We start from the raw sequence: 56,559 nt of genomic DNA, 5'->3' as shown, positions 1-56,559 counted from the left end.
GCAGTGGCGACGGTACTTTCAATAACAGGATTCAATAGCGAAACGTCCAAGAGGTTTTGATGCACAGCCGCGCATTCTACGCGTTGACGCGGCAGTCAGGAAAAGGCCCGTGTTATGGATTTGTAATCAAAACAGGAACCCGATCTCTGTGGCGAGGGGGCTTGCCCCCGTTGGGCTGCGAAGCGGCCCCAAATCATCTTCAGTATTCTTTCAGGTACACCATGCAGACTGAATTCGCGACTGCTTCGCAGCCGAACGGGGGCAAGCCCCCTCGCCACAAGGGCGCGCAATGCTTACTGGCTCACAATGGTCATCTACGCCTACACTGCCGATCCGCCAAAAGGAGCCTGCCATGCTGATTGTTGCCGACGAAAATATCCCCCTGCTCGAGGCCTTCTTTGAAGGCTTCGGTGAAATCCGCCGGGTGCCGGGTCGCGCCATCGACCGTGCCACGGTCGAGCAGGCCGATGTGCTGTTGGTGCGTTCGGTGACCAACGTCAACCGCGCGCTGCTCGAAGGCAGCAAAGTGCGCTTTGTCGGTACGTGCACCATCGGCACCGATCATCTGGACCTGGATTACTTTCAGCAGGCCGGCATCACCTGGTCCAGTGCACCGGGCTGCAATGCCCGCGGCGTGGTCGACTATGTGCTCGGCAGCTTGCTGACCCTGGCTGAAATCGAAGGGGCCGACCTGACCCGGCGTACCTACGGCGTGGTCGGTGCCGGCGAGGTGGGCGGTCGACTGGTTAAGGTCCTGCAGGGCCTGGGCTGGAAGGTGCTGGTGTGCGATCCACCACGGCAGGCGAACGAAGGCGGTGACTACGTCAGCCTCGAGCGGATCATCGAAGAGTGCGACGTCATCAGCCTGCACACGCCGCTGGCCAAGCAGGGGCCTCAATCGACCTGGCATCTGTTCGATGAAAAACGCCTCAACCAGCTCAGACCCGGTACCTGGCTGATCAATGCCAGCCGCGGACCGGTGGTCAACAACGCGGCACTGCGCGATGTGCTGCTGGAGCGTGAAGATCTGCAAGCAGTGCTCGATGTCTGGGAAGGCGAGCCTGAAGTCGACGTGGCGCTGACCGAGCTGTGCGTGCTGGCCACGCCGCACATTGCCGGTTACAGCCTCGACGGCAAGCAGCGGGGGACCGCGCAGATCTATCAGGCCTATTGTGATTTCCTCGGGCAACCGGCCCGCGTCAGCCTGAGCGATTTGCTGCCGGCACCCTGGTTGTCGCACGTGACACTGAATGCGCAAAGCGACCCGGTCTGGGCCTTGGCGATGCTGTGCCGTGGCGTGTATGACCCGCGTCGTGACGATGCGGATTTCCGTCGCAGCCTGGTCGGCAGTGTCAGCGAGCAGCGCGCGGCGTTCGATGTGCTGCGCAAGCAATACCCGTCGCGCCGTGAGATCGACGGGTTGCAGGTGCGGATCGAGGGGGATGCGCCTGAGTTGCAGAGGATTGTGGCGGCGTTGGGGGCTGCGGCAATCTGATAGACCGCAGCGGCCCCTTCGCGAGCAGGCTCGCTCCCACACTGGATCTTCATGCAACCACAAGTCCCCTGTGGGAGCGAGCCTGCTCGCGAAGGGCGCGCCACAGTTCTGGATTGGATCAGCAAGCATAAAAAACCCGGCCAACTATGGGCCGGGTCAAGAAGACGGTGGCTATATCACTCTTGTTCGGCAGGCTTGACCAATCGCTTTTCCAGTTCGCTGCAAGCTTTCTGGATCATTTCTTCAGTGATCGGTACTTCGCGGCCTTGCTCGTCGATAATCGAGCAGCCCAGAGACTGGTCTGGTTGCGTGCGGATCACTTGAATCTTGTCATCGCTGCTGTGTTGCAAGGACATGGCCTGTCTCCTCATCAGGTTGTGCGCTTACTGTAGAACCGCCAGGTGACCGGGCTATGACAACTCCCTGCGATCTTTCCGGGGGAACAGAACCAGTGCAGCAGAAATGCCTTCGCGTGGCTAGCCGAACTTTAGACCAATAGCGTCTAGCCTCTAGTGTTGGTGGACATAATTAACCTGACTCATTGTGATTTGCAGCGAGCCACCCCATTGAGCGGTGTAGGCTGACCCTAATGATTGTCTTGTCCCGGATGTTTGCGATGCTCTCTGCCCGTCACCGCCGTGCTGTTCGCCTGGCCAGTCGTTTCATTGCGCCGTATCGCTGGCAGGCCTTCGGCGCCTTGCTGGCGTTGATCGTCACTGCCGGCATCACCTTGTCCATGGGGCAGGGTATCCGCCTGCTGGTGGACAAGGGGTTCATGACCCAGTCGCCACACCTGCTCAATCAGTCCATTGGCCTGTTCATGTTGCTGGTGGTGGGGCTGGCGATCGGCACCTTTGTACGGTTTTACCTGGTGTCGTGGATCGGCGAGCGCTGCGTCGCCGATATCCGGCGTGACGTGTTCAATCACCTGATTTACCTGCACCCGGGTTTTTACGAAGACAATCGCAGCTCCGAAATCCAGTCCCGCCTGACCGCCGACACCACGCTGCTGCAATCGGTCATCGGGTCTTCGCTGTCGTTGTTCCTGCGCAATCTGTTGATGGTGATCGGCGGGATCGTCCTGTTGTTCATCACCAACCCCAAGCTCACCAGTATCGTAGTGGTGGCCTTGCCCCTGGTGATCGCGCCGATCCTGATTTTCGGTCGCCGGGTGCGTAACCTCTCGCGCCTTAGCCAGGACCGGATTGCCGATATCGGCAGTTATGTTTCCGAAACCCTGGGGCAGATCAAGACCGTGCAGGCCTACAACCATCAGGTCCAGGACGAGCAACGGTTTGCCGTGACCGTGGAGGAGGCGTTCAACACCGCACGCAAGCGCATCTTCCAGCGGGCGTGGCTGATTACCCTGGTGATCGTGCTGGTCCTGGGCGCGGTCGGGGTGATGCTCTGGGTCGGCGGGATGGACGTCATCGCCGGGCGAATTTCCGCCGGCGAGCTGGCGGCGTTCGTGTTCTACAGCCTGATCGTCGGCAGTGCGTTCGGCACCTTGAGCGAGGTGATCGGGGAATTGCAGCGGGCAGCCGGTGCGGCCGAGCGGATCGCCGAGTTGCTGCGTTCGGAAAACATCATCCTGCCGCCGGTCGCAGGTGCGGTGACACTGCCGGAACGGGTCGACGGCCACCTGCAGCTGCAAAATGTGCGTTTTTCCTACCCGTCGCGGCCGGAAAGTTACGCTGTCGACGGCTTGAACCTGACAGTCAATGCCGGTGAGACGCTGGCGCTGGTTGGGCCCTCCGGGGCCGGCAAGTCGACGGTGTATGACTTGTTGCTGCGTTTCTACGACCCGGCCGAGGGGCGCATCCTGCTCGATGGCGTGCCGTTGACTCAGCTCGATCCGCTGGATTTGCGCCGCTGCTTCGCCCTGGTGTCACAGACCCCGGCGCTGTTTTTCGGCAGCATTGAAGACAACATTCGCTACGGCAATCCGCAGGCGACGCTGGCCGAGGTACAGGAAGCGGCAAAGATCGCTTACGCCCATGACTTTATCGAAGCCATGCCCAACGGTTACCAGACTCATCTGGGGGATGGCGGTCTCGGCTTGTCCGGCGGCCAGCGCCAACGCCTGGCCATCGCCCGCGCGTTGCTGGTGGACGCCCCGATCCTGCTCCTCGACGAAGCCACCAGCGCCCTCGATGCCCAGAGTGAGCACCTGATCCAGCAGGCGCTGCCGAGCCTGATGAAGAACCGAACCACCCTGGTGATCGCCCATCGCCTGGCCACGGTTAAAAACGCCGACCGGATCGCGGTGATGGATCAGGGGAAGCTGGTGGCGGTAGGAACGCACCAGGAACTGATTGCCAGCAATGCCTTGTATGCACGGCTGGCGGCGTTGCAGTTCAGTGACGGCAAGGCTACCGCCGAACTGTAGGAGCTGCCGCTGGCTGCGATCTTTTGATCTTGAAGACCCCTGACAAAAAAATGCCCGCATCGTTTGATGCGGGCATTTTTTAGAGCAAGATCAAAAGATCGCAGCCTGCGGCAGCTCCTACATAACCGGCATTACCGGTCATTGATCGTCGAAAAAACGCTCATGCCAATCCACGATCGGCTGTGGCGAGTTGAGCTTCTGGCCGTAGATCACCGAGTACGACAACACGTTTTGCACGTACTGGCGGGTTTCGTCGAACGGGATGCTTTCTACCCACACATCGAAACTCAGGTGGTCGGCACCGCGCAGCCATTGGCGCACGCGACCCGGGCCGGCGTTGTAGGCGGCGGAGGCAAGGACGCGGTTGCCGTTGAACTGGCTGTGCACCTGGCTCAGGTAAGCGGCGCCGAGCTGGATGTTCTTGTCCGGGTTGAACAGTTGCTGTGGCGAGCTATAGGGAATGCTGAACTTGCGTGCGGTTTCCTTGGCGGTGGCGGGCATCAGTTGCATCAGGCCCGAGGCGCCGACCCCGGAGCGGGCATCTTCCATGAAGGCGCTTTCCTGGCGAGTGATGGCGAACGCCCAGCTCGGATGCAGGCCGCGATTCTTCGCTTCACGCACCAGCGTGTTGCGGTGGGCCATCGGGAAACGGATATCCAGATCGTCCCAATACTGCGCCTGGCTGATGGTGCGAATGGCCGGGAAGTACCATTTCAGGTCGTAGGCCAGTTTGGCCTGGGCAACCATCTCGTCACGGCTGAAGTGGCGGCTGACGTGGTACCACTCGCGGCGACCGTCGACGATTTGCCCGCGAGCGTGGAACTCCAGGGCGCGACGTATGCCGGGGGTGTTGCGCACTTTGTTGATCAGCGCCTGGCTCATCACCAGCGGCTTGTTGTTCAGCGAATAGGGTGACTGCGAGCGATCGGCGGCGAGGAAACCATAGAAGTCGCGTTCGCGGGCCAGGTTTTTATAGAGCGTCTGCACTTCCGGATTCTGCGGTTGCGCCAGTTCCAGGCTGCGGGCCTGCCAGTAGCGCCAGCGGTTGGTGGTGGCCAGGTCCTGGGGCAGGCGGCGGGTCAACTGGTAGGCATCGTCCCAGCGCGCCAGGCGCAGGAGCAGGCGCAGGCGCCATTCGGAAACCGTGTTGTCGCGCAGTTCCGGATCGTATTTGGTCATGACGTCCAGGGCTCGGCCGTCGAAACGTTTGGCGAGGGTCAAGCCGATTTCCCGGGCGATCGCCACTTTTTCATCCCGGGAGAAGTGCATGCTGCTGGCGTAGCCGTCGAGCAGGTTCATGGCCCTGTCCGGGTCCTGGCGAGCCAGGCGGCGCAGGCCGAGGCTGACCACGTCGGACATGGCTTCATCGGCCGGGGTGAAGCGTGACGGCTGGTTGAGCAGTTCCGGTTTCTGCGCGACGTCCACCAGCAAGCGACCGCGCGGGGCGAGGGTGGTCAAGCCGTTAACCAGGCTGTTGGCCAGCGGGTAGTTGCGCGCCTGGGCGGCGAGTTTGGCGCGCTCCCAGCGTTTTTGCTCGGTCAGCTGGCCTTCGGCGGCCCACATGCCGAACAGGGCATCGCAGGCTTCGGGTTGGGATTTGCCGGTCAGCCAGAGTTTTTCGGTGTTGGCGTAACCTTCGGCCTTGAGGTTGTGGCTGATCTGGTACTGCGCATTCAGGCAGTCCAGTTCGGTGAAGTTCATTTTCGGGTCGTAATACTTGACGAAAGTCGCCCAGTCGCCCCGGTCCGCCAGCCAGCGCAACCAGCGCAGTTTCATCCAGTTGGCCTGGGGCAGGTCGCCGTGTTCGGCGAGGAACTTCTCGATTTCGGCGTTGCTCGCGGTTTTCAGGCGCGCGGTCAGTTCGTCATAGGCCAGGTACGGTTCCAGCGGATAATCGGCGAGGGCCTGGCTGTAACGGAAATACGGGCCGGAATCGCCCTTGGCCAGGGCGCGCTTGGCTTCATCGTAATATTGGCGTTGGGTGGACAGGTCCACCGCCTGGGCGGATTGAAGCGCTGCGGCTGAAAGTAAAAAACACGACAAAAGATTGAAAAGGCGACTGCGCATGAGACGTCCAGGCAGAGAAAACATGACAAGTGCGGGTCAGGCCCGCACTGAATTGTCTGTAGCTTAGCCTTTTGCCAGCAGCCGGCGAAAGCTTTGCGGGTCTTCCCGCATCAGTTCGCAACATTTGTCGTTCAGAGTGCTACGAGAGTGAAATTGCCGGCCTTCTGAGGCCTCAAGTCAGGTAGAATGCGCGCCCGGTTTTTGGAGAAGCTCATGACCCTGCTCAAATTCAGCGATGTGTCCCTTGCTTTCGGCGCTATGCCGTTGTTGGACAAGGTGTCCTGGCAGATCGCCCGTGGTGAGCGGGTGTGCATCATCGGCCGCAACGGCACTGGCAAGTCCAGCATGATGAAGCTCGTCAAGGGCGACCAGAAGCCCGATGACGGCTCCGTTTGGCGCGCACCCGGTCTCAAGATCGGCGAATTGCCGCAAGAATTGCCGGTGGCCGACGAGCGGACAGTGTTCGACGTGGTGGCCGAAGGCCTTGACGGCGTCGGTGCGTTGCTCGCCGAGTATCACCACCTGAGCCAGAACATCGTCACCGATGCCGACCTGGACAAGCTGATGCACGTCCAGCACGACCTCGAAGCCCGCGATGGCTGGCGCTTGCAAACGCTGGTCGACAGCACCCTGAGTCGCCTGCAACTGCCGGCCGACAAGACCCTCGCCGAGTTGTCCGGCGGCTGGCGTCGTCGCGTCCTGCTGGCCCAGGCCCTGGTGTCCGAGCCGGACCTGCTGCTGCTCGACGAGCCGACCAACCACCTGGACATCGGTGCCATCGCCTGGCTTGAAGAGGCGCTGAAGGATTTCCAGGGCGCCGTGCTGTTCATCACGCACGACCGTTCTTTCCTGCAGAACCTGGCAACCCGCATCCTCGAACTGGATCGTGGTGGCCTGATCGACTGGAACGGCGACTACGCCAGTTTCCTCGTACACAAGGAGGCCGCGCTGGCGGCCGAAGAAACCGCCAACGCGCTGTTCGACAAGCGCCTGGCCCAGGAAGAGGTGTGGATTCGCCAGGGCATCAAGGCCCGTCGCACCCGTAACGAAGGCCGCGTACGCGCGCTCAAAGCCTTGCGCGTCGAGCGCAGCGAACGTCGCGAGCGGACCGGCAAGGCCAACATCCAGCTGGAAACCGCCGACAAGTCCGGCAAACAGGTCATGGTCCTCGATAACGTTAGCTTTGCTCACCCGGGCGGTCCGTTCCTGATCAAGGACTTCTCCATGGTGCTGCAGCGCGGCGACCGAATCGGTCTGCTCGGCGCCAACGGTACCGGCAAGACCACGCTGCTGAAGCTGATGCTCAGCGGCTTGCAGCCAACCAGCGGCAAGGTGGAGGAGGGCACCAGGATCGATGTTGCCTACTTCGACCAGCTGCGCCATCAGCTGGATCTGGAAAAAACCGTGATCGACAACGTCGCCGAAGGTCGCGACTTCATCGATATCGACGGCCAGAGCCGCCACGTGCTGAGCTACCTCGGCGACTTCCTGTTCAGCCCGCAGCGTGCGCGCACGCCGGTCAAGGCGCTGTCCGGCGGTGAACGTGCCCGTCTGTTGCTGGCCAAGCTGTTCAGCAAGCCGGCCAACCTGCTGGTACTCGACGAACCGACCAACGACCTCGACGTCGAAACCCTCGAATTGCTCGAAGAGGTCCTGCTGACCTTCAACGGCACCGTACTGATGGTCAGTCACGACCGGGCATTCCTCGACAACGTGGTGACCAGCACCCTGGTCTTCGAAGGTGAGGGCAAGGTGCGCGAATACGTCGGCGGTTATCAGGACTGGCTGCGTCAGGGCGGCTCGCCGCGCCTGCTCGGCGTGACCGAGAGCAAGTCCGGCAAGGCCGACCTGAACTCTGCAGTGGTGAAGGCCGAGCCGGCACCGGTTGCGGCGGCAGTCGAAGCGCCAGTGGCGAAGAAGAAGCTCAGCTACAAATTGCAGCGTGAGCTGGAAGCGTTGCCCGGCGAGATCGAAGCCATGGAGCAGCAGATCGCTGCCGTTGAAGCGCAGATGGCCGACGCGGGTTTCTACCTGCGCCCGGCTGCCGAGACGGCTGCAGTGATCGCTCAGCTGGCGCAGTTGCAGGCTGAACTCGACGTGATGGTCGAGCGCTGGGCCGAACTGGATGCCTGATTGATCCTGCAATAAAAAAGCCCGGCTTCACACACGTGAACGCCGGGCTTTTCATATGAAATGCAATCCCCTGTAGGAGCGAGCTCGCTCGCGATGGTCGTCAACGATGACACGGGGAGCCTGACACCCCGTGGCGCTCTCAGGTTCATCGCGAGCAGGCTCGCTCCTACAGGGGCAGGTGTTGTCAGCTTTTGGTTTGCAGGCGCACCGCAAGCACATCACAAGGCGCGCCATGCAACACGTCATTGGCGGTGGAGCCGAGCAGCAGTGCCAGGCCGTGCCGGCCATGGCTGCCCACCACGATCAGGTCGCAGGTTTGCTCCTTGGCCAGGTGGTGGATTTCCTGGCGTGGCTGGCCATAGGTCAGGTGGCTGTATTCCTTGGAGAGCTCCGGGTATTTGAGGATCAAGCGGTCAAGGCGCTCCTTGGCCTGATCGAACTGCTGCTGTTGCAGTTGTGACAGGTCCATCGGCACGTCGCCGCCGAAGGCCATCGCCATCGGCTCGACAATGTGCACCAGTGACAATTTCGCGCCGTTGCTCACCGACAGCTCGCGAGCGCGGTGTATCACAGGGTCGCACTCTTCGGTCAGATCTACAGCGACCAGAATATGGTTGTAGGGCATGAGGTGCTCCTCCTGAGGATTGCAATATTGGTAAGTATGGCTGGTTTCAAGCGCATTGGTTCCAAAGTGACACAATGGGCTCATCAAGAATCGGGAGTACAGATATGACGGTGTGGATAGTGGTGTCAATCCTGTTGGTGGTACTCAGCCCACTGGCATGGTTGCGCCCGTCGCGTGCCCAGAGTGGGCGCATCGCCCTGCGCATGGAGGCCCGGCGCATTGGGCTGGCCATGCAGCTGGCGCCCCAGGAGTGGCCACACTGGCTGAGCCAGGAGCCGCCGAGCCCGTGCGCCCAGTACCATCGTCCGCGGCGTGGCAGTCAGGCGGCGTGCTGGAGTTACTGGCAAAAATCACCGGGTGTCTGGGTCAATCAATGGCAGGAAACCTGTGAAGACCAGGCGCTGCTCAATCATTTCGAAAAATTGCCGGGTAATGTCTACAAGGTCGAGGCCGACAAGCAAATGATTGCCTTGTATTGGGGTGAGAAGGGCGAGGCCGAGGTGTTGCAGCACATCGATGCCACCCTCAAGGCACTCGCCTGAAGCTCCGTTCCCCTGTAGGAGCGAGCCTGCTCGCGATGGACGTGAACGCTGATGCTTGAAACCTGACACCCCGTGGCGCTCTCAGGTTCATCGCGAGCAGGCTCGCTCCTACAGAGTGCAGAGGAGCGCAATTGCCGTTTTTTTGTACGCAATAAAAAGCCCGACAAAATCATCGGGCGGGTTGGCCAGGCAGGCCGGTAAATCGGTGTTGGCTGATCTTGCGCTGGGCATTCGCCAAAAGCGTTCACAATTTCCCCTTGGTTCCGCCAGCGTAGCTTGTTAAACACGGGCTGCAGCGAATTAGGGCGCATTTTCTAACAATTGATTCTATGAATGACCCTGCATGCTTCGGCGTGTTTAAGGTCTTCACAGTACGGATATGACCGGAAAGTCGCGTTTCAACCCGTGTTTCGGGCGATTGACAATTGTCGGAAATTCCGTGAAGGTGACGTACCCAAATCAAACGGGCGTATGAATTGAGCGTTTGTATTTCAGACCGCTCCTACAGAATCCCGACTATCGCGTTGGCGGGTGTGCCGGGGGAATGGGCGTAGCATTGACGATCAACGTCCCTGCCAAGCCATTCGCCTGCGTCCGACGTGTACTGTTCAGCTTCCATATCGTGGAGATCAGTTGATGATTTACGAAGGTAAAGCCATCACGGTTAAGGCTCTTGAAAGTGGCATCGTCGAACTGAAGTTCGACCTCAAGGGTGAGTCCGTCAACAAGTTCAACCGTCTAACCCTGAACGAACTGCGTCAGGCCGTAGACACCATCAAGGCAGATGCTTCGATCAAGGGCGTGATCGTCAGCAGTGGCAAGGACGTGTTCATCGTCGGCGCCGACATCACCGAATTTGTCGACAACTTCAAGCTGCCGGATGCAGAGCTTGTTGCTGGCAACCTCGAAGCCAACAAGATTTTCAGCGATTTCGAAGACCTCAACGTTCCGACCGTTGTCGCGATCAATGGCATCGCGCTGGGTGGCGGTCTGGAAATGTGCCTGGCGGCGGACTACCGCGTCATGTCCACCAAGGCCAAGATCGGCCTGCCGGAAGTCAAGCTGGGCATCTACCCGGGCTTCGGCGGTACCGTTCGTCTGCCGCGTCTGATCGGTGCCGACAACGCCATCGAGTGGATTGCCGCCGGCAAGGAAAACCGTCCTGAAGACGCGCTCAAAGTTGGCGCTGTCGACGCAGTGGTTGCTCCAGAGAAACTGCAAGAGGCCGCGCTGGAACTGATCAAGCGCGCCATCTGCGGCGAGTTCGACTACAAGGCCAAGCGCCAGCCGAAGCTGGAAAAGCTGAAGCTGAACGCTATCGAGCAAATGATGGCTTTCGAAACCGCCAAGGGTTTCGTGGCCGGTCAAGCTGGCCCGAACTACCCGGCGCCGGTTGAGGCGATCAAGACCATCCAGAAAGCCGCGAACTTCGGTCGCGACAAGGCCCTGGAAATTGAAGCCGCAGGTTTCGTCAAGCTGGCCAAGACCTCTGCTGCGCAGAGCCTGATCGGTCTGTTCCTGAACGACCAGGAGCTGAAGAAAAAGGCCAAGGCCTACGACGAAATCGCCAAGGACGTGAAGCAGGCCGCCGTACTGGGCGCCGGCATCATGGGTGGCGGTATCGCCTATCAGTCGGCTTCCAAAGGCACGCCGATACTGATGAAGGACATCAACGAGCACGGCATCGAGCAGGGTCTGGCCGAAGCCGCCAAACTGCTGGTTGGCCGCGTTGATAAAGGCCGCATGACCGCCGCGAAAATGGCTGAAGTGCTCAACGGCATTCGTCCGACCTTGTCCTACGGTGATTTCGGTCACGTGGACCTGGTGGTGGAAGCAGTCGTCGAGAACCCGAAGGTCAAGCAGGCCGTACTGGCTGAAGTTGAAGACCAGGTCAAAGAGGACACCATCCTCGCGTCCAACACCTCGACCATTTCCATCACCTTGCTGGCCAAGGCCCTCAAGCGTCCGGAAAACTTCGTCGGCATGCACTTCTTCAACCCGGTGCACATGATGCCGCTGGTGGAAGTGATCCGTGGCGAGAAGTCCAGTGAGCTGGCCGTTGCCACCACCGTTGCCTACGCCAAGAAAATGGGCAAGAACCCGATCGTCGTCAACGACTGCCCGGGCTTCCTGGTCAACCGCGTACTGTTCCCGTACTTCGGCGGTTTCGCCAAGCTGGTCAGCGCCGGTGTGGACTTCGTCCGTATCGACAAGATCATGGAAAAGTTCGGCTGGCCTATGGGCCCGGCCTACCTGATGGACGTGGTCGGCATCGACACCGGCCACCACGGCCGTGACGTGATGGCTGAAGGCTTCCCGGACCGCATGAAGGACGACCGTCGCTCGGCTGTCGACGTGCTCTACGAAGCCAAGCGCCTGGGCCAGAAGAACGGCAAGGGCTTCTACGCCTACGAGACCGACAAGAAGGGCAAGCAGAAGAAAGTCGCCGATCCTTCGGTGCTGGAAGTGCTCAAGCCAATCGTCTTTGAACAGCGCGAAGTCACTGACGAAGACATCATCAACTGGATGATGATCCCGCTGTGCCTGGAAACCGTGCGTTGCCTGGAAGACGGCATCGTCGAAACCGCTGCCGAAGCCGACATGGGTCTGGTCTACGGCATTGGTTTCCCTCCATTCCGTGGCGGTGCGCTGCGTTACATCGATTCGATCGGTGTGGCAGAGTTCGTTGCCCTGGCTGACCAGTACGCTGATTTGGGCGCGCTGTACCACCCGACCGCGAAGCTGCGCGAAATGGCCAAGAACGGCCAGAGCTTCTTCGGTTAAGCGCCCCCAACTAGAGTGAGAGTGAACTTATGAGCTTGAATCCTAGAGACGTCGTGATTGTCGACTTCGGTCGTACTCCGATGGGCCGCTCCAAGGGCGGCATGCACCGCAACACCCGCGCCGAAGACATGTCGGCGCACCTGATCAGCAAATTGCTGGAACGCAACGTCAAGGTCGACCCGAACGAAGTCGAAGACGTGATCTGGGGCTGTGTGAACCAGACCCTGGAGCAGGGCTGGAACATCGCGCGCATGGCGTCGCTGATGACCCAGATCCCGCACACCTCGGCCGGCCAGACCGTCAGCCGTCTGTGTGGCTCGTCCATGAGCGCTTTGCACACTGCTGCGCAAGCGATCATGACCGGCAATGGTGACGTGTTCGTCGTTGGTGGCGTCGAGCATATGGGTCACGTGAGCATGATGCACGGTGTCGATCCGAACCCGCACATGTCGCTGTACGCGGCAAAAGCTTCGGGCATGATGGGCCTGACCGCGGAAATGCTGGGCAAAATGCACGGCATTACCCGCGAGCAGCAAGATGCTTTCGGCGTGCGCTCCCACCAACTCGCCCACAAGGCGACCGTGGAAGGCAAGTTCAAAGACGAAATCATCCCGATGCAGGGCTACGACGAGAACGGTTTCCTGAAAACCTTCGACTACGACGAAACCATTCGTCCGGAAACCACCCTGGAAAGCCTGGCGGCTCTCAAGCCGGCGTTCAATCCGAAGGGCGGCACCGTGACAGCAGGTACTTCGTCGCAGATCACCGATGGTGCTTCGTGCATGATCGTGATGTCGGCGCAGCGCGCACAGGACCTGGGCATCCAGCCTATGGCGGTGATTCGCTCGATGGCGGTGGCAGGTGTGGATCCGGCAATCATGGGCTATGGTCCAGTACCGGCCACACAAAAAGCACTGAAGCGCGCGGGTCTTGGCATCTCCGACATCGACTTCTTCGAGCTCAACGAAGCTTTCGCCGCACAGGCCCTGCCAGTGCTGAAAGATCTGAAAGTGCTCGACAAGATGAACGAGAAGGTTAACCTGCACGGCGGCGCGATCGCCCTGGGCCACCCGTTCGGTTGCTCCGGTGCGCGTATCTCCGGCACTTTGCTCAACGTGATGAAGCAGAATGGCGGTACCTTCGGGGTAGCCACCATGTGCATTGGTCTCGGCCAAGGCATCTCCACCGTCTTCGAACGCGTTTAAGCGTTTCGTTGATGGAAGCCGGGGCCAAGTGCCCCGGTTTTTGTTTTTCCGGATTTATTTTTGTTTTTATTTTGAAAAAATTTGAGTGAGGGCCAAAGCATGCCGATACAACCTGGGCTCTACCAACATTACAAAGGTCCGCAGTACCGCGTATTCAGTGTTGCGCGGCATTCGGAAACCGAAGAAGAAGTGGTCTTCTATCAAGCCCTGTATGGCGATTACGGCTTTTGGGTGCGTCCCTTGAGCATGTTCCTGGAGTCGGTCGAAGTTGACGGCGAACAGGTGCCACGCTTTGCTTTGGTGCAGGCCGAAGAAAGCCTTTTTACCAAGCCATAAGCTGAGTGCGCGCAATACCCTGCGCTTGACCTCACCTTGTAGCCACTATATATAGCGGTGCCGCGTCAGGCGCCAACCGCCTTTCACTTCTCGAATTCAGGAATTTTCTGATCCATGGGCAAATCGCTGGTCATTGTGGAATCCCCGGCTAAGGCCAAGACCATCAACAAGTATTTGGGCAACGAATACGTGGTGAAGTCGAGTATCGGCCATATCCGAGACCTGCCCACCAGCGGTTCGGCTAGCGCCAGCAAAGAGCCGGCCGCCAAGCGCGGCAAGGCTGCTGCGGGCGAAGCGCCGGCACTGTCGCCTAAAGAAAAAGCGCGCAAGCAGCTGGTCGCGCGCATGGGGGTCGATCCGGATCATGGCTGGAAAGCCAAGTACGAGATCCTCCCGGGCAAGGAAAAAGTCATCGAAGAGCTGCGCCGGCTCGCCAAGGATGCTGACACCATCTATCTCGCAACCGACTTGGACCGCGAGGGGGAAGCCATTGCCTGGCACCTGCGCGAAGCCATCGGTGGTGATGACAGCCGCTACAAGCGCGTGGTGTTCAACGAAATCACCAAGAAGGCGATCCAGGAAGCCTTCTCCCAGCCGGGCGAGCTGGATATCGACCGCGTCAACGCCCAGCAGGCCCGTCGTTTCCTCGACCGCGTCGTGGGCTACATGGTTTCGCCACTGCTGTGGGCCAAGATCGCTCGCGGCCTGTCCGCCGGTCGCGTGCAGTCGGTTGCCGTGAAGCTGGTGGTTGAGCGCGAACGTGAAATCCGCGCGTTCATCCCGGAAGAGTACTGGGAAGTGCACGCCGACCTCGGCACCGCAAAAGGCGCGACCGTGCGTTTCGACGTGGCCCGCGAAAAAGGCGAAGCCTTCAAGCCGCTCAACGAAGCCCAGGCCATGGCTGCGCTGGAGAAGCTCAAGGCTTCCAGCTACAGCATCGTCAAGCGCGAAGACAAACCGACCAGCAGCAAGCCGTCGGCGCCGTTCATCACCTCCACCCTGCAGCAGGCCGCGAGCAACCGCCTGGGCTTCGGGGTGAAGAAAACCATGATGATGGCCCAGCGTCTGTACGAAGCCGGCTACATCACTTACATGCGTACCGACTCGACCAACCTCTCGGTTGATGCCGTGGCGATGGCGCGTACTTATATTGAAGGCGAGTTCGGCAAGAAGTACCTGCCGGAAACCCCGAACGTCTACAGCAGCAAGGAAGGCGCACAAGAGGCTCACGAAGCGATTCGTCCGTCCGACGCCAACACCGAGCCAAGCAAGCTGTCGGGCATGGAGCGTGACGCTGAGCGCCTCTACGAGCTGATCTGGCGCCAGTTCCTGGCTTGCCAGATGCTGCCGGCGCAATACCTGTCGACGACCGTCACTGTGGGCGCCGGCGACTTCGAGCTGCGTGCCAAGGGCCGCATCCTGAAGTTCGACGGTTACACCCGTGTCATGCCGCAAATCGCCAAGCCAGGCGACGACGATGTGCTGCCGGACATGGCCCAGGGCGATGCGATGAAGCTGATCAAGCTTGATCCGACCCAGCATTTCACCAAACCGCCGGCGCGTTACTCGGAAGCCAGCCTGGTAAAAGAAATGGAAAAACGCGGCATCGGTCGTCCTTCGACCTACGCAGCGATCATTTCGACCATTCAGGACCGGGGTTACGTGGCGTTGCACAACCGTCGTTTCTACTCGGAAAAGATGGGCGACATCGTCACCGAACGCCTGGCCGAGAGCTTCTCGAACCTGATGGACTACGGTTTCACCGCCGGCATGGAAGAGCATCTCGATGACGTGGCCCAGGGCGAACGCGACTGGAAAAACGTGCTCGACGAGTTCTACGGCGACTTCAAGAAGAAGCTCGAAGTAGCCGAAAGCCCGGAAAACGGCATGCGTGCCAACCAGCCGGTGATGACTGACATTCCGTGCACCACCTGCGGTCGTCCAATGCAGATCCGCACCGCGTCGACCGGCGTGTTCCTTGGTTGCTCGGGCTACAGCCTGCCGCCGAAAGAGCGCTGCAAGGCCACCGTCAACCTGGTGCCGGGCGACGAAATCGCCGCGGACGACGAAGGTGAGTCGGAGTCGCTGGTATTGCGTGGCAAGCATCGCTGCCCGATCTGCAGCACGGCGATGGATGCCTACCTGCTGGACGAGAAGCGCAAGCTGCACATCTGCGGTAACAACCCGGATTGTGACGGCTACGAAATCGAAGAGGGCACCTATCGCATCAAGGGCTATGAAGGTCCGAGCCTGGAATGCGACAAGTGCGGCAGCGAGATGCAGCTCAAGACCGGCCGTTTCGGCAAGTTCTTCGGCTGCACCAACGCGACCTGCAAGAACACCCGCAAACTGCTGAAAAGCGGTGATGCGGCGCCGCCGAAGATGGACCCGGTGAAGATGCCTGAGCTGAAATGCGAAAAGGTCAACGACACCTATATCCTGCGCGACGGTGCATCCGGCCTGTTCCTGGCGGCCAGCCAGTTCCCGAAAAACCGTGAGACGCGTGCTCCGCTGGTTATCGAGATCGTGCCGCACAAGGATGAGATCGATCCGAAGTATCACTTCCTCTGCGAAGCGCCGAAGAAAGATCCCGATGGCCTCCCGGCTGTGATTCGTTACAGCCGCAAGACCAAGGAGCAGTACGTGCAGACCGAAGTTGATGGTAAGCCGACTGGCTGGAAAGCGTTCTATGACGGCGGCAAGTGGACGGTTGAAGACAAGCGCCCGGCTGCGAAGGCTTGAAACTGTAGGAGCGAGCTTGCTCGCGATGGTCGTTAACGATGACGCGGGCCTTCAGGATGCCCGCGTTGCTCTCGGGTCCATCGTCGGAACGCCGCCCGGAGCAAGCTCGCTCCTACAAAAGGCCGCATGGGAACTGCGAAGGCGTAGAATCGCAAGACCCTTGTAGGAGCGAGCCTGCTCGCGATGGTCGTCAACGATAACGCGGGCTTTCAGGATGCCCGCGTTGCTCTCAAGTCCATCGCGAGCAGGCTCGCTCCTACAGGACCTGCGTGAAGCAATTATTTCGTTGTGGAGGCTGCCGTCATGGCCCACGAACTTTATACCCGCACCAATCAGAAGATTTATTTCGCCGGCTTGTCGCTGGAAGCACTGGCGCGCACTGAAGAGGGTCGGGCGATGAATTCGCTGGCGCTGATCCAGGCCGGACGCGAATCGGCGCTGTTTCACCTGTACGGCGCGCTGTTGGGCCTGTGCCATGAAATCGCCGGCTTCTACCGCCTGCCTCAGGCCAATGCACCCCGTGCGGAGCTGCTGCTGACTCGCGAAGTGCTGGAAACCATCGCCATTCCAGAAATGGCCGAGCTGGTGGAGCTGGCCAATAACCCGGAGACCTGGCTGGCCAAGTTGCTGGCTGCCCATGCTGCGTTGTTTCAGCCGCCGCGCGCGCCCCACAAGCCAAAAGGGGACGTGACTCAGCCACTGATTCAGGCGGTCAATCTGGATGAAGTGGATGAGCCAGAGGAACTTAGTCGGGAAGAGCTGGAGAGCTGGCGCCAGAATCTGAAAGGATTGGCGATCCGCTTTCGCGAAGGCCTGAACGAGTGCTGACAGAAACAGTTTCGGGATGGCATCTGGTCAAGATCCCGAGCGAATCCTGGCCGATGCCTATATAATCCCCGCCTTTCGTGGAGAACAGTCCTTTATGCCAACGTCCTTTCTAGAAATTGTCGAGTTACCAGACGGCCGTATCGAGCTGCGCAGGGCCGAGGACGAGGGTTCTCTGGTTACTTTGGATTTCTCCGAGGACGCCAAAGCGTTCCTGCAAGGGCAACACGTGGAAGTCGCCAAGGCGATGTTGAGCGTGGGAGTCCAGATGGCAGGTCGCCTGGTTGAAGGCGAGTTCGACAAGGACGAGGGGTCACGGGTTCTTCATTGATCCCCGTCCGTCGGTTTTCCTGACGTCGCTACACATCGGCTTCTCTCTCCCTGGAGAAGCCTCGCGCGGTGAAGTTCGCGTCCCGGCTGTCAGTTATCCCAAACGAATATTCAGGCTCTGAGCGTCCCCGGTCCGGGCGGCGCTGATCAGCTGTTGCCGGGATTGGCTGCTCAACGGGTTGAGCCAGCTGACAACCGTATGGCTGCGCCCAAGACGCAGGGCTTCGCAGGTCAGTTGCTGAGCACTTTGGGTGCCTCGGGGGTGCAGCAACAGAATGCGCTCGCGGTTGAGGCCGGCATCTCGCAGCCAGGCTTGAGTCAGGCTGGCGGGCGGCGCGATCAGTGTCAGCCAGCGTGCGTCCTGGTCCTGGCTCAATTCCCTGAGGATCGGTGCCAGAAGGCTCAGGCAGTTCCCCGCTGCACCACGCAGTGACAGCTCGCTGAAAGCGTCAGGTTCGGCGCTCCAGGGGGACTCGACTACGTCTTTCAGGATCGGCGCCAATGGCTGTGCCATGAACGCTTCGAACAACGGCAGTTGGGTTTGCTGTGGTGATGGCTGTGGGAACTGCATGGAGCCTCCTTTAGCGGCGAATCACGCCGACACTCAAGCCTTCGATCACCAGTTCCTGATCTTGAAGGTTCACTTCGATAGGGGCGAACTCGGGGTTCTCGGCGATCAGCCAGACTTTGCTGCCATCACGCTTGAAGCGCTTGACGGTCACTTCGTCGCCGATTCGTGCAACCACGATCTGGCCGTTACGGGCTTCGCGGGTGGTGTGGACGGCCAGCAGGTCGCCGTCGAAAATGCCGACATCCTTCATGCTCATCCCGTGGACGCGCAGCAGGTAGTCGGCGCGCGGATGGAAGAAGGCAGGATTGATGTTGCAGGACTCTTCGATGTGTTGCTGCGCTAGAATCGGGGCACCGGCTGCGACCCGGCCAATGATCGGCAGGGTGGAATCGTCGGCCTTGGCTTCGAAGCCGGGGATGCGAATGCCACGGGAGGCGCCAGGCGTCATCTCGATGGCACCCTTGCGGGCCAGCGCCTTGAGGTGCTCTTCCGCCGCATTGGGTGACTTGAAACCCAGTTCCTGAGCGATTTCCGCACGGGTGGGGGGGTATCCGTTGTCTTCCAGGCAGCGTTTGATGAAAGCCAGAATCTCTGCTTGTCGTGGCGTCAGCTTTAGCATATTGATCGCTCTGTTTTTTTATACAGTGACTGGGATTATATACAGTGGGGCGATCTTGGCAATGCTCCATTTTTCAGTCGCCGCCAGACGGTCAATCAGTCAGTGGATTCAAGCTTCGCCGTTGTGTGGTTAAATATCTGACCGACCATTCCCGAAACGAACTGCCAGACTTGACAAGGCACAGGCTGAAACGTATGTTTCAAACAAGTGTTTGTCAGGCGGAGTAGCCATGGCCCAGTCGGAAACCGTTGAACGCATTCTTGATGCAGCCGAGCAGTTGTTCGCGGAAAAAGGTTTCGCTGAAACCTCGTTGCGCCTGATCACCAGCAAGGCCGGTGTCAACCTGGCGGCGGTGAACTATCACTTCGGTTCAAAGAAGGCGTTGATCCAGGCGGTTTTCTCGCGGTTCCTCGGGCCGTTCTGCATCAGCCTCGACAAAGAGCTGGAGCGGCGTCAGGCCAAGCCTGAAATCAAGCCGACCCTCGAAGAGTTGCTGGAAATCCTCGTCGAGCAGGCACTGGTGGTGCAACCGCGCAGCGGCAACGACCTGTCCATCTTCATGCGTTTGCTGGGGCTGGCATTCAGTCAGAGCCAGGGGCACTTGCGTCGTTATCTGGAGGACATGTACGGCAAGGTGTTCCGCCGCTACATGATGCTGGTCAACGAAGCGGCGCCGCGTATTCCGCCCATCGAACTGTTCTGGCGCGTGCACTTCATGCTGGGTGCGGCGGCGTTCAGCATGTCCGGTATCAAGGCCTTGCGCGCGATTGCCGAAACCGACTTCGGCGTGAACACCTCGATCGAGCAGGTCATGCGCCTGATGGTGCCGTTCCTGGCCGCCGGCATGCGTGCCGAGTCCGGTGTGACCGATACCGCCATGGCCACTGCCCAGTTGCGTCCACGCAGCAAATCGACACCGGTTGCCGCCAAGGTTTAACCGCGCACGGGTGGGCGCGGCAGCTGACATCCGCTAAGCTAGCCGCCCATGCCGACTCTCGTTCTGAACCCGTTTTCCATCGAACTCGCCAATCTGCCAGGCCTTGCCCCTGGCGGCGAATTCGTGTGGGGCGGGTTTTCTGTTATCAAGGAATTTTTATGACTGCTGGCTTGCAAGGCTCGTTGATGGTGGACGTCGCCGGTACCTGGCTGACGGCTGAAGATCGCCAATTGTTGCGCCAGCCCGAAGTGGGCGGCCTGATCATTTTTGCCCGTAACATTGAGCATCCGCGTCAAGTGCGCGAGCTGAGTGCAGCGATTCGCGCCATTCGCCCCGATCTGCTGTTGGCGGTGGATCAAGAGGGCGGCCGCGTGCAGCGCCTGCGCCAGGGTTTCGTGCGCCTGCCCGCCATGCGTGCCATTGCCGACAACCCGAACGCCGAATACCTGGCCGAGCAGTGCGGCTGGATCATGGCGACCGAAGTGCTGGCCGTTGGCCTGGACCTGAGTTTCGCCCCGGTGCTCGACCTCGATTACCAGCGCAGCGCCGTTGTCGGCACCCGTTCGTTCGAAGGTGATCCCGAGCGCGCTGCCTTGCTCGCGGGTGCATTCATCCGCGGGATGAACAGCGCAGGGATGGCCGCTACCGGCAAGCACTTCCCGGGTCACGGCTGGGCCGAGGCCGATTCCCACGTCGCGATCCCCAACGACGAACGCAGCCTCGACGAAATCCGCGCCAACGACCTGGTGCCGTTTGCCAAATTGAGCAAGCAACTGGCCGCGATCATGCCGGCCCACGTCATTTATCCACAGGTCGACTCCCAGCCCGCAGGCTTCTCCCGCCGCTGGTTGCAGGACATCCTGCGCGGCGAGTTGCAGTTCGATGGCGTGATCTTCAGCGACGACCTGTCCATGGCTGGCGCCCACGTGGTCGGCGATGCCGCCAGCCGTATCGAAGCGGCGCTGACGGCCGGTTGCGACATGGGCCTGGTGTGCAACGATCGCGCTGCCGCCGAATTGGCCCTGAGCGCTGCGCAACGCCTGAAGGTCAAGCCTTCCGAGCGCATTGCGCGGATGCGCGGCCAGTCGTTTGCCAGCACCGAATACCGTCAAGACCCGCGCTGGCTGGCCGCTGTCGGCGCGCTCAAAGAAGCTCAATTGATTGATTAAGGACTGTTCGTTATGACGGTTTACGCGATTATCGGTGGCACTGGCCTGACTCAACTCGAAGGCCTGAGCATTCGCCAGTCACTGGCAGTGGACACGCCTTATGGCGCACCTTCGGCTGACGTTCAGATCGGCGAGTATGCCGGCAAGGAAGTGCTGTTCCTCGCGCGTCACGGCCATCCCCATCGTTTTCCGCCGCATCAGGTCAATTACCGCGCCAATCTCTGGGCGCTGAAGCAGGCAGGTGCCGGAGCCATTCTGGCGGTCAATGCCGTGGGCGGCATCCATGCGGCCATGGGCACCGGGCATTTCTGCGTGCCGCATCAGTTGATCGACTACACCAGTGGTCGCGAGCACACCTACTTTGCCGATGACCTGGAACACGTCACCCATATCGACTTCAGCTACCCCTATAGCGAGCCGTTGCGCCAGCAATTGATCGCGGCGCTGGCGGCGGAAGGTGTGGGCTACAGCAGTCATGGCGTGTATGGCTGCACTCAAGGGCCGCGCCTGGAGACGGTGGCTGAAATCGCCCGGCTGGAGCGTGATGGTTGCGACATCGTCGGCATGACCGGTATGCCGGAAGCGGCCCTGGCCCGCGAGCTGGAACTGGATTACGCCTGTCTGGCACTGGTGGTGAACCCGGCGGCGGGCAAGTCGACGGCGGTGATCACCATGGCCGAGATCGAGCAGGCGTTGCATGACGGCATGGGCAAGGTGAAATCGACGTTGGCGCGGGTGCTCAAGGGCTGAGTTCACTTGGCACCGGGTTGACGCTATCGCGAGCAGGCTCGCTCCCACAAGGTCAGTGGTGTTCGTAGAATTTGTGTTCGACGCGGTCATTGTGGGAGCGAGCTTGCTCGCGATAGCGGACGAATAAGCGCCGCACATCTCAGCGTTTTCCAAGATTTTCCGGCAACGGCGCAAACAGCGCCTCGATATCATCATTCTGCAGTTTCCAGTCTCCGGCCTTGCGCCCATCCAGCACGCCGGCCGCGAGGTCGGATTTTTCCTTCTGCAGGTGCTGGATCTTCTCTTCCACCGTGCCGCGCGCAATCAGTTTGTAAACGAACACGGGCTTCTCCTGGCCAATGCGATACGCCCGGTCGGTCGCCTGGTTTTCAGTCGCCGGGTTCCACCACGGGTCGTAATGAATCACCGTGTCCGCTTCAGTCAGGTTCAGGCCAACGCCACCGGCCTTCAGGCTGATCAGAAATATCTGACGCTTGCCGCTCTGGAATTCCTTCACCGGAGTGCGGCGGTCGCGGGTCTGGCCTGTCAGCAGGGCGTAGGCGATTCCACGCTTGTTCAGCTCATCCTCAATCAGCGACAACATTGACGTGAACTGCGAGAACAGCAGGATCCGCCGACCTTCCTCGAACAATTCCTCGAGCATTTCCATCAGACTGTCGAGTTTGCCCGAGGTACTGCCACGGCTTGGCAGGGTCGCCTCGTTGACCAGGCGCAAATCGCAGCACACCTGACGCAGTTTCAGCAGCGCTTCGAGAATGATGATCTGGCTGCGGGCCACGCCTTTGCGGGTGATCTCGTCGCGGACTTTCTTGTCCATGGCCAGGCGCATGGTTTCGTAAACGTCACGCTGGGCCTCGTTGAGTTCGACCCAGTGGATGATCTCGGTTTTCGGCGGCAGCTCGGTGGCCACCTGTTCCTTGGTGCGGCGCAGCAGGAAGGGCTTGATCCGGCCGTTGAGGTGCTGAAGCCTGACCTCGCTGGTGCGTTTTTCAATCGGTACGCGGTAGTCGCGGTTAAAGCTTTTGACGTCACCGAGCCAGCCGGGCAAGAGGAAGTGAAACAGTGACCAGAGTTCGCCGAGATGGTTTTCCAGCGGTGTGCCGCTCAGGCACAGGCGCTGCCGGGCATTGAGCTCGCGGGCAGCCTGAGCGGCCTTGCTGGTCGGATTCTTGATGTACTGCGCTTCATCCAGCACCAGGATGTGCAAGGGCTGCGCCGCCAGACGCTCGACATCCTTGGGCAGCAGCGCATAGGTGGTCAGAATCAGGTCGTAGTCAGCCAGCTTGTCGAAGTGTTTTTTGCGGCTGGCACCGTACAGCGCCAGTACCTTGAGCTGCGGCGTAAAGTGCGCTGCTTCGTCGAGCCAGTTGGGAATCAGGCTGGTCGGCATCACCACCATGCACGGCCGATCGAGACGGCCGGCGTTTTTCTCGCTCAGTACGTGCGCCAGTGTCTGCAGGGTTTTGCCCAGGCCCATGTCGTCGGCGAGAATGCCACCCACTTCCAGCTGCCGCAGCGATTGCATCCAGCTCAAGCCCTCAAGCTGATACGGGCGCAGCGTCGCATTCAAGCCTTGCGGGGCGGCGGCCGTGTGGTCCTTGATGTCACGCAGGCGCTGGGCAAAGGTGCGGATCTGTTCGCCACCCTCCCAGAGCAGTGGCATGTCTTCCAGCGGATTCAGGCGCGTGGCATCGGCCTTGCTCAGGCGCAGCGTGGTGTCACCGGGTTCCTGCAGGTAGAACTCGCCGAGGGTGGCCAGCACCGGCTTCAAGCGGCCGAAGGGCAGGGCGACTTGCAGCGGGCCGTGCTCGGAGTTCGGGCGATGGGGGATGTTGACCAGGATCAACTCGTCGTCGCGGCGTCGGGCAAGGCGTTCCGGGTTGAGGATTTCGGTGTGGGAGCGCATCAGGTTGAGCAGGATCGGCAACAGGCTCAAGCGCTCGCCGTTGACGATGATCCCCAGTTCCAGGTCGAACCAGTCGCGCTCCGGAGCCTGTTCGACCGTGGCGTACCAGTCATCTACCGCCGTCAGGTCGAACCCGAAGTCCTCGTCGATTTGCAATTCCCAGCCCTGGGTGCGCAACTTCGGCAGTTCATTGAGGGTAAAGGTCAGCCAGGCGCTGTCATTGACCATTTCGAACAGCTCGCCGGCACTTTCCGGCAAGGCCTTGCTTTGCCGGGTAGCGACTTTGAAGCCGAGGATTCGCAACTGTTCCCGGTAGGACTGTTCCACTTCCGGGTGGCGTTTTATCCGCAGTGTCTGGGTTTCCTGGCGAATCAGGATATCGGTGTTTTTCTGTCCGGAGACGTACTCGTCCAGATAGCTGAAGGACAGCGCCGCGCGATGCTGGATGTAACGCTGCATTCGGCCGTTGCGCGGTTCGAAGGCGCTGAACTCGATGCTGGCCAGCCACAGGCGCGGTACCGGTTGCACATTGTCCACCAGCACTTGCGGCGGGGCTTTCGGGCTGCGGTTTTCCAGGACTGCCTGGAGTTTTTCCAGGAGTTCGGCGTCTTTGGCGGCAGCGGGGTAGTCGAGGGTTTCCTGCACTTGCAGGAGCACCGCTGCGCAATGTTTGCAGTTGTTGTGGACCGGGCAGGAGCAGATGGCGTCGACCATCAGTAGCGTGCCTTTGGCTGACTCGCGCAGGCGAATGGTCTGACGGTAAACGTTACCGCCCGAGCCTTCGCAGGCGGCGACGATGGTTGCGTCGCCGGCCTCGACGATCCTGACACGATTCTCCAGCGCGTAACGGCGACCACGCTCCAGGCTCTGTTCCTTGAATCGGCTGACCCAGGATGGTGCCAGGGGTTTGCTCAGGGTCGCGGACATAGGGAATCAGTCCGGAATTTCTTCGGGAGCTGCTCGGGGGGCGGGGGCGGTCAGCGAAGTGATCTTGATCAGCAGGCCGAGGTGGCCGTTGTCGAGGAAGTTCAACTGGCCGTTCTTGGTGTGGCTTTCCTGTTTCAAGCGCTCGCTGGCTGTCACCATGCCATTGGCATCGATCTGATTGACCCAGAAATCGGCGTCGACGTCGGTAAAACGTCCCAGTTTCATGCTCAGCGTGCCCTCGATCGGGAACTGACCATATTGTTCCTTGCCGTCGCTGATCGCCACTTTGCTGGCGTTTTCGCCGAGCGTCTGTTGCCAGGCCTTGTGCAGCAATACCGTGTAGTCGGCGCTGCTGGTGAGTTTTTCCACCTCGCCATTCAGGCTTGGCGTACGCAGGCTGTCGGGGCTGACGGGTTGGGCGCCAGCAGCCCAGTCTTCCGGTGCGGCGCGGCTGACAATCGCCGGCACGGCGTTTTGCCGGACCAGAATCATTTCGACCTGATACAGGTCATCGGCAGATGCCGTGGGGGCGGCCAGCGCTGGCATCAAAAGGGTCAGCAGGGTCAGTGAGCGGAACAGGCGCATGCGGCGTCCTTCAAGCAGTTTTCGGAACGAGGCGCTCGAACAGCGCCTCTACAGTATTAAAGCGCTCTTCCGGGCGCTCCATCGGAACCATGAACTTGAACATCGTGGCCCCTTCGAATTTATAGCGTTTTGGCTGGCTCTGGATCAGCTTGATCAGGGTCAACGGGTCGACCGGCGTCTGCGCAGCGAACTCGACGCGTCCGCCTTGCGGGCCGCCGTCGACTTTCTTGATGCCCAGTTGCTCGGCCTGCAACTTCAATGCAGTGATGCGGATCAGGTTCTTGGTCGGTTCCGGCAACAGGCCGAATCGATCGATCATCTCCACCTGCAAATCCTTGAGGCCGTCCTCATCGGTGGCCGAGGCAATGCGCTTGTAGAGAATCAGGCGGGCGTGGACATCCGGCAGGTAGTCTTCCGGAATCAGTGCCGGCACTCGCAGGTTGACTTCAGGCCCACCGCCGAGCGGTTGATCGAGGTTCGGCTGCTCGCCCTTGCGGATCGACTTCACCGCGCGCTCGAGCATTTCCATGTACAGCGTAAAGCCGACCGCCTGGATCTGCCCGCTCTGACCGTCACCGAGCAGTTCGCCGGCACCACGGATTTCCAGGTCGTTGGTGGCGAGCACGAAGCCCGCGCCGAGGTCCTGGGTGTTGGCGATCGCTTCCAGGCGCTTTTCCGCGTCCGGCGTGATTTGCTGGCGCGGTGGCGTCAGCAGGTAGGCGTAGGCCTGGTGGTGACTGCGCCCGACCCGGCCGCGCAGCTGGTGCAGCTGGGCCAGGCCGAACTTGTCGGCACGCTCGATGATGATGGTGTTGGCGCTCGGTACGTCGATGCCGGTCTCGATGATGGTCGAGGCGATCAGCACGTTGAAGCGCTTGTGGTAGAAGTCGCTCATCACCTGTTCGAGTTCGCGTTCGCGCATCTGTCCGTGACCGATGCCGATCCGTGCTTCCGGTACCAGCTCGGCGAGGTCGGCGGCGCATTTCTCGATGGTCTTCACGTCGTTGTGCAGGTAATAGACCTGGCCGCCACGCAGCAGCTCACGCAGCAAGGCCTCTTTGACCGTGCTCTTGTTCTGCTCCATGACGAAGGTGCGTACCGACAGGCGGCGGGCCGGCGGGGTGGCGATGATCGACAGGTCACGCATGCCCGACACCGCCATGTTCAGCGTGCGCGGAATCGGCGTGGCGGTCAGGGTCAGGATGTCGACTTCGCTGCGCAGGGCCTTGAGCTGTTCTTTCTGGCGCACGCCGAAACGGTGTTCCTCGTCGATGATCACAAGGCCCAGGTTTTTGATCTTCACATCATCCTGCAGCAGCTTGTGCGTGCCGATGACGATGTCGATCTTGCCTTCGGCCAGATCGGCTACGGCGGCATTCACTTCCTTGGCCGACTTGAAGCGGCTCATCACTTCCACGGTCACCGGCCAGTCGGCGAAGCGGTCGCGGAAACTGTTGTAATGCTGCTGGGCGAGCAGGGTAGTCGGCACTAGGATCGCCACTTGCTTGCCGCCATGCACCGCGATGAACGCGGCGCGCATCGCCACTTCAGTCTTGCCGAAGCCGACGTCGCCGCACACCAGGCGATCCATTGGCTTGGGCGCGAGCATGTCTTCGCGAACCGCTTCGATGGTGGTTTGCTGGTCCGGGGTTTCTTCGAACGGGAAACCGGCGCTGAAGGTGGCGTAGTCGGCTTTCGGGTCGGCGAAGGCGTAGCCTTCACGGGCGGCGCGGCGTGCATAGATGTCGAGCAACTCGGCGGCCACGTCGCGCACCTGTTCGGCGGCTTTGCGCTTGGCTTTCTGCCAGGTCTCGGAACCGAGGCGGTGCAGCGGGGCCAGGGCGTCATCGCTGCCGGTGTAGCGGGCGATCAGGTGCAGGTTGGCCACCGGCACGTAGAGCTTGGCGCCTTCGGCATATTCCAGGGCAAGGAATTCGGCGGTCTGGTTGTCGATTTCCAGGGTTGCCAGGCCCAGGTAACGGCCGACACCATGGTCGATGTGCACCACCGGCGCCCCTTCGCGCAGCTCGGTGAGGTTCTTGATGACCGCGTCGTTGTTGGCATCGGCGCGCTTTTCGCGGCGACGGCGCTGCATCACGCGCTGGCCGAACAACGGGCTTTCGGCGACCAGGGCCAGAGCTGGATCGTCTAGCACCAGGCCTTCGTCGAGCGGTGCGATGGTGATCGCCAAGCGTTCTTTGCTGGCGAGGAAGTCCGGCCAGCTGTCGACGGTTTTCGGTCGCAGCTTCAGGCGTTCCAGCAGTTCCAGCAGCACTTCGCGGCGGCCTGCGGATTCTGCGGTGAACAGCACGCGACCGGGGAACTGGTCGAGGAAGTCCGCCAATGCCGCCAACGGCTGGGTAGCCTTGGCTTCGATGGCCAGGTTCGGCAACTCGCGAGCCGGGAAGCGCTCGCGACCGCCACCACTTTCCACATCCTGTTGACTGGCCACCACGCGCGGCCAGTTCTTCAGGCGTGCGAAGCAGTCTTCCACCGGCAGGAACAGTTCGGCAGGCGGCAATAAAGGACGGGACGGGTCGACACGGCGTTCTTCATAGCGATTGCGCACGTCGTTCCAGAAGTTTTCCGCGGCTTGCTCGATGCCCGGCAGGGAAAACACTTGCGTGTCCTGGGGCAAGTAATCGAACAGCGTCGAGGTTTCCTCGAAGAACAGCGGCAGGTAGTACTCGATGCCGGCCGGGGTAATCCCGCTGCTCAAATCCTGGAAAATCGGGCAGCGGCGGAAGTCGACGTCAAAACGCTCACGGAAGCGCGCCTTGAAACGGGTGACCGCTTCTTTCTGTAGCGGGAACTCCTTGGCCGGCAACAGCTTGACCGAGTCGACTTTGTCGATCGAACGCTGGTTCTCCGGGTCGAAGGTGCGCAGGGTTTCGATTTCGTCGTCGAACAGGTCGATGCGATACGGCAACTTGCTGCCCATCGGGAACAGGTCGATCAACGAGCCGCGAACGGTGAACTCGCCGTGTTCATACACCGTATCGACGTAGCGATAACCCGTGGCTTCAAGCCGGGTGCGCATTTGCTCGACGTCGAGTTTCTGGCCGATGTCCAGCACCAGGCTGCTGCCGAGCAGGAATTTGGTCGGTGCCAGGCGATGCAGGGCGGTCGTGATCGGCACCACCAGTACGCCATGGCTCAGTTCCGGCAACCGGTACAGGCTGGCGATGCGCTGGGAAATGATGTCCTGGTGCGGCGAGAACAGGTCGTAGGGCAGGGTTTCCCAGTCGGGAAAGTGCAGTACGGGCAAATCCGGGGCGAAGAAACCCAGCTCCTGTTCCAGCCGTTCGGCACTTTGGCTGTCGGCGGTCAGCAGCAGGGTAAAGCGCTTGGCAGCGCTGGCGGCCTCGGCAATGGCCAGGCTCAGGGCGGCACCGGGCAGGTTGCCCCAGTGCTGTTTACCTGCCGCGGCAGGGAGAAGCGGTAGACGCAGAACGGGCACGGAAGGTTGAGCTCCAAGCGTTGCGACAAAGTCGGTAATTGTAGCGGTCCAGGATGCCGCCTGTCAGTTGCTGACTGTGTCTAAAGCACGGGTTTGGTGAAATGTAGTGGTAAAGACAAAATTCGGCGGTTATTTGCCGGAAATTATTGAATATGTAGTGGCAAATACAACGAGTGTTACGGAGGGTTACGGATAAGGTAGCGCGACCTCCAAAAAATTGACTGCGCTGAAAGCCCCGGTTTTATTGGGTTTGCGCGAGGCGCAAATTTTTTGAACGACGAATTGTTACGTAAAGCACGACGGGCGCGCATTGCTACGGCTGTCACTCGGCGGCATAATGTAGCCCCTTTTTTCTGCCCCTACATGTGGAAGGTTCCCGTGACTCAGAAGCCCGACCAGTGTCTTGGTGAATGGATCGACCGTGAAGCACTCGCAGAAGCGATGATTCCGCTTATCGGTCAGCTCTACCGCAATAACAACGTGGTGAGCTCGATCTATGGCCGCAGCCTGATCAATCGTTCAGTCATTGCGATTCTCAAAGCTCACCGCTTTGCTCGTCACCGTCAGTCCGACGAAAGCGAGCTGTCCGTCCACGAAACATTCCCGCTGATCAAGGCGATGAGCGAACTCAAGCTCGGCGCCGCCTCGGTGGACCTGGGCAAGCTGGCGGCCAAATTCAAGGCCGAAGGCAATGGCCGCACTGCCGAGCAGTTCGTCCGTGAAGAACTGGCCGACGTGGTTGGCCAGCAAAACGCATCGGCCCGCAAAGGCACCGACGTTGTCCTCTACGGCTTCGGTCGTATCGGCCGTCTGCTGGCGCGCATCCTGATCGAGAAAACCGGTGGCGGCGACGGCCTGCGCCTGCGTGCCATCGTTGTCCGCAAGGGCGCCGAGAACGACCTGGTCAAGCGCGCCAGCCTGCTGCGTCGTGACTCGGTGCATGGTCCGTTCGATGGCACCATCACCATCGATGAAGCCAACAACACCATCACCGCCAACGGCAACCTGATCCAGGTTATCTACGCCAAGAGCCCGACCGAAGTCGACTACACCCAGTACGGCATCGAAAACGCTCTGATCGTCGACAACACCGGTGTATGGCGTGACGCCGACGGCCTGGGCCAGCACCTGGCCTGCCCGGGCGCTGCCCGCGTGATCCTCACCGCACCTGGCAAGGGCGCGCTGAAGAACATCGTGCACGGCATCAACCACGGCGACATCACCCCTGACGACAAGATCATCTCGGCGGCTTCCTGCACCACCAACGCCATCGTGCCGGTGCTCAAGGCAGTCAACGACAAGTACGGCATCGTCAACGGCCACGTCGAAACCGTTCACTCGTTCACCAACGACCAGAACCTGATCGACAACTTCCACAAGGGCAGCCGTCGTGGCCGCGCCGCGCCGCTGAACATGGTTATCACCGAGACCGGTGCCGCCACCGCAGCCGCCAAGGCGCTGCCAGTGCTCAAGGGCAAGCTGACCGGCAACGCGATTCGCGTTCCTACGCCGAACGTGTCGATGGCCATCCTGAACCTGAACCTGGAAAAGGCCACCACTCGCGAAGAGATCAACGAGTACCTGCGCCAGATGGCCATGCACTCGGATCTGCACAAGCAGATCGACTACGTGAGCTCCCAGGAAGTGGTTTCCACCGACTTCGTTGGCTCGCGCCACGCAGGCGTAGTGGACGCTGAAGCGACCATCACCCAGGATAACCGCGTTGTGCTGTACGTTTGGTACGACAACGAGTTCGGTTATAGCTGCCAGGTGGTTCGCGTGATGGAAGACATGGCCGGTGTAAACCCGCCAGCATTCCCGCGCTAAGCCTTAGCAGCACATGAAAACGCCCCGGCCTTGGTCGGGGCGTTTTTGTTTGTGCTGGTTTTGACTGCTAAGAGATGTGTTGTTCGGACTGGCCTCTTCGTCGGATCGCCGCCCGACCAAGCCCGCTCCCACGGGGTTTGGTGGCGTTTGCGCGGTAGTGATCACGCCAGTCATTCAATGTGGGAGCGAGCCTGCTCGCGATAGCGGTCTGACAGAAATATCAATGCTAGATGTGATGGCCTCTTCGCGAGCAGGCTCGCTCCCACAGTTCTGTCGCATAATGGCTGGCCTTGGCGGCGTGTCAGGGATTCTTGGGGGAGGCGGGATTTGTTGAAATGGCGGCTGCATGGCCTTGGGGCTCTGATCATCATGCTGTCCGCCTGCGGCAACGGCGACACTCTGGAAACTTTCAGCGGCCCGACCATGGGCAGCACTTATTCGATCAAGTACGTACGCCATGCCGGCCTTTCGGCACCTGGCGAAGTCCGTGTCCAGGTCGAGCAAATCCTCGCTGACGTGGACCTGCAAATGTCGACCTACCGCAGCGACTCGGACATCGAGCGCTTCAACGCGTTGCCGGCCAACCACTGTCAGGCAATGCCGGCATCGATCCTCGAGTTGGTCCGCGTGGGCGAGCAACTGTCAGTGCAAAGCGACGGTTCCTACGACCTGACGGTGGAGCCGTTGCTGAACCTCTGGGGATTTGGTCCGCAGGCCCGTGAGGAAAAAGTCCCGACCGCCGACGCGCTCGCTGAAGCCCGCCAGCGCGTCGGCCACCAGCACTTGCGCATCGATGGCGACAATTTGTGCAAGGACGCCGCCGTCGAGGTCGATTTCAACAGCATCGCCGCCGGTTATGCGGTGGACACGATTGCCGCAAAACTCGAGGCAATGGGCATCCACGACTACCTCGTCGAGGCGACAGGTGAACTCAAGGCGGCCGGCAGGAAACCCGACGGTTCGCCATGGCGCATTGCACTGGAAGAGCCGCGGGATGATCGGCAGGTGGCCGAGCGCGTCATTGTGGTCGACGGTTATGGCCTTTCAACTTCCGGCGACTACCGGAATTATTTCGAGCAGGGCGGCCAGCGTTTTTCCCACACCTTCGATGCCCGCACCGGTGCGCCGGTCTCACACACTCTGGCGTCCGTCACGGTCATTCATCCTTCAGCGTTGATGGCCGATGGCTTATCGACGCTGTTGCTGATTCTCGGCCCGGAGCGCGGTTGGGACTACGCGGAAAAACACGATATCGGCGCATTTTTTGTGATTCGTGCCGATACAGGTTTCGTCACACGCAGCAGTCACGCTTTTGATCGCCTCAGTGGCAAGAAAACCGAGTGATTGTGGCGATTTGAGCATTGAAAACTGGCGTTGTAGTGCAGGCAAAAGTAGCCTACGACGCGACCAAGGGTTAATGTGCCCGGCGTTGACGCTTCTATAGACTGTGTCCGGGTTCTGCACTGGCCCCAAATTGTTCCTTCATGCCACAGATTGGCGTGATTTAGCCGCAGGTGCCGAGGGTGCCGCGGCCTGTTCTGAGGAGTACGCATGGCTGTCTACAACTACGACGTGGTGGTGTTGGGTTCCGGCCCGGCGGGGGAAGGCGCGGCAATGAACGCCGCCAAGGCAGGGCGCAAAGTGGCGATGGTCGATAGCCGTCGCCAGGTCGGCGGCAACTGCACTCACTTGGGCACCATCCCCTCCAAGGCACTGCGTCACTCGGTGCGGCAGATCATGCAGTTCAACACCAACCCGATGTTCCGGGCCATTGGTGAGCCGCGCTGGTTCTCGTTCCCGGACGTGTTGAAAAGCGCCGAGAAAGTCATCTCCAAGCAAGTCGCTTCGCGTACCGGCTACTACGCCCGCAACCGCGTCGACGTGTTCTTCGGCACCGGCAGCTTCGCCGACGAGCAAACCATCGAAGTGGTCTGCGCCAACGGCGTGGTCGAGAAACTGGTGGCCAAGCACATCATCATCGCCACCGGTTCGCGTCCGTATCGCCCGGCGGACATCGATTTCCACCACCCGCGTATCTACGATAGCGACACCATCCTGAGCCTCGGCCACACCCCGCGCAAACTCATCGTTTACGGCGCAGGCGTGATCGGTTGCGAATACGCCTCGATCTTCAGCGGGCTGGGTGTGTTGGTCGAACTGGTGGACAACCGTGGTCAGTTGCTGAGCTTCCTGGACTCGGAAATTTCCCAGGCCCTGAGCTATCACTTCAGCAACAACAACATCACCGTTCGCCACAACGAAGAGTATGACCGCGTCGAAGGCGTGGACAATGGCGTGATCCTGCACCTCAAGTCCGGCAAGAAGATCAAGGCCGACGCCTTGCTCTGGTGCAACGGCCGTACCGGCAACACCGATCAGTTGGGTCTGGAAAACATCGGCGTGAAGGTCAACAGCCGTGGCCAGATCGAAGTCGACGAGGCCTATCGCACCTGCGTGCCGAACATCTATGGCGCCGGTGACGTGATCGGCTGGCCGAGCCTGGCCAGTGCCGCCCACGACCAGGGTCGCTCGGCCGCCGGCAGCATCGTTGATAACGGCAGCTGGCGTTTCGTCAATGACGTGCCGACCGGCATCTACACCATTCCGGAGATCAGCTCGATCGGCAAGAACGAGCAGGAGCTGACCCAGGCCAAGGTGCCGTACGAAGTCGGCAAGGCGTTCTTCAAGAGCATGGCGCGGGCGCAGATTGCCGGCGAGCCGCAAGGCATGCTGAAGATCCTGTTCCACCGTGAAACCCTGGAAGTGCTGGGCGTTCACTGCTTCGGTTATCAGGCATCGGAGATCGTGCACATCGGTCAGGCGATCATGAACCAGCCGGGCGAACAGAACACGCTGAAGTATTTCGTCAACACCACGTTCAACTACCCGACCATGGCCGAAGCCTATCGGGTCGCGGCGTACGACGGCCTCAACCGGCTTTTTTGAGCGGCTCCGGCCGGTGGCCTGAGCCGGCCGGGGAGACCGATTTCAGCAATTCTCGAGCGTGGCGCTGGCCAAACCGGGAAAGTCTGTAATCAGGCTGTCAACGCCGAAGTCGGCGAGTCTGCGCATCAGCGCAGGCTCGTTGACGGTCCACACCGACACATGCAACCCCTGACGCTGCGCCTTTTGCAGGCGTTCCGGCGTACACAGGGTCCAGTTCAGCGCCAGAATCTCACAGCCATAACTGGCCGCGACCTTCAGCGGGTCGAGCCAGGCGTATTCGGCCACCAGTCCGCGGGACACGTCCGGCACCAGCTCCAATGCTGCCTTTAGCACTTCACGGGAGCTCGAGGTGATGGTCACCTTGTCCATCAGGCCATGACGCTGGACCATTTCGCGAATCGCCAGCACGGTGGTCGCGGCACGCATCCGTGATGCGCTCTTGACTTCCAGCTGCCAGTGATCGAAGTCGCACTTCTCGAACAGTTCTTCCAGCGTCGGAATCGGGCACGGCTTGATCCAGCCCGGGCCACCCTTGCGCGCGTCATAGGTCACAAGCTCGGCCGCCGTGTGTTCGACGACCTTGCCGCGACGGTCCGTGGTGCGCTTGAGGGTCGGGTCGTGGATGACCATCAACTCGCCGTCCCTGGACAGGTGCAGGTCCAGTTCGCAGCGACGCACGCCGTGCTTGAGACATTCCTGAAAGCTGGTCAGGGTGTTTTCCGGTGCTTCGCCCTTGGCGCCGCGATGGCCGTAGATGAGGGTCACGGTTCTTCCTTAAATTAATTGCCTGATTCGAGTTGTTCGCGGGCCAGGCGTCGTACCTGGGCCTGCTTCTGCAAGATGTGGCGGGCCAACAGTTGGCGCTGGGCGTCGGTCAGGTGTTCGAACTCGGTGCCAACGTCATAGCCATCGCCCTTGCGGTCGCAATGGGTGACGCGGGCGCGCAGCAGCAGGCCCAGGGCTTGCGGCATCAACACCAGCTTGACCGACAGGTGTGCGCCAGCGGCGATGGGCGATGGATGCTGAAAGTCGATGCCGCCTTCGGAGATGATCACCGGCTGCGGTTCGCCGATCTGCCCGAGCACGGTGATGGCGATCACCTGGCTCAGCAGATCGATGCGTTTGTTCTGTGATTTCAAGAATGCCGCAATGTTGCGGTCGCGCTCATTGATCTGGCGCAACAGGTGCTGCGACTCGAATTCACTGAGGTGCAGTTCGCTGAGCAGGTTGAAGAGTGGGGAAGCATCCTGCAACACTTCCTGGTCTGCGGCTTCAGAAGCGGACAGGGGCCGAATTTCCAGTGCGATCGTATCCTCGATACGGTAGTATTCGCGGCGATCTTCTTCATCTAATGTCGACATGGCGAACCCATGGTAGCGGCGGTGGTCTGAGTGTAAAGCTGGTTATCGACCCCCGCCACAAGGACGTTCCTTTTCCCTCCGAACAAGCCCCGACATGTTCAGACCTCTCTTCGTATTTATCGGCACGCGTTACACCCGTGCAAAGCGTCGCAATCATTTTGTGTCATTCATTTCCCTGACTTCGATGATCGGGCTCGCCCTTGGCGTGGTCGTGATGATCGTGGTGCTGTCGGTGATGAACGGCTTCGATCATGAGATGCGCACCCGCGTGCTGGGCATGGTGCCCCACGCGACCATCGAGTCCGGCGAGCCGATCAGCGATTGGCAAAGCCTGGCCGCAAAGGTCAAGCAGAACCCGCAAGTGACGGCCGTGGCGCCGTTTACGCAAATGCAGGGGTTGCTGACCAATAACGGCAAGGTCTCGAAGGTCCTGCTCAATGCCATCGACCCGGCGCAAGAGCGCCAGGTGTCGATCATCGATCACTTCATGACCCAGGGCAAACTCGACGACCTGGTGCCGGGCGAGTTCGGCATCGTTATCGGCGACAAGGCCGCGGCCAAGCTCGGTGCGGCAATCGGCGACAAGCTGACCTTCGTCGCGCCGGAGGTCACCGTGACCCCGGCCGGGATGTTCCCGCGCATGAAGCGCTTTACCGTGGTCGGCATTTTCCATGTCGGCGCCGGTGAGCTCGATGGCTACCTGGGCGTCACCAACCTGCAGGACCTGGCCCGGCTGCATCGCTGGAAACCGGATCAGGTCCAGGGCCTGCGCCTGAAGTTCGACGACCTGTTCCAGGCGCCGCGCACCGCGTGGAGCATCGCCCGCGATCTTGGCGAAGACCGTTTCTACGCCCGCGACTGGACCCGCACCCACGGCAACCTGTACCAGGCGATCCGCATGGAAAAAGCCATGATCGGCCTGTTGCTGCTGCTGATCGTTGCCGTCGCGGCGTTCAACATCATTTCCACACTGGTGATGGTGGTGAACGACAAGAAGGGTGACATCGCGATCCTGCGCACACTGGGCGCCACGCCGGGCACGATCATGCGCACCTTCATGGTGCAGGGCACGGTGATCGGCGTGGTCGGTACCGCGATCGGCGCCGTGGTCGGGATCTTCGCCGCGCTGAATGTCAGTGCCGCGATCTCGGCCCTCGAAGGCCTGATCGGCCACAAATTCCTCAACGCCGACGTGTACTTCATCGATTACCTGCCGTCGCAAGTGCAGAGCCAGGACGTTGTCATGGTCTGCGCCGCCGCGTTGATCCTGAGTTTCCTCGCCACCCTGTATCCAGCCTGGCGTGCCGCGCGCACCCAGCCTGCGGAGGCGCTACGTTATGAGTGAGTCGGGCATGAGTGATAAAGCAATTTTGAGCTGCCGCAACCTGGGCAAATCCTACGAGGAAGGTCCGGAGTCGGTAGAGGTCCTGGCCGGGCTGCAACTGGAAATGCATCCGGGCGAGCGTGTGGCGATTGTCGGCAAGTCGGGCTCGGGCAAAAGCACCTTGCTCAACCTGTTGGGCGGCCTCGATACGCCGACCAAGGGCAGCGTCTGGCTCGATGGCGAAGAACTGTCGGCGCTGAGCGAGAAGAAACGCGGCCTGCTGCGTAACCGGGCCCTGGGCTTCGTGTACCAGTTCCACCACCTGCTGCCGGAATTCACGGCGCTGGAAAACGTCTGCATGCCGCTGCTGATCGGCAAGACCGCGATCCCCGAAGCGCGCCAGCGTGCCACGGCGCTGCTGGAGCGGGTAGGGCTGGGCCACCGGCTGGAACACAAACCGGCTGAATTGTCCGGTGGTGAGCGTCAGCGCGTGGCTATCGCCCGCGCCCTGGTCAACACACCGGGCCTGGTGATGCTCGACGAGCCGACCGGCAACCTCGACGCCCACACCGCCCAGGGCATTCAGGACTTGATGCTGGAACTCAGCACCTCGATGCGCACGGCGTTCCTGGTGGTGACCCACGACATGAACCTGGCCCGCCAGATGGACCGAGTCCTGCACCTGCAGGAAGGTTGCCTCACACCCATCTGATTGGCTGCAACCCGATGCCTGGAAAGGCGTCGGGTCTTTTATTTTTATACGGTGCCCCAGCGAATGTTCAGACCGTTATCGATCTTTATCGGCACGCGCTATACCCGCGCCAAGCGTCGTAATCGCTTTGTTTCCTTCATCTCGATGACCTCGATGATCGGCCTCGCCCTGGGCGTGCTCGCGATGATCGTGGTGTTGTCGGTGATGAACGGCTTCCAGCGCGAAATGAGCTCGCGCATCCTCGGCATGGTGCCTCATGCCACCATCGTCGGCGTCAACCCGATTGATGACTGGAAGCCCGTGGCAGCGGCCGCGATGAAAAACCCGGAAGTGACGGCGGCGGTGCCGTTCACCGAGATGGAAGGCATGCTGTCCTACAAGGGCACGATGCAGCCCATCCAGGTCAGCGGTGTCGACCCGGCGCTGGAAGGCCAGGTGTCGATCGTCGCCAAGCACATCGTCCAGGGCAGTCTCGAGGCCCTGAAACCGGGCGAATTCGGCGTGGTGATCGGCGAGATCACGGCGCGGCGCTTCCGCTTGAACGTCGGCGACAAGATTACCCTCATCGTGCCGGAGGTCAGCAATGCGCCGGGCGGCATTACCCCGCGCATGCAGCGGCTGAATGTGGTCGGCGTGTTCAAGGTCGGTGCCGAGCTCGATGGCACCATGGCCCTGATCCACATGGCCGATGCCGCGCAGATGCAGCATTGGGAGCCGGATCAGGTGCAGAGCGTGCGCCTGGCGGTGAAGGACCTGTACGCCGCACCGCAAGTGTCGAGCGACATCGCCACGGGGCTCGGTGCCGCCTACAAGGCTGACGACTGGACCCACACCCAGGGCAGCCTGTTCAGTGCGATGAAGATGGAAAAAACCATGATCGGCCTGCTGTTGCTGATGATCGTCGCGGTGGCGGCGTTCAACATCATCGCGACCCTGATCATGGTTGTGAACGACAAGGGCGCAGACATCGCGATCCTGCGCACCATCGGTGCCACGCCGCGACAGATCATGGCGATCTTCATGGTGCAGGGCACGGTGATCGGTATTGTCGGCACCCTGATTGGCGGTGTGTTGGGCGTGATTGCCGCGCTGAACGTCAGCCAGATCGTGGGCTGGATCGAGCGGGTCAGCGGGCAGCACATCTTCAGTTCGGACGTGTATTTCGTCAGCAACCTGCCGTCCGAGCTGCAAGGTGGGGATGTAGCGCTGATCTGCACGGCGGGCTTTGTCTTGAGCTTCCTGGCCACGGTTTACCCGGCATGGCGGGCGGCGAAGATCGAGCCGGCTCATGCGTTGCGGTATTCGTAACCAGTAACACCGCCATCGCGAGCAAGCTCGCTCCCACAGGGATCTGCGTCGTACACAGATTATGTGAACGCCACAAAACACTGTGGGAGCGAGCTTGCTCGCGATGAGGCCGGAACAACTGGCCTCAGTCTCCTTTTGGTAAATCAATCACAAACCTGGTCCACCCATTCTCCGATTCGCAACGAATCTGCCCGCCGTGGGCGCGGATGATCGACTGGGTGATCGCCAGGCCCAATCCCGCATGTTCACTGCTGCCTTCGCGGCGCGCTGGATCTGCACGGTAGAAGCGGTCAAATAGCCGCGGCAGTAACTGTGCGTCTATTGCGCTCCCTGTGTTTTCGACGCTCAATCTCAGGTCATTCGCTTGCTCGACAATGTTTACCCGAACCTCGCCATCGACGGGGGTAAAACGTAGCGCGTTATCCAGTAAGTTGGACAATGCTCGCCTCAACATACTGCGGTCGCCTTCCAGGCACCCATGGCCTTCCCGTGCGAGCGTCACCTGCGCGTCTTCCGCCAGCGGCGCAAAAAACTCCAGTAACAGATCCGCTTCCTGTCCCAGCTCCAATGGCTCGCGTTTAGGGATCAACAATCCATGATCAGCCTTGGCCAGATACAGCATGTCGTTGACCAATTGCGCCATCCACTGCAGTTCTTCGAGGTTGCTGTGCAGGGCTTCGCGGTAGTCCTCGATGGGGCGGGGGCGGGTGAGGGTGACCTGGGTGTGGGTCAGCAGGTTCGACAATGGGGTGCGCAGTTCATGGGCAATATCGGCAGAGAACGCGGACAGGCGCTGAAAAGAGTCGTCGAGGCGTCCGAGCATGGCATTGAAGTTGTGGGCCATTTCCGCCAGTTCCGGTGGCATGTTTTCTTCAGGCAAGCGCATGTTCAGCGATTGCGCGGAAACACCGCTGGCGACCGCACTGATGCGCCGCAACGGGCGCAAGCCGCTGCGCGCCGCCCATGCCCCCAGCAGTGCGGTGGCCAGGGCTGACAGGCCGACGGTCAGCCAGATCAGATGCTGCATGCGTTGCAGAAAGTGCTGGTGGTGGGTGATGTCCAGCATCAGGGTCAGTTGCGGTGAATCGGGTTTGTTCACATCAAGCGGCGCATTCAGCACGCGGTAATCCATGCCTTCATGGCTCACCGTCGACAATCCGAGCTGGCGCGGCAATAGCAGCGGAAGGTTTGTCGAGCTGTCATACCAGCGCTGACCGTCGCTGCCGGTGATGCGCAGTGACAGATCAGCCTGTCGGCTCAGTTCCTCCGTCAGCTTCACTTCGCTGTCACTCGATTGAAAGTCGTGCAGGGCCCGACGCAGGCCCGTCAGCTTGGCGCCCAGCAATTGCTGGTCGAGCTCAACAAAGTGCGCCTCACTGGCGCGGCTGAACAGCACCCCGGCGAACAGCGATACCACGGCGGTGCAGGCGGCAAACAACAGCGCCAGGCGGCTGCTCAAGGAGAGACGGCGCATCAGGCAGGGCGCTCTTCAAGCACGTAACCCATGCCGCGCACGGTGTGGATCAGCTTGTTGGGGAATTCATCGTCGATCTTCAGGCGCAGTCGGCGGATCGCCACCTCGATGACATTGGTGTCGCTGTCGAAATTCATGTCCCAGACCTGGGACGCAATCAGCGACTTGGGCAGGACTTCGCCCTGACGGCGCAGGAGCATTTCCAGCAGGGCGAACTCCTTGGCGGTCAGGTCGATCCGCTGGCCGCTGCGTTCGACCCGGCGTCGGATCAGGTCCAGGCGCAAATCGGCCAGTTGCAGGCTGGTCTCCTGAGGCGTGGCGCTACCACGACGCAACAGGCTGCGGACCCGGGCCAGCAGTTCGGAGAACGCAAACGGCTTGACCAGATAGTCATCGGCGCCCAGTTCGAGGCCGTGGACCCTGTCTTCCACGGCGTCGCGCGCTGTCAGAAAAAGTACCGGCGTGTCCAGGCCGGCGCCGCGTACCGCTTGCAGAATCTGCCAGCCATCGCGGCCGGGCAGCATCACATCGAGAATCAGCAGGGCATACTCGCCGCTGAGAGCCAGTTGCTGGCCGGTGCTGCCGTCGGCCACCAGTTCCGTGTTGAACCCGGCCTCGGCCAGACCCTGACGCAGGTAGTGGCCGGTCTTCGGTTGGTCTTCGACAATCAGCAGTTTCATGGGCGACTCATGGCAAGTGGAACGAACGCTTTATACCGTGGGCAGCGTTCATACAGGTCAACCTGACAAAGTTGTAATCTGGCTGTCAGGTTACGGGCAGTGGCAGCAGTTTAGAGTTTTCCTCATGCTGAGCCTTATCTTGTTGGAGTATGACGATGTTTTTACGCAAATCCCTGGCGCAAATCCTGTGTTTGCTGGCGCTGAGCTCACCAGTGTGGGCGGACGGCGGGCATGCCTACGATTTCGGCCAGTCGGCCCCGGCGGCCAAGGCGACCCGCAGTGTCGAAGTGGTCATGGGGGACATGTCCTTCGCGCCGAAGGCCATCGATATCAAGGCCGGGGAAACCGTGCGCTTCGTGCTGGTCAATAAAGGCCGGTTGCTGCATGAGTTCAACCTGGGCGACGCGGCGATGCACGCCAGGCACCAGCAGGAAATGTTGCAGATGCAACAGAGCGGCATGAAGGCCATGGACCACGGGAAGATGGCCGGCATGGATCACGGCAAAATGGATCACGGCATGAAACATGACGACCCCAACAGCGTGCTGGTGGAGCCGGGCAAGACCGCCGAGCTGACCTGGACCTTCAGCAAGGCCACCGGCCTTGAGTTTGCCTGCAACATCCCCGGTCATTATCAGGCCGGCATGGTCGGCAAACTGACTGTCAGTCAGTAAGCACTCAAAGGCGGGAGCAAAGGCTGATAGAATCCGCTGATTCTTCAGTCAGGTTTCCGCCATGCATCCCGCAGCCGAACACTCGCCGCTGGGCAAGTCCAGCGAATACATCGCCACCTACACGCCGTCCTTGCTGTTCCCGATCCCGCGCACCGCGAAGTGGGCGGAGCTGGGCCTGACGGCTGAAACCCTGCCGTATAAAGGCGTGGACTTCTGGAACTGCTTCGAACTGTCCTGGCTGCTGCCTTCGGGCAAGCCGGTGGTGGCGATCGGCGAATTCAGCATTCCGGCGGATTCGCCGAATATCATCGAGTCGAAATCGTTCAAGCTCTACCTCAACTCCCTGAACCAGACGCCGTTTACCGACACCGCGAGCCTTGAGGCGACGCTGGCCAAGGACTTGTCGGCAGCTGCCGGCAAGCCGGTGGGGGTGCGCATTCGCAGTCTCAAGGATGTCGAGCGCGAAGGCGTCGTGGCCCTGCCGGGCGTGTGCATCGACGAACTGGATATCAGCGTCAGCAGCTACGAGCATCCACGGCCGGAACTGCTGCGTTGCGATGATTCGCGCATCGTCGAGGAGAGCGTGCACAGCCATTTGCTCAAGTCCAACTGCCCGGTCACCAGCCAGCCGGACTGGGGCAGCGTGGCGGTGGAGTACCGTGGCGCGGCGCTGGATCACGCGAGTCTGCTCGAGTACATCGTCAGCTTCCGTCAGCATTCGGACTTCCATGAGCAGTGCGTGGAGCGGATCTTCCTCGATCTGCAGCGGTTGTTGAAACCGGAGAAACTGACGGTGTACGCGCGTTATGTGCGTCGTGGCGGGCTGGATATCAACCCGTATCGCAGCACTGAAGAGGTGCAGTTGCCGAACCATCGCCTGGTCCGCCAGTAACGAAACCCTGTAGGAGCGAGCCTGCTCGCGAAAGCGTTATGACATTCAACATCAATGATGACTGACACACCGCATTCGCGAGCAGGCTCGCTCCCACAATGGGCTGTATTGCCAGGCGCAGAAACCAAAAAAACCCGCCATCGCTAGCGGGGTTTTTGCATCAGGAGGGTTCAGATCCCCATGTTGGCCAAGGCCTGCCCGATGTTGCGCAGGGTGCCGGCAAGGGTAGGGTGTTCGAGTTCGAAGCGTTCGACGGCGAGGTTGACGTTGTCGGCGATACTGGAATCCTGGGTCTTGGTTTCGAGTTCAAGCTCAAGCTCGATCTGTTGCATCAGCGCGTGCAGATCTTTGCGCTCTGCTTCAGACAATGGAGGATTCTGTTCCAATTGCTCGCGCAGGGCATTGAGCTGTTCTTGCAGTTCGCGGGCAGGCATGGCGTTCTTCCTTCTCTCGATTGGCACTGGCATAGACCGCAGCGGTCCGCCAAAGGTCTATGGCTGACCTTTAGATTAATCCACTCCCGCCTAACCTGCATGATCTCGATCAGGGCTTTTCGCCTTTGAACCGGCGCAACTGGATGTCTGCCAGGCAGGTGTCGAGTTCACCGAGGTGATCGATCACCGAATGCACGCCCAGGCCGAACAGTTGCATCGTGGCCTTGCCGCGTTTGATGTCGCGCTCCTGCTGGGTCAACGCTTGCCATTGCCGGGGCGCCAACCCGCACAGCGAGCCGCAGGACGCCAGGCCGATGGTCCACAGCCCGGCATTAAGGCCCGCTTGCAACAGGCGCGGTTCACCGCTCACCAGTACACAGCCGTCGAGTCGGTCAACGTTCAGGCTCATCAAGGCTTGCCAGCAGGCATCCGGTGCAGGCCATGGGCTAATTGTTGCTGGATGTTGCGATGGTTTGATCCATTCCGGTAGCGCAGCGGCCAGGGCCTGGCTGAGGTCCGGGGGCAGTTCATCAAGCCAGGCACAGGGAATTTGCTGGCGCTGCAAGCTGAGCAGGCTGTCCAGTGCGCCGGGTGTGGACTCTGCGTGCTCGGCCGAGTGGCTGCCGTGGCGATGGGTGTGCGCGCCGAAATCCACAAGGCAGCCACTGAGGCCGAACAGTACGGCGGTCAGGCGGGGTGCGGTTTGGGGCAAGGCTTCGGCGAGCGGCATATGGACGTCCCTGAAATAGCCTGAAGGCTAGCGGGCGACGGTGACAGTTGAGTGACATGGATGTGAAACGCTCACAGTTGGCACGATTCCTCCGGCGGGATGAGTGCGAAGTGCCTTAAACGGCGTTTACGTCTTATACTTGCCAACTTATTGCCCGGGCCAGGGGCCCGAGCCGGTACAAACCAAGGAGTTTTTTCTATGCGCTGGAGCAATCATCTAGCCAGGATTTGTGTATGCGCCAGTGTGATGCTGGTTCCGTTCGTTGCCCAGGCAGCCTCGGAAGATGATCCTTGGGAAAGCGTCAACCGCCCGATCTACAAGTTCAACGACGTGATCGACACCTATGCGCTGAAGCCCTTGGCCCAGGGCTACCAGTACATAACGCCGCAGTTTGTCGAAGATGGTGTTCACAACTTCTTCCGGAACATCGGCGACGTGCGCAACCTCGCCAACGATATCCTGCAGGCCAAGCCTCGCGCCGCCGGCGTTGATACCGCACGCATCATTTTCAACACCACCTTCGGCTTGCTGGGCGTGATTGATGTCGGCACCAAAATGGGCCTGCAGCGCAATGACGAAGATTTCGGCCAGACGCTGGGTTACTGGGGTGTCGGCAGCGGCCCTTACGTGATGCTGCCACTGCTGGGCCCAAGCACCTTGCGCGATGCACCGTCCAAGTACGTCGACAGCTACACGGGCGCCTATCGCTACGTGAACGACGTTCCTGTGCGTAACTCGTTCCGCGCCCTGGACATCATCGATACGCGTGCCAACCTGCTGTCGAGCGAGAAGCTGATCACTGGCGACAAGTACACCTTCATCCGTAATGCGTACCTGCAGAACCGGGAATTCAAGGTGAAAGACGGTCAGGTCGAAGACGATTTCTGATCTCGACCGGTAAACTGAAAAAAGGCGGCCATCAATCAAGGTCGCCTTTTTTGTTTGCGAAGACCCGCATGCAGGTAAATCGGGCTTTTCACTGTAGTCCCGACCGGTTTGACTCGCGGGTTCGAACCTTCCATTGGGTTACGGATTTGACTGTTCTTATAACTCTCGGTGATTTGACAAACAAAGACGTCAAGCGACCATCGGCGTGAGCTTGAAACGCCCCGCGGATGGGAGTACCGTCTGCGCCTTAGAAGGGCACCTCTGGTGTACACGTGTGTAGGGCAAATGCCCGAAAGCGGTGCGACAGAGAGGCTAGAAAGCGAATCCAGTAGTGAGTGCCGGGTCAAATTCCCCGCCTGCTACGCCAACCTAATTCTGGCGCCGTTTGCCCACATGCCAAAAACCAGTGCCACGCTGCTGATAATCGATGATGACGAAGTAGTGCGCGCGAGCCTCGCCGCCTATTTGGAAGACAGTGGTTTCGGCGTCTTGCAGGCCAGCAATGGCCAGCAGGGTCTTCAGGTATTCGAGCAAGACAAGCCCGACTTGGTCATCTGCGATCTGCGCATGCCGCAGATGGGCGGACTCGAACTCATCCGTCAGGTCACCGAGCTGTCGCCGCAAACACCGGTGATCGTGGTGTCGGGTGCCGGCGTGATGAACGACGCGGTCGAGGCCCTGCGCCTGGGCGCGGCGGACTACCTGATCAAGCCTCTCGAAGATCTGGCGGTGCTCGAGCACTCTGTGCGCCGGGCCCTGGATCGCGCGCGCCTGCTGCTGGAAAACCAGCGCTACCGCGAGAAGCTGGAGAAGGCCAACCGCGAGCTCGAAGCCAGCCTGAACCTGCTCCAGGAAGACCAGAACGCCGGTCGCCAGGTGCAGATGAACATGCTGCCGGTCAGCCCATGGACCATCGACGAGTTCAAATTTGCTCACCAGATCATCCCGTCGCTGTACCTGTCGGGTGATTTCGTCGATTACTTTCGCGTCGACGAGCGTCGGGTAGCGTTTTACCTGGCGGACGTTTCCGGGCATGGCGCCTCTTCAGCCTTCGTCACCGTGCTGTTGAAGTTCATGACCACGCGCCTGCTGTTCGAGTCCAAGCGCAGCGGCACCTTGCCGGAATTCAAGCCTTCAGAGGTTCTTGGTCATATCAACCGGGGCCTGATCAGTTGTAAGCTGGGTAAACACGTCACAATGGTCGGTGGAGTCATCGACGAGGAGACCGGTTTGTTGACCTATAGCATCGGCGGTCATTTGCCGTTGCCAGTGTTGTACACGCCAGACAGTGTTCGTTATCTGGAAGGGCGTGGCCTGCCGGTGGGCCTCTTCAACGAAGCCACCTATGAAGACCACGTGCTGGAATTGCCACCGACGTTCAGCCTGACGCTGATGTCTGATGGCATTCTGGACCTTTTGCCAGAACCCACACTCAAAGAAAAAGAAGCGGCGTTGCCCCAACGGGTCAAGGCTGCGGGCGGCACCCTGGATGGGCTGCGGCAGGTTTTTGGATTGGCCACGCTAGGGGAGATGCCGGATGATATCGCCCTGTTGGTGTTGAGCAGGAATCTTTGATGAGTACCGGTAGAATCCAGTTCGCCGAGCAGGACGGCACCTTCGTCCTGAAGTTCGTCGGTGAAGTTCGCCTGACCCTGTGTTCGGCGTTGGATGCGACTATTGAGCGGATCTTCAGCGCATTGAATTTCAACGCGATCGTGATCGATCTGACCGAAACCCGCAGCATCGACAGCACCACGCTTGGCCTGCTGGCCAAGCTGTCGATCCTGTCGCGGCAGAAAGTCGGCCTGCTGCCGACTGTCGTCACCACCCACGAAGACATCACGCGGCTGTTGCAGTCCATGGGCTTCGAGCAGGTCTTCAACATCGTCGACAAGCCGGTGCCCTGCCCGGAATGCCTGGACGACCTGCCAGACCAGGATCAGTCCGAAGAAGTGGTGCGGATCAAGGTGCTCGAAGCGCACAAGATCCTCATGGGGCTGAACGACACCAATCGTGAAGCCTTCCATGACCTGGTGAATGCGCTGGAGCGGCACTGATCCCTTGAGGTGATGCTGTCTGGTCTGGCTAAACACAGCTTCACCATTCACCACAATCCACTGTGGGAGCGGCGGTGCGGCGATCCGACTTGCTCGCGAAGGCGGCCTCGCATTCGACATTGCAGTGAACGGACTGACGCCTTCGCGAGCAAGCCCGCTCCCACATTGGTTTTGCACTGAGCGCACGATTCGGTTTCAACCCACAATCCCAGTGAGTGCGAGATCGCTGACAAAAAAGGGCGAACCCGTGAGGGTTCGCCCTTTTTGCATTACACCCACTCAGATCACAGCTTGGCCTGCAGCAGCGCCTCAAGCTTCTCCTGATCCCGCGCGAACTGACGAATACCTTCGGCCAGCTTCTCGGTCGCCATCGCATCTTCGTTGGACAACCAGCGGAACTGCGATTCGTTGAGGCTCAGGCGCGCTTCACCGGCATGGCCAGGCGCCAGTTTGCGTTCCAGCTTGCCGGTGTCCGCTGCCAGCTTGTCGATCAAGTCCGGGCTGATGGTCAGGCGGTCGCAGCCGGCCAGTTGTTCGATCTGGCCCAAATTGCGGAAGCTCGCCCCCATGACCACGGTCTTGTAGTCGTTGGCCTTGTAGTAGTTGTAGATGCGCGTCACCGACTGCACGCCCGGATCATCCGCACCGGTGTAATCGTTGCCGTTGGCTTTCTTGTACCAGTCGTAGATACGGCCCACGAACGGCGAAATCAGGAACACCCCGGCATCGGCACAGGCGGCGGCCTGGGCGAAGGAGAACAGCAGGGTCAGGTTGGTCTGGATGCCTTCCTTTTCCAGGATCTCGGCGGCGCGGATGCCTTCCCAGGTGGAGGCAATCTTGATCAGTACGCGGTCGCGGCCAATGCCGGCCTTGTCGTACAGCTCGATCAGGCGATGGGCGCGCTTGAGCATGGCATCGGTATCGAACGACAGGCGCGCATCCACTTCGGTGGAAATGCGGCCCGGAATCACTTTCAGGATTTCCTGGCCCACGGCCACGCCAAAACGGTCGCTGGCCAGGCCCACATCGCCCTTGCAGTCGTTGACGCTGGCGTTCAGCAGCTCGGCATACGCAGGAATGGCCGCGGCCTTGAGCAGCAGGGAAGGGTTGGTGGTGGCGTCCACCGGTTTAACGCGAGCGATCGCTTCGAAGTCGCCGGTGTCGGCAACCACGGTGGTCATTTGTTTGAGTTGTTCCAGCTTGGAAGTCATGAGCGTGCTCTGTCCTATGGGTCTGATGACATTACCCGAGCGCTGACAGCCACTCAAGGGCGTGTACGTGTATAGACGGCCCCTGCGGCAACAACCTGAAAACAATTGTTTGAAAGGCGGGGCGTGGTATCGATGAATACGATGCCCAAACGCCCCACAGGTTCAACGAGACCGACCGTTAACGCCCTTCGAGCAACGCCGCCGCCTGATCCAGCAGCGCCAACGGATCTTTCGCCTTGTGAATATCCACCGACAACAGCTGCCGGAACTTGCGCGCCCCCGGAAACCCGGTGCCCAGGCCCAGCACATGCCGGGTGATGTGGTGCATCGAACCACCGGCATCGATATGTGCTGCAATATAGGGCCGCAGCTGCGCCAGCGCCTCGGCGCGGCTGATCACCGGCGCCGTACTGCCGAATAGTTGCTGATCCACCTCGGCCATCACATAAGGGTTGTGATACGCCTCGCGGCCCAGCATCACGCCGTCGAACGTCTGCAAATGCTCGTGGCAGGCCTCCAGCGTCTTGATGCCGCCGTTGAGAATGATCTCCAGCTCCGGAAAATCCGCCTTCAACCGCGCCGCAACGTCATAACGCAGGGGCGGGATGTCACGGTTCTCCTTCGGCGACAACCCCTCCAGAATCGCAATCCGCGCGTGCACGGTAAAACTGGTACAGCCGGCATCCCGCACCGTGCCGACGAAATCACACAGCTCCTCGTAACTGTCCCGGCCATTGATCCCGATACGGTGCTTGACCGTCACCGGAATCGACACCGCATCACGCATCGCCTTCACACAATCGGCCACCAACTGCGGATGCCCCATCAGGCACGCGCCGATCATATTGTTCTGCACCCGATCGCTCGGACAGCCGACATTCAGGTTCACCTCGTCGTAACCATGCTCCTGCGCCATGCGCGCGCACGCCGCCAGGTCCAGCGGCACACTGCCGCCAAGCTGCAGGGCCAGCGGATGCTCGGCCTCGTTGTGCCGCAGAAATCGCTCGTGATCGCCGTTGAGCAGGGCACCGGTGGTGACCATTTCGGTGTAGAGCAGGGCGTTTTTCGACAGCAGGCGCAGGAAGAAGCGGCAGTGGCGGTCAGTCCAATCCATCATGGGTGCGACGGAGAAACGGCGGGAGAGCGGGGCGGGTGTAGCGTTGGCTGCGGACATTGGGAGTCTGGAATCGGTGAGGCTGGGAGGTGGGGGAGTTTATCAGGAATGGGATGACGAGGCTCAGGAGTCCGAATACAGGCAATCAGGTCTGTTTAAATCAGCGCGAAAATGTCGGATGTTTCCCTTGTCAACGCGTCTTGCCTGTGGATGGCCTGCTACCGGTGCGAGAGCAGTTTCAAGTGTGTAACGAGATTTAATAAGCCATGACCAGGCGCCTTGGCACGCCGTTATTTGCCCTCAGGCACCGCCAGCCACTGCCGTCGAATCTTCTGATAAATGCCCGTTGCCTTGGCCAGGTGCAGCCACTGATCGACGTACAGCTTCCAGGTAATGTCGTCACGGGGCAGCAGGTAGGCTTTTTCGCCGTATTGCATGTAGTGCGTCGGGTTGACGGCGCACAGGCCCGGTTTGAGCTTCTGCTGGTACAGCGCCTCCGACGCATCGGTGATCATCACGTCAGCCTTTTTATCCAGCAGTTCCTGGAAGATGCTCAGGTTATCGCGCAGCTGCAATTGCGCCTGGGGCAGGTAGGCGTGGACGAACGCTTCGTTGGTGCCGCCGGCGGGTTCGACCAGGCGAACCGAGGGCCGGTTGATCTGTTCGACAGTCTGGTACAGCGCCTGGTCTTCGCAACGCACCAGCGGGATTTTGCCGTCGACGTCCAGGATGTTGCTGAAGAAGGCTTTTTTCTGCCGTTCCAGGGTGACCGAGATGCCGCCCATGGCGATGTCGCACTTGCCGGCGAGCATGTCGGGCATCAGGGTTTTCCAGGTGGTGGGCACCCACTCGACCTTGGCGCCCAGGCTGTCGGCCAGGGCGTGGGCCATGGCGATGTCGATGCCGGAATACGCGCCGTCCTCGGCTTTAAGGGTGTAGGGCTTGTAGTCGCCGGTGGTACAAACGCGCAGTTGTCCCCGTTGCATGACGCTGTCCAGATGCGAAGGTTCTGCCTGGGCGCCAAGGGAGAGTGCGAGCAAGCCGCCGAGCATCATTGCTCTATTGATTTTCGTCATTGTTATCGGGCTTTTGTGCTGGAGTGGTTTTGAAAGGGGAGTGTAGTGAAACTTTCACCGGTGTGAAAAATCAACGCCCCCCGAAGATGGCTTCAACCTTGCGTCAGAAGCGTTACTCAATCGACCATTACTTCAAGCGTCCAGCCGCCTTGCGATAAACCTGCTCACGTTCCCGTTTATCCACGGCTACCACAAACACGGTAATTTCCTGGTCAATTATTTGATAGACCAAGCGGTAACCGCTGCTACGTAGTTTGACCTTGTAGCAGTCGGGAAAACCATGCAGGCGGTTAGCTTCAATGCGTGGATTGTTCAGGATCTCCACCAGCTTCCTTTTGAGCTGCTGTCGGACTGTGTCGCCAAGTTTTTGCCATTCCTTCAATGCACGGGCATCAAACTCAAGGCTATAGGTCATCTATAGAAACCCTTACTCGTTGAGGAGATGCAAGCCGTTCCCGCACAGTGGCCAATAGAGCCTCATCGTCTTCAGTCATCAAGACAGGCTTGAAAGGCAACTGACCACGCTCCGCCACATATTGCAGGGCTTGGCGCATCAGTTCGGAAGGGGTGACGCCGAGCTTTTCCAGTTCGAGATAGGCGCGAGCTTTGAGGTCGTCATCGATACGGATGTTGATAGATGCCATGGGGCAGGTTCTCATGTAATGACATTGGTCATTACATTGAATCAAGAGTTCCTCATTGGCAAGTCCGCCGAGACGTACGGCTAATTTAGAGAAAATTCGTACGCGTGAGGATGAAAGTGCCAACCAGCAAAGATCCCACCGCCTGGGTCATCGCCTTGGCCTCACTGACCCAAGTTTAAATCAGTACGTAAGTGTCAGAGATTTTCCCCTGAAGATGGCTCATTCCACTTCCGGGCTCAACGTCCCCAACCACGCCACCAACCCCACAATCAAAACCGCCGCGGCCATTTCCGCTGCCACACTGCGCCGAAGCGCATGGGCTGCCACGCGATACTGGCCCTCCCGCAACGACCGCTGCAGCAAGGGGCCAAGATGAAAGCGGTTCAGCGCCGCCAAAGCCAGCATCCCGGCAAACAGCAGCACTTTGATCGCCAGCAGAATTCCGTAGTGGCTGAGTAGAACCTCATCGAGTCTCGGCCCGACGATGAACAGGTAGTTCACCACGCCCGTCACGGTGATGATCACGACGATCAGCGCACCGACAAGCTCGAATCGCCTGACGGCGTGAGCCAGCAAACGAATGCGTGCTTCGGTTTGCAGGATCCGGGGTTGCGCCATCAATGCAAACGCCAGCAACGCGCCGAGCCACGCGCCCGCTACCAGCAGGTGCAGGATGTCTGTGGTGAAGTGCCAGTAACGACGGCTGCCTTCGTCCATGGCGCCATGTCCGCTCCAGGCCAGGCTGGCGAGGGCGATGCCGCCGGCAGTGCTGGCGATCACCAGGCTGAGACCGGGGGCGCGTGGGTTGAGCATCACCGCCAGGCCTGCGACCGCCAACGCAATCATCCGCACGGCCCAGGCCATCCCGACGTCTGTCTCGAACAGCATCATCTCGAGGTGAGGGCGTAGCTCGGCAACGTCTGACTCGCCGCTCATGGCGCGGACCATCAGCACCATGCCGACGATGGACAGCAGCGCACCGAGCCCGGCAGTTCCCGTCAGCAATCGGCGAAAGGGCAGCACCGTCCCGGATCGCCGTTCCTGTCCTTTGAAGCTGTAGAGCCCGAACAGCGCCACGCCAAACAACAGCATCAAATCCACATACAACACAAACCGCAGAACGACGTTGGCCGAGTCGCTCATCGATCATTTCACTTTGAACGTGACGCTGCCGGTGATCGGGTGGGTATCCGACGACACCGCGCGCCATTCGACCTTGTAGGTGCCGGCAACCAGAGGGGCTGTCGGGGTAATGAGCATGGTTTTCGGATCACTGCCGCCGCTGACCTTGGCCTTGACCGGCATCGGGGCGTGGGCCATGCCGGCCATTTCAGTCATCAGCAGTTTTGCGCCGGAAAACTGGGTGACAAGGTTTTCGGAGAAGTGCAGTTCGATCTTGTCGGGCGGTGCACCTTCTGCGCCTTCCACTGGGGTGGAAGCGAGCAATTTGGGGTGCGCTTGAGCAAGGGTGCTCATGAGCAGACCGCTGAGTAACGCGATAACGACGGCGGTGGGTTTGATGAGGCGCATGCAAGGTCCTTTACCGCTCGAAGCGGTTGTTGTTGGTTTTGGGTGAGTCTGTTCAGAACCACATCCGAACACCGAGCACGAGGCGGGCTTCGCTGCGATCCTCGCCTTCGTCGTTGGCGTAGTCGGCGGTGTTGCCGTAGGTACGGTTCCAGGTCACGCCGAGGTAAGGCGCGAATTCCCGGCGGATTTCGTAGCGCAGGCGCAGGCCGGCTTCGGTGTTGGACAGCCCCGCGCCGATGCCCCGTTGCGGATCGTTTTTGCCGTAGGCGTTGAGTTCGACGGTCGGCTGCAGGATCAGCCGGTTGGTCAGCAGAATGTCGTAGTCGCCTTCCAGCCGCACGGCGCTCTGGCCGCCTTCGCCGATGAAGGCCGTGGCTTGGGCCTCGAAGTTGTACAGCGCCATACCTTGCACGCCGAAGGCGGCCCAGGTTTGCGGGGCGCCGGGTTTGAAGTCCTGGCGCACGCCGCTGACGACGTCCCACCACGGGGAAATGGCGTGGCCCCACAGGGCCTGGATTTCAGCGTCCTCGGTCACGCCGTTGGTGCGCTCGCCTTCGGAGCGCAGCCACAGGCGATCGATGTCGCCGCCGACCCAGCCGGACAAATCCCAGGCCAGGGTGCTGCCGTCATCGGCGTCCTGCCATTCCAGTTTGTCGGCGAGGAAAAACGAATTGAGTGTGTTGTCGTGCACATGGTGGCCGGCGGGATCGACATACACCGCCGCGCGATCGGCATCGGTCAGCACCGGGATCGGCGTACGGCTTTCGCTGGGGGCGGCGGGCTGCATCTGGCCCTCGTCCATGCTTTGCATCTGACTGTGGTCCATCTGGCCATGATCCATGCCTTGCATCTGACCATGGTCCATCTGGCTGTGATCCATGCCTTGCATGCCGTCGCTGGCGGCCATCGCCGTCGAAGTCACGAATGCAAAAAAAACCGGAGTGAATCGAATCATGGGGTGCGCCTCATTCTTCCACGCGAACTTCACGGAACATGCCCATTTCCATGTGGTACAGGAGATGGCAGTGATAGGCCCAGCGGCCGAGCGCATCGGCAGTGACCCGATAGCTGCGCCGGGAGCCCGGTGGCATGTCGATGGTGTGCTTGCGCACCATGAACTCGCCGTTCTCGTCTTCGAGGTCGCTCCACATGCCGTGCAGGTGGATGGGGTGCGTCATCATCGTGTCGTTGACCAGCACGATCCGCAGCCGCTCGCCGTACTTGAGGCGCAGGGGCTCTGCATCAGAGAACTTCACGCCGTTGAACGACCAGGCGAACTTTTCCATGTGCCCGGTCAGGTGCAGTTCAAGGGTGCGGCCAGGCTCGCGGCCGTCCGGGTCTTCGAAGGTGCTGCGCAGGTCGGAGTAGGTGAGCACGCGGCGCCCGTTGTTGCGCAGGCCCATGCCGGGGTCGTCGAGTTTCGCTGAGGTGGACATGGCTTGCATGTCCACCAGCGGGTTGTCGGTTTCCGAGGCGGGGTGGGACTGCATGCCGGGCATGTTGCTGTGATCCATGCCCGCCATGCTGCCGTGGTCCATGCCGCCCATGCCCATGTCATCCATGGTCACCAGGGGGCGTGGGTCCAGTGCCGGCAGCGGCGCTACCAGTCCCGCCTTCACCGCCAGGGTGCCGCGTGCGTAGCCGGTGCGATCCATCGCCTGGGCGAACAGGGTATAGGCCGCTTCGGTCGGTTCGACGATAACGTCGAAGGTTTCCGCCACGGCAATGCGAAACTCGTCGACGCTCACCGGTTTGACGTAGAGGCCATCGGCGGCGACCACGGTCATTTTCAGGCCAGGGATGCGCACGTCGAAGTAACTCATGGCCGAGCCGTTGATGAAGCGCAGCCGCAGCTTTTCCCCCGGGCGGAACACCCCGGTCCAGTTCATGTCCGGCGCCTGGCCGTTCAACAGGTAGGTGTAAGTGGCGCCGCCGACGTCCGCCAGGTCAGTGGGGTTCATCTTCATCTCGGCCCACATCTTGCGATCGGCGACGGTCGGCCCCCAGCCTTTTTCGCTGACGTCGTGGATGAAGTCGCCCACGGTGCGCTTGTTGAAGTTGTAGTAATCGGACTGTTTTTTCAGCGTATTCATCAGGTCGACCGGATCTTCGTCGGTCCAGTCGCTGAGCATCACCACGTAGTCGCGGTCGTACTGGAACGGCTCCGGGTCCTTGGCGTCGATCACCAGCGGGCCGTAGACGCCGGACTGTTCCTGAAGCCCCGAATGGCTGTGATACCAGTAGGTGCCGTTCTGCCGCACGGTGAACTGGTAGACGTACAGGCCGCCCGGCTCGATGCCCTTGAAACTCAGGCCCGGCACGCCGTCCATGTTGGCCGGCAGCAAGATGCCGTGCCAGTGAATGGAGGTGCTGTCCTTGAGTCTGTTGCGCACCCGCAGCGTCACCGTATCGCCTTCACGCCAGCGCAGCAGGGGGCCGGGAATGCCACCGTTGATGGTCTGTGCTGTGCGCGGGCTACCGGTGAAGTTGACCGGGGATTCGCCGATGAACAGGTCGAAATCATTACCGGCCAACACCTGCGGTTCGCCGGGACTGCTGATCGCCCAGACCGGCGTGCGCCATAACCCGAGGCCGCCGAAGAGCCCGCCGATGGCCAGCCCTTTGACGAAGGTGCGTCTTGAAGTGTGGGAGTGCATGCCGTGTGTTCCGCCCGTCAGACCGTTGAACTTGTCGATGAGGCTAGCAGGCGGTGCCTTTCAGCAGGCTGAGGCGAAGATTACAGTTTTGACAGGTTGGACGTCGCTTTCTGGCTTGAAGTGGACTTTTCCCTTGAGGCCACGGTGTCGCCGCAGTTGATGTAGGAGGACGACTTCAGCCAACGCTGATCCGGGTAGTAGGAAAACAACAACTGGCCGTCCTTCATCGAATCAATCAGCCGATGGGCAATTGCCGGTCTGACGGCCGGGCAACCCAGGCTGCGGCCGATGCGGCCATTGGCGCGGGCAAGCACCGGACTGACGTAGGGCGCGCCGTGAATGACGATGGCCCGGTCAAAGGCGTTGTCGTTGAAACCGGGCTCCAGGCCTTCCATGCGTAGCGAGTATCCGTTCTGGCCGAGATAGCTTTGCCGGGTGCGGAACAGGCCGAGGCTGGTGGCGTGGCTTTCGTTGCGGTTGGAGAACAGCGTGGCCATGTTTTCGCCGCTGTTGCGGCCATGGGCGACCAGTTCGTGAAACAGCAACTTGCGCCGTTTAAGGTCGAAAACCCACAGGCGTTGTTCAGTCGAAGGCAGGGAGTAATCGATCACCGCCAGTCTTTGGGCTGGGGCGACGCCTTGGGCACGGCTGCATTGGGTGGCGCGAACGGCCAGGGCAATCACTTTGGCGTCGGCGCCTGGTGCTGCTTTGACCAGCGCGCTTTCAAGCGAATCGGCGTAGGCTGACGTTACTGAAAGGCACGTCAGTAAAATGGCAAATAAAAGGCCAAAGCGGTTTAGCGCCATAGTCGGGTCTCATCATGATAATTTCGAGTCTAGCAGCGAGCGCAAAGCTGGCGCCGCTGAATCAGGGGATTAAGGATTATCCATGGTGCAATTAACAAGGTCATTCGTCATAAGCCGCATGTTTTTTATGGGCTTTCTGATCAGCGGTGCGGCCTTTGCGCAAACTTCGCCGATTGAGCCGGTATCTGCAGCGAGCAGCACAAGCGATGCCGCGGCGCCTGACGATGCGGTCGGCCAGGCGATTCAGGCAACGCTGGAACCGCTGCGCTCGGCCTTTCCGCCGTTGCTCACTTCAAGGCGCAATCAGCGTGTGGACGTCAGCCGGGTGGTGCTGGATTTCTATATGCATCGCAACTATCGCGCCGCGTGGACGGATGATCGTGATGTGGTCCAGTTACTCAAGAGCCTCGAAGACACCCGGGTCGACGGCCTGACCCCGGCGGATTTTCGTATCACCGAACTGGCCCGGGCCCATGAATCGCTGATGGCCGCCATGCCTTCGACGGCACAGCGGGCGATGTTCGACATGGCGGCTACCCGCACCTTCATCACCGCGTTGCTGCAACTGCGCCGGGGCAAGGTCGATCCGTCGCGGCTGGACATTCACTGGAATTTCGATCCTGCCGGCGGTAATGCCCGCGAGGACATGAACAACCTGTTCAGCGCCCTCGATGCCCATGACGTGGCACGTGCATTCGCCGATGCGCCTCCTCAGGAAGAGATTTACCGCAATTTGCGCGAGGGCCTGGCCCGGTTGCGCCAGGTGCGTGATGCGGGCGGCTGGCCGAAAGTCACCGAAGGTCAATCGCTCAAGCCCGGCATGGACGGGGTGGCGGTCGGACAATTGCGTGCGCGCCTGGTGGCGGGCGGGTACCTGGACCCGCACCTGGCGAAAAAAGCCGGTTACGACGACAAGGTCATCGCCGCGGTGAAGAAGTATCAGACCGAGCAATACCTGGGGGCCGACGGCGTGGCGGGGGCGGCGACGCTGGCGGCGCTGAACGTGCCGGTCGAGGCGAGGATCGATCAGGTGCGGGTCAACATGGAACGCGCCCGCTGGCTGTTGTACAAACTTCAGGGCACGTTCGTGATTGTCGATATCGCCGGCTACAAGGTGGCGATGTATCGCGACGGTCTGCCGATCTGGCGTTCGCGGGTGCAGGTCGGCAAGCCGGTGCGCAGTACGCCGGTGTTCCAGGCCGAAATCACCTACATCACATTCAACCCGACCTGGACCGTGCCGCCGACCATCCTCAAGCAGGACGTGATTCCAAAAATCCAGAACGATCCTGGCTATCTGGCGGCCAACCGGATTCGCGTGCTTGATCGCGAAGGCAATGTGCTCGATCCGTCGGACGTTGACTGGAGCAACCCGCGAGGCATCCGCCTGCGTCAGGATGCCGGCCCCGACAGTTCGTTGGGGCAGGTGGTGATCCGCTTCCCCAACGACTATGCGATTTACCTGCATGACACGCCGCACCGCGAGCTGTTTGCCAAGACGGTCCGGGCCACCAGCTCGGGCTGCATCCGCGTGGAAAACCCGCTGCAACTTGTCGAGTTGTTGTTCAACGACCCGGTGCGCTGGAACAGTGCCGGGATTCAAAAGCAGTTGGCCAATGGCAGGACCGAGAATATCCAGCTGCCGGTGAAGGTGCCGGTGCTGCTGGCCTATTGGACCGTGGACCTGAGCAATGACGGGCGAGTGACGTTCAAGCCGGACATTTATGATTACGATGCCCGGGTGTTGCAGGGCTTGAGTCAGCCAACGAAATTGCCTCCCCTGGATTTGCGTCAGGCAGAGATCCCACTGGTGGTGA

The 56,559-nt window shown here is 60.5% G+C and carries 50 protein-coding genes and 1 pseudogene (2 of these 51 cut by a window edge); 26 read left to right on the top strand and 25 right to left on the bottom strand.

Features of this window, described 5'->3' with window-relative positions; genetic code table 11:
• Positions 1–35, bottom strand: the 5' portion of a protein-coding gene (locus tag PPUTUW4_RS17955; protein ID WP_015095964.1) for an MATE family efflux transporter. 1,375 nt of this gene lie to the left of the window's left edge; only the first 35 of its 1,410 coding nucleotides appear in the window; it begins with the start codon at positions 33–35; the stop codon falls past the left edge of the window.
• Between the two features lie 317 nt (positions 36–352).
• Between PPUTUW4_RS17955 and pdxB the strand changes: the two genes are divergently transcribed.
• Positions 353–1,495, top strand: a complete 1,143-nt coding sequence (gene pdxB, locus PPUTUW4_RS17950) for a 4-phosphoerythronate dehydrogenase PdxB (protein ID WP_015095963.1) — start codon at positions 353–355, stop codon at positions 1,493–1,495.
• Between the two features lie 176 nt (positions 1,496–1,671).
• On the opposite strand, the gene PPUTUW4_RS17945 is transcribed toward pdxB, so the two are convergent.
• Entirely contained in the window at positions 1,672–1,851 is a 180-nt protein-coding gene (locus tag PPUTUW4_RS17945; protein ID WP_007974065.1) for a PA1571 family protein, read from the bottom strand.
• Positions 1,852–2,102: 251 nt separating this feature from the next.
• Between PPUTUW4_RS17945 and PPUTUW4_RS17940 the strand changes: the two genes are divergently transcribed.
• Positions 2,103–3,884: an ABC transporter transmembrane domain-containing protein gene (locus PPUTUW4_RS17940; protein ID WP_162139264.1), complete on the top strand. Its 1,782-nt coding sequence runs from the start codon at positions 2,103–2,105 to the stop codon at positions 3,882–3,884.
• Positions 3,885–4,022: 138 nt separating this feature from the next.
• Here PPUTUW4_RS17940 and PPUTUW4_RS17935 read toward each other — a convergent pair whose 3' ends face one another.
• A complete protein-coding gene (locus PPUTUW4_RS17935) occupies positions 4,023–5,951 on the bottom strand; it encodes a transglycosylase SLT domain-containing protein (RefSeq protein ID WP_015095960.1) in 1,929 nt (642 codons plus the stop codon).
• A 213-nt stretch (positions 5,952–6,164) separates the two neighbouring features.
• Here PPUTUW4_RS17935 and PPUTUW4_RS17930 point away from each other — a divergent pair, with 213 nt between their 5' ends.
• Positions 6,165–8,084 (top strand): ATP-binding cassette domain-containing protein, encoded by a 1,920-nt coding sequence (locus PPUTUW4_RS17930; RefSeq protein ID WP_015095959.1) that lies wholly within the window; start codon positions 6,165–6,167, stop codon positions 8,082–8,084.
• A gap of 60 nt (positions 8,085–8,144) precedes the next feature.
• Positions 8,145–8,255 (top strand): annotated as a pseudogene (locus PPUTUW4_RS30370) (outer membrane lipoprotein carrier protein LolA); the annotation flags it as partial.
• Between the two features lie 13 nt (positions 8,256–8,268).
• On the opposite strand, the gene PPUTUW4_RS17925 reads toward PPUTUW4_RS30370, so the two are convergent.
• Entirely contained in the window at positions 8,269–8,709 is a 441-nt protein-coding gene (locus PPUTUW4_RS17925; RefSeq protein ID WP_015095958.1) for a universal stress protein, read from the bottom strand.
• Between the two features lie 104 nt (positions 8,710–8,813).
• Here PPUTUW4_RS17925 and PPUTUW4_RS17920 point away from each other — a divergent pair, with 104 nt between their 5' ends.
• The 7 genes from PPUTUW4_RS17920 (at position 8,814) to PPUTUW4_RS17890 (ending at position 17,474) form a co-directional block, all read left to right on the top strand.
• Positions 8,814–9,251: a hypothetical protein gene (locus PPUTUW4_RS17920; protein WP_015095957.1), complete on the top strand. Its 438-nt coding sequence runs from the start codon at positions 8,814–8,816 to the stop codon at positions 9,249–9,251.
• Between the two features lie 636 nt (positions 9,252–9,887).
• Positions 9,888–12,035: a fatty acid oxidation complex subunit alpha FadB gene (fadB, locus tag PPUTUW4_RS17915; protein ID WP_015095956.1), complete on the top strand. Its 2,148-nt coding sequence runs from the start codon at positions 9,888–9,890 to the stop codon at positions 12,033–12,035.
• A gap of 29 nt (positions 12,036–12,064) precedes the next feature.
• Positions 12,065–13,240, top strand: a complete 1,176-nt coding sequence (gene fadA / locus PPUTUW4_RS17910) for an acetyl-CoA C-acyltransferase FadA (RefSeq protein ID WP_007986361.1) — start codon at positions 12,065–12,067, stop codon at positions 13,238–13,240.
• A gap of 99 nt (positions 13,241–13,339) precedes the next feature.
• Positions 13,340–13,576: a DUF1653 domain-containing protein gene (locus PPUTUW4_RS17905; protein WP_007986363.1), complete on the top strand. Its 237-nt coding sequence runs from the start codon at positions 13,340–13,342 to the stop codon at positions 13,574–13,576.
• A 114-nt stretch (positions 13,577–13,690) separates the two neighbouring features.
• Positions 13,691–16,318 carry a type I DNA topoisomerase gene (gene topA / locus PPUTUW4_RS17900; RefSeq protein WP_015095955.1) on the top strand — a complete coding sequence of 876 codons (2,628 nt, stop codon included), beginning with the start codon at positions 13,691–13,693 and terminating at the stop codon, positions 16,316–16,318.
• A gap of 303 nt (positions 16,319–16,621) precedes the next feature.
• Positions 16,622–17,146, top strand: a complete 525-nt coding sequence (locus PPUTUW4_RS17895; protein ID WP_015095954.1) for a DUF6586 family protein — start codon at positions 16,622–16,624, stop codon at positions 17,144–17,146.
• Positions 17,147–17,240: 94 nt separating this feature from the next.
• The gene (locus tag PPUTUW4_RS17890) at positions 17,241–17,474 is read left to right on the top strand and encodes a hypothetical protein (protein WP_015095953.1); all 234 of its coding nucleotides are present in this window, start codon (positions 17,241–17,243) and stop codon (positions 17,472–17,474) included.
• Between the two features lie 93 nt (positions 17,475–17,567).
• On the opposite strand, the gene sulA is transcribed toward PPUTUW4_RS17890, so the two are convergent.
• Together sulA and lexA are read right to left on the bottom strand one after the other, a co-directional pair.
• Positions 17,568–18,044: an SOS-induced cell division inhibitor SulA gene (gene sulA / locus PPUTUW4_RS17885; RefSeq protein WP_015095952.1), complete on the bottom strand. Its 477-nt coding sequence runs from the start codon at positions 18,042–18,044 to the stop codon at positions 17,568–17,570.
• A 10-nt stretch (positions 18,045–18,054) separates the two neighbouring features.
• Positions 18,055–18,663 carry a transcriptional repressor LexA gene (lexA, locus tag PPUTUW4_RS17880; RefSeq protein WP_007974043.1) on the bottom strand — a complete coding sequence of 203 codons (609 nt, stop codon included), beginning with the start codon at positions 18,661–18,663 and terminating at the stop codon, positions 18,055–18,057.
• Positions 18,664–18,892: 229 nt separating this feature from the next.
• Here lexA and PPUTUW4_RS17875 point away from each other — a divergent pair, with 229 nt between their 5' ends.
• The 3 genes from PPUTUW4_RS17875 to PPUTUW4_RS17865 all read left to right on the top strand — a co-directional run bounded on the left by PPUTUW4_RS17875 (position 18,893) and on the right by PPUTUW4_RS17865 (position 21,519).
• Positions 18,893–19,600 (top strand): TetR/AcrR family transcriptional regulator, encoded by a 708-nt coding sequence (locus tag PPUTUW4_RS17875; protein WP_007974041.1) that lies wholly within the window; start codon positions 18,893–18,895, stop codon positions 19,598–19,600.
• Positions 19,601–19,758: 158 nt separating this feature from the next.
• Entirely contained in the window at positions 19,759–20,769 is a 1,011-nt protein-coding gene (gene nagZ, locus PPUTUW4_RS17870) for a beta-N-acetylhexosaminidase (protein WP_015095951.1), read from the top strand.
• A 12-nt stretch (positions 20,770–20,781) separates the two neighbouring features.
• Positions 20,782–21,519, top strand: coding sequence for an S-methyl-5'-thioinosine phosphorylase (locus PPUTUW4_RS17865; RefSeq protein WP_015095950.1), 738 nt, complete (start codon positions 20,782–20,784; stop codon positions 21,517–21,519).
• Positions 21,520–21,658: 139 nt separating this feature from the next.
• On the opposite strand, the gene PPUTUW4_RS17860 is transcribed toward PPUTUW4_RS17865, so the two are convergent.
• From PPUTUW4_RS17860 to mfd, 3 genes are read right to left on the bottom strand one after another with little or no spacing between them, the layout of a single operon-like run.
• Positions 21,659–24,352, bottom strand: a complete 2,694-nt coding sequence (locus PPUTUW4_RS17860; protein WP_015095949.1) for a DEAD/DEAH box helicase — start codon at positions 24,350–24,352, stop codon at positions 21,659–21,661.
• A 6-nt stretch (positions 24,353–24,358) separates the two neighbouring features.
• Positions 24,359–24,937 (bottom strand): CsiV family protein, encoded by a 579-nt coding sequence (locus PPUTUW4_RS17855; protein ID WP_015095948.1) that lies wholly within the window; start codon positions 24,935–24,937, stop codon positions 24,359–24,361.
• Between the two features lie 10 nt (positions 24,938–24,947).
• Positions 24,948–28,397 carry a transcription-repair coupling factor gene (gene mfd / locus PPUTUW4_RS17850; protein WP_015095947.1) on the bottom strand — a complete coding sequence of 1,150 codons (3,450 nt, stop codon included), beginning with the start codon at positions 28,395–28,397 and terminating at the stop codon, positions 24,948–24,950.
• 363 nt (positions 28,398–28,760) lie between these two features.
• Here mfd and PPUTUW4_RS17845 point away from each other — a divergent pair, with 363 nt between their 5' ends.
• From PPUTUW4_RS17845 to sthA, 3 genes are all read left to right on the top strand, one after another.
• A complete protein-coding gene (locus PPUTUW4_RS17845) occupies positions 28,761–30,224 on the top strand; it encodes a glyceraldehyde-3-phosphate dehydrogenase (protein ID WP_015095946.1) in 1,464 nt (487 codons plus the stop codon).
• A 369-nt stretch (positions 30,225–30,593) separates the two neighbouring features.
• Positions 30,594–31,568: an FAD:protein FMN transferase gene (locus PPUTUW4_RS17840; RefSeq protein WP_049810839.1), complete on the top strand. Its 975-nt coding sequence runs from the start codon at positions 30,594–30,596 to the stop codon at positions 31,566–31,568.
• A 207-nt stretch (positions 31,569–31,775) separates the two neighbouring features.
• Positions 31,776–33,170 carry a Si-specific NAD(P)(+) transhydrogenase gene (gene sthA / locus PPUTUW4_RS17835; protein ID WP_007972111.1) on the top strand — a complete coding sequence of 465 codons (1,395 nt, stop codon included), beginning with the start codon at positions 31,776–31,778 and terminating at the stop codon, positions 33,168–33,170.
• A gap of 42 nt (positions 33,171–33,212) precedes the next feature.
• Here the strand turns inward: sthA and PPUTUW4_RS17830 are convergent, their stop codons facing one another.
• Positions 33,213–33,935 carry a glycerophosphodiester phosphodiesterase gene (locus PPUTUW4_RS17830; protein WP_015095944.1) on the bottom strand — a complete coding sequence of 241 codons (723 nt, stop codon included), beginning with the start codon at positions 33,933–33,935 and terminating at the stop codon, positions 33,213–33,215.
• Between the two features lie 14 nt (positions 33,936–33,949).
• Positions 33,950–34,531, bottom strand: coding sequence for a PilZ domain-containing protein (locus tag PPUTUW4_RS17825; protein ID WP_015095943.1), 582 nt, complete (start codon positions 34,529–34,531; stop codon positions 33,950–33,952).
• Positions 34,532–34,625: 94 nt separating this feature from the next.
• Here PPUTUW4_RS17825 and PPUTUW4_RS17820 point away from each other — a divergent pair, with 94 nt between their 5' ends.
• The 3 genes from PPUTUW4_RS17820 to PPUTUW4_RS17810 all read left to right on the top strand — a co-directional run bounded on the left by PPUTUW4_RS17820 (position 34,626) and on the right by PPUTUW4_RS17810 (position 37,875).
• Entirely contained in the window at positions 34,626–35,876 is a 1,251-nt protein-coding gene (locus PPUTUW4_RS17820; protein ID WP_015095942.1) for a lipoprotein-releasing ABC transporter permease subunit, read from the top strand.
• A 7-nt stretch (positions 35,877–35,883) separates the two neighbouring features.
• Complete coding sequence (gene lolD, locus PPUTUW4_RS17815; RefSeq protein WP_177323586.1) at positions 35,884–36,567, top strand: lipoprotein-releasing ABC transporter ATP-binding protein LolD; 684 nt, start codon at positions 35,884–35,886, stop codon at positions 36,565–36,567.
• 63 nt (positions 36,568–36,630) lie between these two features.
• Complete coding sequence (locus PPUTUW4_RS17810) at positions 36,631–37,875, top strand: lipoprotein-releasing ABC transporter permease subunit (RefSeq protein ID WP_015095941.1); 1,245 nt, start codon at positions 36,631–36,633, stop codon at positions 37,873–37,875.
• Between the two features lie 124 nt (positions 37,876–37,999).
• Here the strand turns inward: PPUTUW4_RS17810 and PPUTUW4_RS17805 are convergent, their stop codons facing one another.
• On the bottom strand, positions 38,000–39,349 hold the full coding sequence (locus PPUTUW4_RS17805; protein ID WP_015095940.1) for a heavy metal sensor histidine kinase: 1,350 nt from the start codon (positions 39,347–39,349) through the stop codon (positions 38,000–38,002).
• Positions 39,349–40,029: a heavy metal response regulator transcription factor gene (locus tag PPUTUW4_RS17800; RefSeq protein WP_015095939.1), complete on the bottom strand. Its 681-nt coding sequence runs from the start codon at positions 40,027–40,029 to the stop codon at positions 39,349–39,351. The genes PPUTUW4_RS17805 and PPUTUW4_RS17800 overlap by 1 nt, the downstream gene beginning before the upstream one ends.
• Before the next feature lie 155 nt (positions 40,030–40,184).
• On the opposite strand from PPUTUW4_RS17800, the gene PPUTUW4_RS17795 reads away from it, so the two are divergent.
• Together PPUTUW4_RS17795 and queF are read left to right on the top strand one after the other, a co-directional pair.
• On the top strand, positions 40,185–40,703 hold the full coding sequence (locus PPUTUW4_RS17795) for a cupredoxin family protein (RefSeq protein ID WP_015095938.1): 519 nt from the start codon (positions 40,185–40,187) through the stop codon (positions 40,701–40,703).
• A 61-nt stretch (positions 40,704–40,764) separates the two neighbouring features.
• Positions 40,765–41,595 carry an NADPH-dependent 7-cyano-7-deazaguanine reductase QueF gene (gene queF, locus PPUTUW4_RS17790; RefSeq protein ID WP_015095937.1) on the top strand — a complete coding sequence of 277 codons (831 nt, stop codon included), beginning with the start codon at positions 40,765–40,767 and terminating at the stop codon, positions 41,593–41,595.
• A gap of 170 nt (positions 41,596–41,765) precedes the next feature.
• Here the strand turns inward: queF and PPUTUW4_RS17785 are convergent, their stop codons facing one another.
• Together PPUTUW4_RS17785 and PPUTUW4_RS17780 are read right to left on the bottom strand one after the other, a co-directional pair.
• On the bottom strand, positions 41,766–42,029 hold the full coding sequence (locus tag PPUTUW4_RS17785; protein WP_015095936.1) for a DUF4404 family protein: 264 nt from the start codon (positions 42,027–42,029) through the stop codon (positions 41,766–41,768).
• A gap of 109 nt (positions 42,030–42,138) precedes the next feature.
• Positions 42,139–42,759, bottom strand: a complete 621-nt coding sequence (locus tag PPUTUW4_RS17780) for a hypothetical protein (protein WP_015095935.1) — start codon at positions 42,757–42,759, stop codon at positions 42,139–42,141.
• 198 nt (positions 42,760–42,957) lie between these two features.
• On the opposite strand from PPUTUW4_RS17780, the gene PPUTUW4_RS17775 reads away from it, so the two are divergent.
• From PPUTUW4_RS17775 to rssC, 3 genes are all read left to right on the top strand, one after another.
• Positions 42,958–43,647, top strand: a complete 690-nt coding sequence (locus PPUTUW4_RS17775; protein ID WP_015095934.1) for a VacJ family lipoprotein — start codon at positions 42,958–42,960, stop codon at positions 43,645–43,647.
• 393 nt (positions 43,648–44,040) lie between these two features.
• On the top strand, positions 44,041–45,222 hold the full coding sequence (gene rssB / locus PPUTUW4_RS17770; protein WP_015095933.1) for a two-component system response regulator RssB: 1,182 nt from the start codon (positions 44,041–44,043) through the stop codon (positions 45,220–45,222).
• Positions 45,222–45,704 carry an anti-sigma factor antagonist RssC gene (gene rssC, locus PPUTUW4_RS17765; protein ID WP_007978612.1) on the top strand — a complete coding sequence of 161 codons (483 nt, stop codon included), beginning with the start codon at positions 45,222–45,224 and terminating at the stop codon, positions 45,702–45,704. The genes rssB and rssC overlap by 1 nt, the downstream gene beginning before the upstream one ends.
• 284 nt (positions 45,705–45,988) lie before the next feature.
• Here the strand turns inward: rssC and tal are convergent, their stop codons facing one another.
• From tal to PPUTUW4_RS17715, 10 genes are all read right to left on the bottom strand, one after another.
• On the bottom strand, positions 45,989–46,915 hold the full coding sequence (gene tal, locus PPUTUW4_RS17760; RefSeq protein ID WP_007978614.1) for a transaldolase: 927 nt from the start codon (positions 46,913–46,915) through the stop codon (positions 45,989–45,991).
• A 178-nt stretch (positions 46,916–47,093) separates the two neighbouring features.
• Complete coding sequence (gene dusA / locus PPUTUW4_RS17755) at positions 47,094–48,089, bottom strand: tRNA dihydrouridine(20/20a) synthase DusA (protein ID WP_015095932.1); 996 nt, start codon at positions 48,087–48,089, stop codon at positions 47,094–47,096.
• A 230-nt stretch (positions 48,090–48,319) separates the two neighbouring features.
• Positions 48,320–49,081, bottom strand: a complete 762-nt coding sequence (locus PPUTUW4_RS17750; RefSeq protein WP_086780454.1) for a transporter substrate-binding domain-containing protein — start codon at positions 49,079–49,081, stop codon at positions 48,320–48,322.
• Between the two features lie 151 nt (positions 49,082–49,232).
• Positions 49,233–49,520, bottom strand: a complete 288-nt coding sequence (locus tag PPUTUW4_RS17745) for a type II toxin-antitoxin system RelE/ParE family toxin (protein WP_015095930.1) — start codon at positions 49,518–49,520, stop codon at positions 49,233–49,235.
• Positions 49,510–49,749 (bottom strand): type II toxin-antitoxin system RelB/DinJ family antitoxin, encoded by a 240-nt coding sequence (locus PPUTUW4_RS17740; RefSeq protein WP_015095929.1) that lies wholly within the window; start codon positions 49,747–49,749, stop codon positions 49,510–49,512. The genes PPUTUW4_RS17745 and PPUTUW4_RS17740 overlap by 11 nt, the downstream gene beginning before the upstream one ends.
• A gap of 219 nt (positions 49,750–49,968) precedes the next feature.
• Complete coding sequence (copD, locus tag PPUTUW4_RS17735; RefSeq protein ID WP_015095928.1) at positions 49,969–50,892, bottom strand: copper homeostasis membrane protein CopD; 924 nt, start codon at positions 50,890–50,892, stop codon at positions 49,969–49,971.
• Between the two features lie 3 nt (positions 50,893–50,895).
• Positions 50,896–51,279, bottom strand: a complete 384-nt coding sequence (copC, locus tag PPUTUW4_RS17730; protein ID WP_015095927.1) for a copper homeostasis periplasmic binding protein CopC — start codon at positions 51,277–51,279, stop codon at positions 50,896–50,898.
• 52 nt (positions 51,280–51,331) lie between these two features.
• Entirely contained in the window at positions 51,332–52,234 is a 903-nt protein-coding gene (locus PPUTUW4_RS17725) for a copper resistance protein B (RefSeq protein ID WP_015095926.1), read from the bottom strand.
• A gap of 10 nt (positions 52,235–52,244) precedes the next feature.
• Positions 52,245–53,936 carry a copper resistance system multicopper oxidase gene (locus PPUTUW4_RS17720; protein WP_015095925.1) on the bottom strand — a complete coding sequence of 564 codons (1,692 nt, stop codon included), beginning with the start codon at positions 53,934–53,936 and terminating at the stop codon, positions 52,245–52,247.
• Between the two features lie 80 nt (positions 53,937–54,016).
• On the bottom strand, positions 54,017–54,742 hold the full coding sequence (locus tag PPUTUW4_RS17715; RefSeq protein ID WP_015095924.1) for a murein L,D-transpeptidase catalytic domain-containing protein: 726 nt from the start codon (positions 54,740–54,742) through the stop codon (positions 54,017–54,019).
• An 82-nt stretch (positions 54,743–54,824) separates the two neighbouring features.
• On the opposite strand from PPUTUW4_RS17715, the gene PPUTUW4_RS17710 reads away from it, so the two are divergent.
• Positions 54,825–56,559, top strand: partial view of a L,D-transpeptidase family protein gene (locus PPUTUW4_RS17710; protein WP_015095923.1) — the 5' portion only. Its footprint extends 20 nt past the window's final position; the window shows 1,735 of its 1,755 coding nt (coding positions 1–1,735); the start codon lies at positions 54,825–54,827; the stop codon falls past the right edge of the window.

The sequence above is a fragment of the Pseudomonas sp. UW4 genome, assembly GCF_000316175.1.
Lineage (GTDB): Bacteria > Pseudomonadota > Gammaproteobacteria > Pseudomonadales > Pseudomonadaceae > Aquipseudomonas > Aquipseudomonas laurylsulfatiphila.
The sequence above is the reverse complement of the archived record's forward strand: the minus strand, read 5'-3'. Positions and strand labels throughout refer to the sequence as shown.

Bases quoted from the DNA above. Each gene is read 5' to 3' on its own strand.
- PPUTUW4_RS17940 (WP_162139264.1), top strand. From the start codon at position 2,103: ATGTTTGCGATGCTCTCTGCCCGTCACCGCCGTGCTGTTCGCCTGGCC.
- PPUTUW4_RS17865 (WP_015095950.1), top strand. From the start codon at position 20,782: ATGACGGTTTACGCGATTATCGGTGGCACTGGCCTGACTCAACTCGAA.
- lolD (WP_177323586.1), top strand. From the start codon at position 35,884: ATGAGTGATAAAGCAATTTTGAGCTGCCGCAACCTGGGCAAATCCTAC.
- PPUTUW4_RS17820 (WP_015095942.1), top strand. From the start codon at position 34,626: ATGTTCAGACCTCTCTTCGTATTTATCGGCACGCGTTACACCCGTGCA.
- PPUTUW4_RS17720 (WP_015095925.1), bottom strand. From the start codon at position 53,936: ATGCACTCCCACACTTCAAGACGCACCTTCGTCAAAGGGCTGGCCATC.
- PPUTUW4_RS17860 (WP_015095949.1), bottom strand. From the start codon at position 24,352: ATGTCCGCGACCCTGAGCAAACCCCTGGCACCATCCTGGGTCAGCCGA.
- sulA (WP_015095952.1), bottom strand. From the start codon at position 18,044: ATGCAGTTCCCACAGCCATCACCACAGCAAACCCAACTGCCGTTGTTC.
- PPUTUW4_RS17775 (WP_015095934.1), top strand. From the start codon at position 42,958: ATGCGCTGGAGCAATCATCTAGCCAGGATTTGTGTATGCGCCAGTGTG.
- fadB (WP_015095956.1), top strand. From the start codon at position 9,888: ATGATTTACGAAGGTAAAGCCATCACGGTTAAGGCTCTTGAAAGTGGC.
- PPUTUW4_RS17945 (WP_007974065.1), bottom strand. From the start codon at position 1,851: ATGTCCTTGCAACACAGCAGCGATGACAAGATTCAAGTGATCCGCACG.
- sthA (WP_007972111.1), top strand. From the start codon at position 31,776: ATGGCTGTCTACAACTACGACGTGGTGGTGTTGGGTTCCGGCCCGGCG.
- PPUTUW4_RS17840 (WP_049810839.1), top strand. From the start codon at position 30,594: ATGCTGTCCGCCTGCGGCAACGGCGACACTCTGGAAACTTTCAGCGGC.
- pdxB (WP_015095963.1), top strand. From the start codon at position 353: ATGCTGATTGTTGCCGACGAAAATATCCCCCTGCTCGAGGCCTTCTTT.
- PPUTUW4_RS17725 (WP_015095926.1), bottom strand. From the start codon at position 52,234: ATGATTCGATTCACTCCGGTTTTTTTTGCATTCGTGACTTCGACGGCG.
- PPUTUW4_RS17795 (WP_015095938.1), top strand. From the start codon at position 40,185: ATGTTTTTACGCAAATCCCTGGCGCAAATCCTGTGTTTGCTGGCGCTG.
- PPUTUW4_RS17800 (WP_015095939.1), bottom strand. From the start codon at position 40,029: ATGAAACTGCTGATTGTCGAAGACCAACCGAAGACCGGCCACTACCTG.
- tal (WP_007978614.1), bottom strand. From the start codon at position 46,915: ATGACTTCCAAGCTGGAACAACTCAAACAAATGACCACCGTGGTTGCC.
- PPUTUW4_RS17890 (WP_015095953.1), top strand. From the start codon at position 17,241: ATGCCAACGTCCTTTCTAGAAATTGTCGAGTTACCAGACGGCCGTATC.
- PPUTUW4_RS17750 (WP_086780454.1), bottom strand. From the start codon at position 49,081: ATGCTCGGCGGCTTGCTCGCACTCTCCCTTGGCGCCCAGGCAGAACCT.
- PPUTUW4_RS17845 (WP_015095946.1), top strand. From the start codon at position 28,761: ATGTGGAAGGTTCCCGTGACTCAGAAGCCCGACCAGTGTCTTGGTGAA.
- rssB (WP_015095933.1), top strand. From the start codon at position 44,041: ATGCCAAAAACCAGTGCCACGCTGCTGATAATCGATGATGACGAAGTA.
- PPUTUW4_RS17935 (WP_015095960.1), bottom strand. From the start codon at position 5,951: ATGCGCAGTCGCCTTTTCAATCTTTTGTCGTGTTTTTTACTTTCAGCC.
- PPUTUW4_RS17810 (WP_015095941.1), top strand. From the start codon at position 36,631: ATGTTCAGACCGTTATCGATCTTTATCGGCACGCGCTATACCCGCGCC.
- PPUTUW4_RS17930 (WP_015095959.1), top strand. From the start codon at position 6,165: ATGACCCTGCTCAAATTCAGCGATGTGTCCCTTGCTTTCGGCGCTATG.
- queF (WP_015095937.1), top strand. From the start codon at position 40,765: ATGCATCCCGCAGCCGAACACTCGCCGCTGGGCAAGTCCAGCGAATAC.
- lexA (WP_007974043.1), bottom strand. From the start codon at position 18,663: ATGCTAAAGCTGACGCCACGACAAGCAGAGATTCTGGCTTTCATCAAA.
- PPUTUW4_RS17715 (WP_015095924.1), bottom strand. From the start codon at position 54,742: ATGGCGCTAAACCGCTTTGGCCTTTTATTTGCCATTTTACTGACGTGC.
- topA (WP_015095955.1), top strand. From the start codon at position 13,691: ATGGGCAAATCGCTGGTCATTGTGGAATCCCCGGCTAAGGCCAAGACC.
- PPUTUW4_RS17785 (WP_015095936.1), bottom strand. From the start codon at position 42,029: ATGCCTGCCCGCGAACTGCAAGAACAGCTCAATGCCCTGCGCGAGCAA.
- dusA (WP_015095932.1), bottom strand. From the start codon at position 48,089: ATGTCCGCAGCCAACGCTACACCCGCCCCGCTCTCCCGCCGTTTCTCC.
- copC (WP_015095927.1), bottom strand. From the start codon at position 51,279: ATGCGCCTCATCAAACCCACCGCCGTCGTTATCGCGTTACTCAGCGGT.
- PPUTUW4_RS17925 (WP_015095958.1), bottom strand. From the start codon at position 8,709: ATGCCCTACAACCATATTCTGGTCGCTGTAGATCTGACCGAAGAGTGC.
- PPUTUW4_RS17855 (WP_015095948.1), bottom strand. From the start codon at position 24,937: ATGCGCCTGTTCCGCTCACTGACCCTGCTGACCCTTTTGATGCCAGCG.
- fadA (WP_007986361.1), top strand. From the start codon at position 12,065: ATGAGCTTGAATCCTAGAGACGTCGTGATTGTCGACTTCGGTCGTACT.
- PPUTUW4_RS17895 (WP_015095954.1), top strand. From the start codon at position 16,622: ATGGCCCACGAACTTTATACCCGCACCAATCAGAAGATTTATTTCGCC.
- PPUTUW4_RS17740 (WP_015095929.1), bottom strand. From the start codon at position 49,749: ATGGCATCTATCAACATCCGTATCGATGACGACCTCAAAGCTCGCGCC.
- PPUTUW4_RS17825 (WP_015095943.1), bottom strand. From the start codon at position 34,531: ATGTCGACATTAGATGAAGAAGATCGCCGCGAATACTACCGTATCGAG.
- PPUTUW4_RS17780 (WP_015095935.1), bottom strand. From the start codon at position 42,759: ATGCCGCTCGCCGAAGCCTTGCCCCAAACCGCACCCCGCCTGACCGCC.
- rssC (WP_007978612.1), top strand. From the start codon at position 45,222: ATGAGTACCGGTAGAATCCAGTTCGCCGAGCAGGACGGCACCTTCGTC.
- PPUTUW4_RS17905 (WP_007986363.1), top strand. From the start codon at position 13,340: ATGCCGATACAACCTGGGCTCTACCAACATTACAAAGGTCCGCAGTAC.
- PPUTUW4_RS17745 (WP_015095930.1), bottom strand. From the start codon at position 49,520: ATGACCTATAGCCTTGAGTTTGATGCCCGTGCATTGAAGGAATGGCAA.
- PPUTUW4_RS17875 (WP_007974041.1), top strand. From the start codon at position 18,893: ATGGCCCAGTCGGAAACCGTTGAACGCATTCTTGATGCAGCCGAGCAG.
- nagZ (WP_015095951.1), top strand. From the start codon at position 19,759: ATGACTGCTGGCTTGCAAGGCTCGTTGATGGTGGACGTCGCCGGTACC.
- copD (WP_015095928.1), bottom strand. From the start codon at position 50,892: ATGAGCGACTCGGCCAACGTCGTTCTGCGGTTTGTGTTGTATGTGGAT.
- PPUTUW4_RS17920 (WP_015095957.1), top strand. From the start codon at position 8,814: ATGACGGTGTGGATAGTGGTGTCAATCCTGTTGGTGGTACTCAGCCCA.
- PPUTUW4_RS17805 (WP_015095940.1), bottom strand. From the start codon at position 39,349: ATGCGCCGTCTCTCCTTGAGCAGCCGCCTGGCGCTGTTGTTTGCCGCC.